The organism is Corallococcus sp. AB049A, assembly GCF_003668885.1.
Taxonomy (GTDB): domain Bacteria; phylum Myxococcota; class Myxococcia; order Myxococcales; family Myxococcaceae; genus Corallococcus; species Corallococcus interemptor.
In genome coordinates this window covers 1-44677 of sequence record NZ_RAWL01000014.1, presented here as the reverse complement: position 1 = coordinate 44677, position 44677 = coordinate 1, and the positions used below count along the sequence as shown (strand labels likewise).

Annotated in this window: 37 protein-coding genes, 1 tRNA gene and 5 pseudogenes; 21 read left to right on the top strand and 22 right to left on the bottom strand. The window is 69.1% G+C overall.

All coding sequences use genetic code 11. The features are described 5' to 3' along the window. Together bshB1 and bshC are read right to left on the bottom strand one after the other, a co-directional pair. A partial coding sequence (gene bshB1, locus D7X55_RS03095; protein WP_121722178.1) for a bacillithiol biosynthesis deacetylase BshB1 occupies positions 1–603 on the bottom strand: 603 nt, incomplete at its 3' end. Continuing rightward, the gene (gene bshC, locus D7X55_RS03090; protein WP_121722177.1) at positions 600–2225 is read right to left on the bottom strand and encodes a bacillithiol biosynthesis cysteine-adding enzyme BshC; all 1626 of its coding nucleotides are present in this window, start codon (positions 2223–2225) and stop codon (positions 600–602) included. The genes bshB1 and bshC, both read right to left, overlap by 4 nt. A gap of 165 nt (positions 2226–2390) precedes the next feature. On the opposite strand from bshC, the gene D7X55_RS03085 reads away from it, so the two are divergent. From D7X55_RS03085 to D7X55_RS03075, 3 genes are read left to right on the top strand one after another with little or no spacing between them, the layout of a single operon-like run. Then, positions 2391–4841: a PIG-L family deacetylase gene (locus D7X55_RS03085; protein ID WP_233609517.1), complete on the top strand. Its 2451-nt coding sequence runs from the start codon at positions 2391–2393 to the stop codon at positions 4839–4841. Further along, positions 4838–5020: a hypothetical protein gene (locus tag D7X55_RS03080; RefSeq protein WP_121722175.1), complete on the top strand. Its 183-nt coding sequence runs from the start codon at positions 4838–4840 to the stop codon at positions 5018–5020. The genes D7X55_RS03085 and D7X55_RS03080 overlap by 4 nt, the downstream gene beginning before the upstream one ends. Then, positions 5017–6777: a sodium:solute symporter gene (locus D7X55_RS03075; protein ID WP_233609516.1), complete on the top strand. Its 1761-nt coding sequence runs from the start codon at positions 5017–5019 to the stop codon at positions 6775–6777. The genes D7X55_RS03080 and D7X55_RS03075 overlap by 4 nt, the downstream gene beginning before the upstream one ends. Positions 6778–6993: 216 nt before the next feature. Here the strand turns inward: D7X55_RS03075 and D7X55_RS03065 are convergent, their stop codons facing one another. From D7X55_RS03065 to D7X55_RS45290, 10 genes and pseudogenes are all read right to left on the bottom strand, one after another. Next, the gene (locus D7X55_RS03065; protein ID WP_121722179.1) at positions 6994–7371 is read right to left on the bottom strand and encodes a type II toxin-antitoxin system RelE/ParE family toxin; all 378 of its coding nucleotides are present in this window, start codon (positions 7369–7371) and stop codon (positions 6994–6996) included. 74 nt (positions 7372–7445) lie between these two features. Further along, positions 7446–7757, bottom strand: coding sequence for a PRC-barrel domain-containing protein (locus D7X55_RS03060; RefSeq protein WP_120546905.1), 312 nt, complete (start codon positions 7755–7757; stop codon positions 7446–7448). Positions 7758–7850: 93 nt separating this feature from the next. Then, on the bottom strand, positions 7851–9506 hold the full coding sequence (locus D7X55_RS03055) for a HAMP domain-containing sensor histidine kinase (RefSeq protein WP_120546904.1): 1656 nt from the start codon (positions 9504–9506) through the stop codon (positions 7851–7853). 59 nt (positions 9507–9565) lie between these two features. After that, positions 9566–11560, bottom strand: a complete 1995-nt coding sequence (locus tag D7X55_RS45460; protein WP_304988880.1) for an AsmA-like C-terminal region-containing protein — start codon at positions 11558–11560, stop codon at positions 9566–9568. 305 nt (positions 11561–11865) lie between these two features. Next, entirely contained in the window at positions 11866–13353 is a 1488-nt protein-coding gene (locus D7X55_RS03040) for an FAD-dependent monooxygenase (protein ID WP_121722172.1), read from the bottom strand. Between the two features lie 292 nt (positions 13354–13645). Next, a complete protein-coding gene (locus tag D7X55_RS44445; protein ID WP_233609513.1) occupies positions 13646–13873 on the bottom strand; it encodes a hypothetical protein in 228 nt (75 codons plus the stop codon). 217 nt (positions 13874–14090) lie between these two features. Further along, positions 14091–14297, bottom strand: a pseudogene (locus tag D7X55_RS45710) (hypothetical protein); the annotation flags it as partial. Further along, positions 14261–14362: pseudogene (locus D7X55_RS45705) on the bottom strand (helix-turn-helix domain-containing protein); the annotation flags it as partial. The pseudogenes D7X55_RS45705 and D7X55_RS45710, both read right to left, overlap by 37 nt. A gap of 177 nt (positions 14363–14539) precedes the next feature. Continuing rightward, positions 14540–14920, bottom strand: a complete 381-nt coding sequence (locus D7X55_RS45295; protein ID WP_255424945.1) for a LysR substrate-binding domain-containing protein — start codon at positions 14918–14920, stop codon at positions 14540–14542. Beyond that, positions 14917–15441 (bottom strand): LysR family transcriptional regulator, encoded by a 525-nt coding sequence (locus tag D7X55_RS45290; RefSeq protein WP_255424944.1) that lies wholly within the window; start codon positions 15439–15441, stop codon positions 14917–14919. Before D7X55_RS45290 ends, D7X55_RS45295 begins: the two co-directional genes overlap by 4 nt. Positions 15442–15485: 44 nt before the next feature. Here D7X55_RS45290 and D7X55_RS03020 point away from each other — a divergent pair, with 44 nt between their 5' ends. From D7X55_RS03020 to D7X55_RS03010, 3 genes are all read left to right on the top strand, one after another. Next, positions 15486–15650, top strand: a complete 165-nt coding sequence (locus D7X55_RS03020) for a hypothetical protein (RefSeq protein WP_199746839.1) — start codon at positions 15486–15488, stop codon at positions 15648–15650. Positions 15651–15795: 145 nt separating this feature from the next. Further along, a complete protein-coding gene (locus D7X55_RS03015) occupies positions 15796–16308 on the top strand; it encodes an SDR family oxidoreductase (protein ID WP_233609512.1) in 513 nt (170 codons plus the stop codon). A gap of 279 nt (positions 16309–16587) precedes the next feature. Further along, positions 16588–17859 (top strand): hypothetical protein, encoded by a 1272-nt coding sequence (locus D7X55_RS03010; protein ID WP_147470013.1) that lies wholly within the window; start codon positions 16588–16590, stop codon positions 17857–17859. Positions 17860–18352: 493 nt separating this feature from the next. Here the strand turns inward: D7X55_RS03010 and D7X55_RS03000 are convergent, their stop codons facing one another. After that, the gene (locus tag D7X55_RS03000) at positions 18353–21268 is read right to left on the bottom strand and encodes a cell wall anchor protein (protein ID WP_121722169.1); all 2916 of its coding nucleotides are present in this window, start codon (positions 21266–21268) and stop codon (positions 18353–18355) included. 594 nt (positions 21269–21862) lie between these two features. On the opposite strand from D7X55_RS03000, the gene D7X55_RS02995 reads away from it, so the two are divergent. Continuing rightward, on the top strand, positions 21863–22582 hold the full coding sequence (locus tag D7X55_RS02995; RefSeq protein ID WP_233609511.1) for a hypothetical protein: 720 nt from the start codon (positions 21863–21865) through the stop codon (positions 22580–22582). Between the two features lie 52 nt (positions 22583–22634). Here the strand turns inward: D7X55_RS02995 and D7X55_RS02990 are convergent, their stop codons facing one another. After that, the gene (locus tag D7X55_RS02990) at positions 22635–23537 is read right to left on the bottom strand and encodes a LysR family transcriptional regulator (RefSeq protein WP_121722167.1); all 903 of its coding nucleotides are present in this window, start codon (positions 23535–23537) and stop codon (positions 22635–22637) included. Between the two features lie 86 nt (positions 23538–23623). Here D7X55_RS02990 and D7X55_RS02985 point away from each other — a divergent pair, with 86 nt between their 5' ends. The 3 genes and pseudogenes from D7X55_RS02985 to D7X55_RS02975 all read left to right on the top strand — a co-directional run. After that, the gene (locus D7X55_RS02985; protein WP_233609510.1) at positions 23624–23929 is read left to right on the top strand and encodes a nuclear transport factor 2 family protein; all 306 of its coding nucleotides are present in this window, start codon (positions 23624–23626) and stop codon (positions 23927–23929) included. After that, complete coding sequence (locus D7X55_RS02980; RefSeq protein ID WP_233609508.1) at positions 23926–24717, top strand: SDR family oxidoreductase; 792 nt, start codon at positions 23926–23928, stop codon at positions 24715–24717. Before D7X55_RS02985 ends, D7X55_RS02980 begins: the two co-directional genes overlap by 4 nt. A 76-nt stretch (positions 24718–24793) precedes the next feature. Continuing rightward, positions 24794–24904: pseudogene (locus tag D7X55_RS02975) on the top strand (IS5/IS1182 family transposase); the annotation flags it as partial. Between the two features lie 319 nt (positions 24905–25223). Here D7X55_RS02975 and D7X55_RS02970 read toward each other — a convergent pair. Further along, positions 25224–26028, bottom strand: a pseudogene (locus D7X55_RS02970) (IS5 family transposase). Positions 26029–26312: 284 nt separating this feature from the next. Here D7X55_RS02970 and D7X55_RS02965 point away from each other — a divergent pair. The 4 genes from D7X55_RS02965 to D7X55_RS44440 are packed head-to-tail and all read left to right on the top strand — an operon-like array spanning position 26313 to position 33568. Beyond that, positions 26313–27851: a class I SAM-dependent DNA methyltransferase gene (locus D7X55_RS02965; RefSeq protein WP_121722164.1), complete on the top strand. Its 1539-nt coding sequence runs from the start codon at positions 26313–26315 to the stop codon at positions 27849–27851. After that, positions 27848–29020 carry a restriction endonuclease subunit S gene (locus D7X55_RS02960; RefSeq protein WP_121722163.1) on the top strand — a complete coding sequence of 391 codons (1173 nt, stop codon included), beginning with the start codon at positions 27848–27850 and terminating at the stop codon, positions 29018–29020. The genes D7X55_RS02965 and D7X55_RS02960 overlap by 4 nt, the downstream gene beginning before the upstream one ends. A gap of 1 nt (position 29021) precedes the next feature. Further along, complete coding sequence (locus D7X55_RS02955; RefSeq protein WP_121722162.1) at positions 29022–32438, top strand: DEAD/DEAH box helicase family protein; 3417 nt, start codon at positions 29022–29024, stop codon at positions 32436–32438. A 50-nt stretch (positions 32439–32488) separates the two neighbouring features. After that, the gene (locus tag D7X55_RS44440) at positions 32489–33568 is read left to right on the top strand and encodes a hypothetical protein (protein ID WP_233609507.1); all 1080 of its coding nucleotides are present in this window, start codon (positions 32489–32491) and stop codon (positions 33566–33568) included. A gap of 131 nt (positions 33569–33699) precedes the next feature. Here D7X55_RS44440 and D7X55_RS45700 read toward each other — a convergent pair. Further along, a pseudogene (locus D7X55_RS45700) lies at positions 33700–33804 on the bottom strand (hypothetical protein); the annotation flags it as partial. Between D7X55_RS45700 and D7X55_RS44435 the strand changes: the two are divergent. Beyond that, positions 33764–33901 (top strand): hypothetical protein, encoded by a 138-nt coding sequence (locus tag D7X55_RS44435; protein WP_233609506.1) that lies wholly within the window; start codon positions 33764–33766, stop codon positions 33899–33901. The pseudogene D7X55_RS45700 and the gene D7X55_RS44435 sit on opposite strands and share 41 nt — an antisense overlap. Before the next feature lie 155 nt (positions 33902–34056). Here the strand turns inward: D7X55_RS44435 and D7X55_RS02945 are convergent. Continuing rightward, a tRNA-Asn gene (locus D7X55_RS02945) sits at positions 34057–34129 on the bottom strand. A gap of 141 nt (positions 34130–34270) precedes the next feature. Here D7X55_RS02945 and D7X55_RS02940 point away from each other — a divergent pair. From D7X55_RS02940 to D7X55_RS02915, 6 genes are all read left to right on the top strand, one after another. Further along, the gene (locus D7X55_RS02940; RefSeq protein ID WP_233609505.1) at positions 34271–35464 is read left to right on the top strand and encodes an RsmB/NOP family class I SAM-dependent RNA methyltransferase; all 1194 of its coding nucleotides are present in this window, start codon (positions 34271–34273) and stop codon (positions 35462–35464) included. 114 nt (positions 35465–35578) lie between these two features. Further along, a complete protein-coding gene (locus D7X55_RS02935) occupies positions 35579–36493 on the top strand; it encodes an LD-carboxypeptidase (RefSeq protein WP_121722159.1) in 915 nt (304 codons plus the stop codon). Beyond that, complete coding sequence (locus D7X55_RS02930) at positions 36490–37653, top strand: serine hydrolase (protein WP_121722158.1); 1164 nt, start codon at positions 36490–36492, stop codon at positions 37651–37653. The genes D7X55_RS02935 and D7X55_RS02930 overlap by 4 nt, the downstream gene beginning before the upstream one ends. A 12-nt stretch (positions 37654–37665) precedes the next feature. Continuing rightward, complete coding sequence (gene mpl, locus D7X55_RS02925) at positions 37666–39135, top strand: UDP-N-acetylmuramate:L-alanyl-gamma-D-glutamyl-meso-diaminopimelate ligase (protein ID WP_199746838.1); 1470 nt, start codon at positions 37666–37668, stop codon at positions 39133–39135. A 3-nt stretch (positions 39136–39138) separates the two neighbouring features. Continuing rightward, positions 39139–39708, top strand: a complete 570-nt coding sequence (locus D7X55_RS02920) for a TlpA disulfide reductase family protein (RefSeq protein WP_121722157.1) — start codon at positions 39139–39141, stop codon at positions 39706–39708. Between the two features lie 25 nt (positions 39709–39733). Continuing rightward, entirely contained in the window at positions 39734–40558 is an 825-nt protein-coding gene (locus D7X55_RS02915; protein ID WP_121722156.1) for an inositol monophosphatase family protein, read from the top strand. On the opposite strand, the gene D7X55_RS02910 is transcribed toward D7X55_RS02915, so the two are convergent. From D7X55_RS02910 to D7X55_RS02890, 5 genes are all read right to left on the bottom strand, one after another. Then, complete coding sequence (locus tag D7X55_RS02910) at positions 40555–41169, bottom strand: polysaccharide biosynthesis/export family protein (RefSeq protein WP_120551873.1); 615 nt, start codon at positions 41167–41169, stop codon at positions 40555–40557. The genes D7X55_RS02915 and D7X55_RS02910 overlap by 4 nt on opposite strands. A 14-nt stretch (positions 41170–41183) precedes the next feature. Continuing rightward, positions 41184–42443 (bottom strand): hypothetical protein, encoded by a 1260-nt coding sequence (locus tag D7X55_RS02905; protein WP_120551874.1) that lies wholly within the window; start codon positions 42441–42443, stop codon positions 41184–41186. Between the two features lie 110 nt (positions 42444–42553). Further along, a complete protein-coding gene (locus D7X55_RS02900; RefSeq protein ID WP_120551875.1) occupies positions 42554–43117 on the bottom strand; it encodes a hypothetical protein in 564 nt (187 codons plus the stop codon). A gap of 119 nt (positions 43118–43236) precedes the next feature. Then, a complete protein-coding gene (locus D7X55_RS02895) occupies positions 43237–43683 on the bottom strand; it encodes a cyclic nucleotide-binding domain-containing protein (protein ID WP_120551876.1) in 447 nt (148 codons plus the stop codon). A gap of 47 nt (positions 43684–43730) precedes the next feature. Further along, a partial coding sequence (locus D7X55_RS02890) for an AgmX/PglI C-terminal domain-containing protein (protein ID WP_147470012.1) occupies positions 43731–44677 on the bottom strand: 947 nt, incomplete at its 5' end.

The window sequence follows — 44677 nt, the reverse complement described above, 5'->3', positions numbered from 1 at the left end:
GGGCGTCACCTGGCTGGCGTAGCAGTGCACCGCGGCCAGCTTGCGCTCGTAGACGGCGGAGACGTCGATGACGACGCTCGGCTCGGCCAGGTGCCGCATCGGGTAGTAGAGGACCTGCCTGGGCGTGAAGGGCTCCGCGTCTGGCTGCGCGTCGAACTTGCGCACGCCCGCGAAGAAGAGGGCGCGCGTCACCAGCGCGCTGGCCGCCTCGTGGTCCGGGTGCCGCTCCTGTTCCCAGGGCACGACGACCAGCTCCGGACGCAGGCGGCGCAGCGCCTCCACCACGCGGACCACGGCGGCGGTGCGCGCGCGCTCGGGCTCGGGCGTGTCGAAGCCCGCCCACGGATTGAGCCAGCCGTCGGGCAGCTCCAGGTTCTCCCGGTGGGCCAGCCCCAGCGCGCGGCTGGCGGCTTCGGTCTCCTCCGCGCGGGACTGCGGCGTGCCGCGCGAGCTCTTCTCTCCGCGCGTCAGGTCGACGATGCCGGTGCGGTAGCCGCGCGCGGCCATGCTCGCCATCAGCCCGCCGCAGAACAGCTCCACGTCATCCGGGTGCGGGCCAAAGGCGAGGACGTCGATGCCGTAGGCGGTGCCGGTCGCGCTCATGGCGTCAGGTCCTTGGAGTCACCGCAGAAGGGGACACACGCGTCCAGCACCTGCTTCGTGAAGGCACGCATCCCGATGCGGCAGGCGAAGTAGGGCAGTCCCAGGACACGCTCCTGGGGCGCGTCCTCCGGGAAGAGGAACGTGCGCAGGCGGTCCACCTGTTCTGCCGCCGTGGCATCGCGCCGGGCGAGCGCGCGGCGGTAGCGGCCCGTCAGGCGGGACACCGCGACCCGCACCGTGCCCCGGGTGCGGCGCAGCGCGTCCTGGAGGCTCGCGTCCACCGCCGACACCTGTCCGGCGACGCGCTCCAGCTCGGAGGAGAAGGCGCTGAAGAGGCGGGCCTCCAGGGCCTCGGGCGTCTCCAGCGGCTCCGGGGCATTGCGCGTGGCCAGCCGCGTGAGCAGCGTGTCGCGAGGCACGTTCACTTCATCCGGCTGGAGCCCCACCTTGTCCAGCCACCGGCGCGCGCGGTCATCGAGCACGCGGAAGCGGGCCCGGGGAATGGCGAGCGGCATCGGCCGGCCCGCGTGGGCGTAGAGCGGCGCCAGTTGCGCGAAGTAGGCCAGCTCGCCCGGGCCGCCGACATACGCCGCCGTGGGGAGAAGGGTGTCCTGGAGGAGGGGGCGCAGCAGCGCGGACGTGGTGAAGCGCAGCGGTTCCCGCTCCAGGGCGGCGTGCAGCGCGTCGCGGGTGATGGCGCCGCCTTCCGGGTGGCCCACCAGGCTCCAGGCGCCTGCTTCCGCCGGATCCATCCGGTAGCGCGGGCCATCGAGCGCATCCGGTGAGAAGAAGCTGAGCGGCGAGCCGGGGCGGACATGGACCTGCACCGCGTAGCCCGCGCGCGTGAGCGCCTCCGCGCGGGCCGCGAGCGCCGCGGAGAGGGGCGCTGCTTCCTGGAGCGCGAAGCGATGCACGGGCGCGGCCAGGGGCGCCAGCCGTGCGTCCCTCGGGTCGAGGAAGATCAGACCCTCGCCGGCGAAGAGGGACGACAGCACGCCGGTGAAGGCTTGCGCGAGCGTGGCCTCGGGACGGTAGGCGCCCTCCAGCAGGCCGAGGAACTCCTCCGCGTGGGGCTCCGCTCCCAGCTGGGCGCGGAGGGTGGCCAGGGCGGGGAGGACGCTCGGGCCCAGGAGCCGGTGGGCGATGGGCGCTCGAGACGTGGCCGCGTCCGGAAGCTCGAGCGCCACGCGACAGGGGCCTCCGCCCGGACGCGGGATGACACAGTGGTCGATCTCCGGAAGGTCGTGGTCCTCCGTCTGGAGCCAGAAGACGGGGACACAGGGCCGGCCGGTCTCTTCCTGGAGCGCGCGCGCCGTGACGATGGCGGAGGCGGCCTTGTAGAGCGTGTACAGCGGGCCCAGGAAGAGGCCCATCTGCTGTCCCGTCACCACCGCCACCGTGCCGGGTCGCGCGAGCAGCGCGAGGTTGTGCTCCCGGGCGGGACTCGGCGCGAGGCGCGCGTTCTGCGCGCCGAGCACGTCCAGCAGCGCGGGCGCCACCGTGCGCGACGCGGCGGCGGCCACGGCGCGGGCGCGCGCTTCACGGTGCCGATAGTCGTCGGAGAGGAAGGAGAGCGCGGACGCATCTCCGCGCAGCCACGCGGTCGAGAACGAGGACGTCACGGCCTGCCGTGATAACAGGTCGATGCGCGCACGCCACCGGAAGTGCGGGCTCGCACGTCGCGTCCGTCCATGGCGGCGGGCGTCATTCCGGAATGAACGCGGGCCGCGCCGGTTGGTATAGGGTCCGTGCGAATGCGGAACCTGCTCCTTGGAATGACGCTGGCCATGAGCCTTGGATTCGGGTCGACGGCGATGGCGCGGCCTGCCCGGCAGCTCCACGCGGGTGAAATCGCGGCGGGCCTGAAGCGGCTCGGTGTGACGGGCAGTGTGCTCTATGTCGCGGCCCACCCGGACGACGAGAACACGCGCCTGCTCGCATGGCTGGTGGGCGAACGCGGCCTGCGCGCGGGGTACCTGTCCCTGACGCGCGGAGATGGCGGGCAGAACCTCATCGGCACCGAGCAGGGGCCGCTGCTCGGGCTCATCCGCACGCATGAGCTGCTCGCCGCGCGGAGCGTGGACGGCGCGGAGCAGCTCTTCACGCGGGCGCGGGACTTTGGTTATTCGAAGAGCGCGGAAGAGGCGCTGCGCATCTGGGGACATGACGCGGTGCTGGCGGACGTGGTGCTCGCCATCCGGCGCTTCCAGCCGGACGTCATCATGACCCGCTTCACCACGCAGCCGCCGAACCACGGCCACCACACGGCCTCCGCGCTGCTGGCGGCGGAGGCCTTCATCGCCGCCGCGGACCCGAAGCGCTTCCCCGAGCAGCTGTCCGAGGTGAAGCCGTGGAGGGCGGACCGCCTGCTGCAGAACGCCTCCTCGTGGTCGTTCAAGCCCGATGAGGACCTGTCCCGCTACGTGAAGCTGGAGGTGGGCGGCTACGACGCGTTGCTCGGGCGTTCGTGGGGCGAGGTGGCCGCGGAGAGCCGCAGCCAGCACAAGAGCCAGGGCTTCGGCCAGGCCGCGGACCGGGGCCCCGCCGCCGAGTACTTCACGCCGCTGGCGGGGACGCTCCCGAAGCGCGACGTGTTCGAGGGGCTCGACTTCTCCTGGAGGCGTTGGCCGGGTTCGGAGGCCGTGTCCCGAGCCGTGGCCGCCGCGGCGAAGTCCTTCGATGCGCGCGCCCCCCACCAGTCCCTGCCCGCGCTCGTCCGCGTCCACGAGGCGCTGAGCGCGCTGCCGGACACCCACCCGTGGAAGGCGCCCAAGCTGCGGGAGGTGGAGGCGCTCATCGCCAACTGCGCGGGGCTGTTCCTGGAGGTGCGCGCCGCCGCGCCCACGGGCATCCCGGGGCTGCCCGTGGCGTTGGACGTGGTGGCGCTGAACCGCTCACCCGCCGCCATCAAGTGGGTGGGACTGACGCTGCCGGGCGAGAAGCCCGAGGCCGTGGGGAAGGCGCTGGGCGCGAACGTGCCCCTGAAGCTGTCTCGCACGGTGACGCTGCCGGCGACGGCGCCCATCTCCACGCCCTACTGGCTCCGGGAGCCTGTCACCGGAGGGCTCTACACGCTCAAGGGCGAGGACCTCGCGCTCACCGGCCAGCCGGAGGGCCTTCCCGCGCTGCCGGTAACGTTCGAGTACGAGGTCGCGGGCCGGCGCATCCGCGCGGTGCGTCCGGTGGTCCACGCCTGGACGGATCCGGTGCGCGGCGAGCTCTACCGTGACTTCGAGGTCGTCCCGCCCGTCACCGCCACGCTGGCGCAGGACGTGCTCATGTTCCCCAACGGCGAGTCCCGCGCCGTGCCGGTGGTGCTGGCCGCGGGGATGGACGGGGTCCCGGGCACGGTGCGGATGGTGGCGCCGCCCGGCTGGCGCGTGGAGCCCGCGTCGGTCGGGTTCAAGCTCGCGGCGCGCGGGGACGAGCGCACCGTCACCTTCCAGGTGACTCCGCCTCCGGGCTCCACGAAGGAGGCAGCCCTCTCCGTGGACGTCGACGTGGGGGACCGCGCCTGGTCGTGGAGTGCCCTCTCCCTCTCCCATCCCCACATCCCGCCATTGACGGTACGCCAGCCCGCCACGGCCAGGGCGGTGCCGTTCTCCCTGGCCATGAAGGGCAAGCGCATTGGCTACATCCCCGGTCCGGGCGACCGCGTCGCGGAGAGCCTGAGCGCGGTGGGCTACGAGGTGACGCTGCTTCCCGAGGAGCGGCTGGCCCGGGAGCCGCTGGAGCGCTTCGACGCCATCCTCGTGGGCGTGCGCGCCTTCAACGCCAACACGCACCTGGCCGTCCACCGGGAGCGGCTGCTCCAGTACGTGGAGGGCGGCGGGCGGCTGGTGGTGCAGTACAACACCAACAGCCGCGTGGGGCCGCTCACGTCCTTCGTCGGGCCCTATCCCCTGGAGATTGGCCGCGACCGGGTGACGGACGAGACGGCGGTGATGACGCCGCTGCGCGCCAATGAGCCGCTGCTGCGCGCGCCCAACGCGCTGACGGCCGCGGACTTCGAGGGCTGGGTGCAGGAGCGCGGCCTCTACTTCGCGTCGTCGTGGGACGCCCGCTATCAGCCCGTGTTCGCCATGCACGACGCCGGCGAGGCGCCGCTCCAGGGCGCGCTGCTGGTCGCGCGTCATGGCAAGGGCACCTTCATCTACACGGGCCTCGCCTTCTTCCGTCAGCTCCCCGCCGGGGTCCCCGGCGCCTACCGCCTGTTGGCCAACATCCTTTCGCCATGAGCACCGCCCCCAACCTGACCCCTGTCGAGCCCGCCGCCGAAGCGGCCCCCGCGCGCCGGCCCGAGCTCGATGACGCGCCGCCGCTCCTGGGCTCCTGGCGCAACATCTACATCCTGGTGCTGGGCACCTTCGTGCTGTTCGTCGCCGTGTTCTGGGCACTCACCGAGGCGTACGCGTGACGGGGCTCGACTGGCTGGTCCTGGGCGGGACGATTGCGTTCATCGTTGTGTGGGGCCTCTGGAAGTCCCGGGGGCAGGCCACCAGCGACGAGTACATGCGTGGAGGCCGTGAGCTGCGCTGGCCCACCATTGGCCTGGCCGTCATGGCCACGCAGGCCAGCGCCGTCACCTTCCTCTCCGTCCCGGGGCAGGCGTACGAAGACGGGATGCGCTTCGTGCAGTTCTACTTCGGACTGCCGATCGCGATGGTCATCATCAGCGCGGTCTTCGTGCCCATCTACTACCGGCTGAACGTCATCACCGCGTACGAATACCTGGAGTCGCGGTTCGACCTGAAGACGCGGCTGCTGGGCGCCTTCCTCTTCCTCATCCAGCGCGGCCTGGCCGCGGGCATCACCATCTACGCGCCGGCCATCATCCTCTCCACCATCCTCGGATGGCCGCTGGAGCCCACGGTCATCGTCATGGGCGCGCTCGTCATCCTCTACACGGTGACGGGCGGCTCCAGGGCGGTGAGCCAGACGCAGAAGCAGCAGATGGTGGTGATGATGGGCGGCATGGTGGTGGCCGCCGCGGTCATCCTCTGGCGCCTGCCGGAGCACGTGTCGTTCAGCAAGGCGGTGGACGTCGCTGGCGCGTTCGGCCGGATGAACGTGGTGAGCTTCGACTTCGACATGCAGGACCGCTACAACTTCTGGTCCGGCATCACGGGAGGCCTGTTCCTGTCCCTGTCGTACTTCGGCACGGACCAGTCCCAGGTGGGCCGCTACCTGACGGGCCGCTCCATCTCCGAGAGCCGGCTGGGGCTGCTCTTCAACGGCGTGCTGAAGATCCCCATGCAGTTCTTCATCCTCTTCGTCGGGATCCTCGTCTTCGTCTTCTACCAGTTCAGCCCGCCGCCGCTGCTCTTCAACGACGCGCTGCGCACCCGCGTGCAGGGCTCGGCGCAGGCGGCCGAGTACGCCGAGCTGGAAGCGAAGTGGGAGCAGGTCCAGTCCGGCAAGCGCGCGGAGGTGGAGCGCTACCTGGCGGCCGTCGAGTCGGGCGACGTGGCGGCCGGCGAGGCGTCACGGGCGCTGCTCCAGGGCGCGCAAGCGCAGGCGAGCGCGGTCCGCAAGGAGGCCAAGGCCATGGTGGCGCGCGCGCTTCCGGGCGCGGAGACGAAGGACTCGGACTACATCTTCATCGCCTTCGTGAAGCGCTGGTTGCCCAGCGGGCTGTTCGGGCTGCTCATCGCCGTCATCCTGTCCGCGGCCATGAGCTCCATCGCCAGCGAGCTGACGGCGCTGGGGACCACCACGACGGTGGACTTCTACCGGCGGGTGTTCAAGCCCGGCGCCTCGGACCGGCATGTGCTGGTGGCGTCCAAGCTGTTCACCGTGTTCTGGGGGCTGGTCGCGGTGGCCTTCGCGACCTTCGCCTCGCTGCTGGACAACCTCATCCAGGCCATCAACATCCTGGGCTCCATCTTCTACGGCACGGTGCTGGGCATCTTCCTGGTGGCCTTCTTCGCGAAGCGCGTGCGCGGCCATGCCGTGTTCGCGGCGGCGGTCATCTCCCAGGCGACGGTGATTGCCCTCTTCTTCCTCTCCGACGTGGGCTACCTCTGGTTCAACGTCATCGGCTGTGCGCTGGTGGTGGTGCTGGGCCTGGTGATGCAGGCCGTCCTGCCGCCGTCGCCTGGTCTCCCTCGGTCGGAAGCGGAAGCGGACTGGAAGACGCAGGCGGCCTTGAGCAGCCGGAACAGCGCGTTGTAGGTGGACCGGTCCAACCGGGCCGATGTCGCGATGGCGCGAGAGCGGGGATTGCTCGACGACCTGTCGCAGATAGGCGCGGTGCTCGGCGATGCCCCGTCGCGCCACCAGGTCATTTCTCAGAGCAACCCCTGGGCCTTCAAGGCGTCGATGGCGGCGGCCAACGCGGGATGGGGTGACGCCCACGCCGAAGCGTCAGCGCCGGCCGGCGGGGGCCCTTCAGCCGCCGTGATCGGGGCTGCGCGGGTGACTGCCGTCCTCCGGCTGTCCCGGGTCGTGCGACTCCTCGGCGGTCGAGTCCTGGCGCGCCAGCGGGCCCATGCTCCAGCTGCCGAAGTCCAGCAACCGGAGGGTGCGATCTTGCGCCTGGACGCAGTAGGCAATCCACTGGTCGCCCAGGAACACGCGGTGACTTCCTGGAGAGACGACCGCGAGCTCCTTCGCATGGGGGCGACCCATCCGGGACGGAGATTGAGCGGCGTCGTCGGCCGCCGCGGCGAGCATGTCCAGCCGCTCCTGGATGGGGTGGCGCTCGGAGAGAGGAAGCTTCTCGTAGGCCTCCGATAGTTCGGGGGTGATGGTGACGCGATAAGACATGGTGAGACACCTCAGTGCTTGCGTTTCGCCCGGAAGGTCCATGTTCGTGTGGATGGAAGGGGAGCGCTCCTCGTCTAGGGCTGCGCTCCGTGTGAGTGCTGCGTCGACTCCGAAGGCAGTACCTGGCGAAGCTCGTCCACGGAGACGGAGAGCACGACGGTGTCGCTGACGGACTGGATGATGCGGGTGGGCAGCTCGACCCGGCCGGCATGGAAGAGGTTCCAGAACGCCCCAATCTGGTCGGCGGTCTCGGAGCCCAGCTTCACTTGAAGCCCCTCGACCTTCCAGGTCTCGGCGTCAATGAACAGGGCCTCCACGACGCCTATCTTTTCCCCCCCTGCGGCGACGACGGTGCGACCTGGGTGGATCCGCTCGGAAAATCGCATGTGCCCACTCTCCTCTTCCTCAAGAGGATGGACACGCGAACGTAGGCGTGCGGGGCGGATGATGCGTGGATGCGCCTCATCCAGGCGGGCGGCTCACGGCTCGCGAGGCTGGTAGGGCCGGGCGTCCAGCGGCAGCGTGAGGGTGAAGGTCGTTCCCGTCGCGGCGTCACTCTGGACCGCGACGCTTCCTCCATGGGCTTGCGCACACCCCCAGACGAGCGTCAGTCCAAGCCCCCACCCCTTCGAAGGGCCTTCCTGCGCGGAGTGGGTCCGGGTGAAGGGCTTGAAGATCTGTTCCTGGTCCGCGAGTGGGATGACAGGACCCCGGTTGTGGACGGCGGCTCGCGCCGTGTCTCCGGTCCGGGTGACCGTGAAGGTGATGGGCTCCGTGGCGGAGCCGTACTTGATGGCGTTGCTCCCCAGGTTCCAGAGCGCGCGGCGGAGCTCCTCCGCGCTCCAGACTCCCCGGACCCACTCCTCCGCGTGGAGCACGAAGCGGTCTCCATGGATCGCGCTCAACTCTTCAACCACCTCCCGGGCGATGCCATCCAGGTCGCAGGTGTCGAGGCGAAGCGGGAGCCGCTGGCCTGCCTGGAGGCGGTTCGCGTCGAGCAGATCCCGCACCATCTGGTCCGTGCGTTCGATGCTCCGCTCGATGCGCAGTGCCAGGTCTCGCCGTTGGTCCAGGCGCTCGGGATGCCGCAGCAGCAGGTGTGCCCCAGACTTCGCCGACGACAGGGGGCCGCGAAGGTCATGGGCGAGCACCGAGACGAAGCGTTCGCGAAGGCCTCGTTCGACCTGCAGCGCTTCGATCTTCTCCCGAAGCTTCGCGTACAGCTTGGCGTTGTCCAGGTGGACACTCAGCTGTTGTCCCAGCGAGATCAGCCGGGCCTTCTCCCGGGGGGAGAACTCCCGGACCTCGGTCAGGCCGACGAACATGACGCCCACCAGTGCACGGTGGGGGGGGAGCCGAACCCCGAGCAGCGAACGCAGCCCGCTCTGGCGAAGCTGGGGGCTCAGCTCGAACGGTGTCGCTCCGGCATCCAGGACCGAACAGGTCTCGTCGCTCCCAGCGGCAATCTTTCCGGGAAAGGATGAGGGGCTCATGGAGGTCGCGTAGCGCTCCAGTTGCTCGCTCGCCAGCCCCGAGGCGGCCGCGGTCACGAGCCTCTCCCCTTCGACTTCATACAGGAGCACGGCCGCGCTCTGCGCGCCCATGGCCTCGACGATCAACTCGAGGGCTCCCTTCAAGGGGGGATGGAGGGACGTCGTATCCTCCAGGAGCGCCTGGCTGGCTTCCTTCTGGAGCAGCCGCACGTATCGTTTCTCCGTCTGCTCGTCCTCCAGCAGATGCTGGCTGAAGCGCTCCGCCACGGTGACGGATGCGTCATGCAGCTCGGCGAAGAGGCGCTCCACGTCCTGGGGGCTGGGACGGTCCCTGGGCGGAGCGTTCGCCCACGTATGGGTCACGCATCGTCCCAGGATGGCGAACTCCTCGATGACCTCCGCCACGTTGAAGCCCTGCCGGAGGCGGGTGGCCACATGGCTTTGGATGTGCGCCTTCCGGGCGTTGGCGTTCGCACCGGGGCGCCCCTCCTCTTCGGCGAGCGAGGCCAGATACGAAGGCATGACGTTCTTGAACTCAGGCCCATCCAGCCCTCGTGCGGACGCAGCGCGGGCGGCCTGCTCGGACCACCCGTGGATGATCTCCTCACGATGCTGACGAATGTTCTCCGCGACACTTGCCATCGCGACACCTCGTTCTCCCATGGCCCGCATCGGGGCTGGAGGTTCCCCCGCCAGCGGGCTCATCTCTTCTCGCGGGGCCGCTTCTGGAAGAAGCCCTCCAGCCCCTTGCGCGCCTGGTTCACAGGGCCCTTGAGCTCCTTCGGCACGGGCACCGCCGGCAGCAGCGCCTGCGCGATGTCCGTGGGGCTGCCGGCCTTCACCTGGGGGTCCTTCACCGTGCCGGTGATGGTGATGGGAACCGATACCGGCGCCCGGAGGGGGACCGCGCCGTGGGTGAGCCCGGACACGAACTGCTGGGACGCCTGGATTGCTCCGTTCAACTCCAGGCGCTCATCCAATGACACCCGTCCGTCCAGGGTCCCCTTTCCCAGGTCCGAATCGAACGCCATGGGCTGGGTGAAGGACACCCAGCCATCCTGGATGCGGAAGCGCGCGTCCAGGTCCTTGAAGTGCGTGCCTTGCCCCGCCTTCCGCACGGTTCCGGAGGCCCCCTTCTTCCCCAGGGCCTCCAGCCCCTGCGAGACGGTGGAGGCCACCGTCTCGCCCAGGTCCGCCGGCGTGTAGACGCCCTCTTTCAGCCGCAGGGTCCCCGCGCCCGTCATCTGGCCGCGGACCCGCTCCCAGCCCAGGCCCGCTCCGGAGAGCTGGAGGTTCCCGCTGGCGGCGCCCTGGAGCGAGGAGCGTCCCGTGAGCGCCTGGAAGGCCTGCGCCGTGTCCATTCCGTCCAGCGCCGCCTTGAGCGACCACACCGGCTGCGCCTTCGTGAAGTCCACGCGGGAACCGGTGAGATTCGCGCGTCCGCCGTACACCTGCGCGGTGCCTCGCTGGAGCACGAGGGCGCCATCGTCCAGCTTCGCCCGGACGTCGACGTCCGACGCCGTCAGCGCGCCATGGCGCAGGGTCGCGATGCGGAGCATTCCATCCACGTCCACCTTCCCCATCCCCGTGCGCTTCGGGATGAGCGGCGTGCCGGAGGGGCGCGCCTCATCCGGGGCGGAGCGGGGGGGCATGGCGCCAAGCAGGTGCCCCAGGTCCAGCTCCCTGCCCGCCAGGGAGAACCGGACGCGCGCGGGTTTCAGTTGTGCGGACGCGGTTCCTCCCAGCTCGACGCCAGGGCCTGACAGGGCGATTCGGGTGAACGCCACCCTGGCCGCCTCCGGCTGGTCCGGGTCGATGCGCGAGTCGAAGTCAAACGAGCCGTTCGCCGGGTCTCCTCGAAGCCTCAGCCCCTTCGCCGAGCCATGTCCGGACAGCACGTACCGGCCCTGGTCGGTCTTCAGCTCCGCGTCGACGTTCAACGTCCCTCCGGTGAAGAGTTCCGTCGCGGAGGCCGGGAGGAGGCGGCGGAAGGCGCTCACGGACACGTCCTGGCCTTTCAGGCGTGCCGTCACCCGGGGCCAGGGCTGCCCCTCCTGGGGCAGGCCCTGTGGGAGCGAATCGACCTTCAGGTCCAGCCCCACGTTCTGCTTGGGAGCGGCCAGCGCCATCCGCACCTTGCCCTCGAGTGGCTGGCCCCGCCCGACATGCTTCAGGTCCGCGTCGATGTCGTGGAGGGCGGCCACCGCGGGCCTGCCCTCCGCCTGCTGGTCCATCACGCGCACCACGCCATCCCGGATGCGCAGGTGCTCGATGTCCGTGTTGCTTCCGGATGCTCCGGAGGGCCGCTCGGGCGGACGTGCGAGCGTCTCCTGGTTCCAGGAGCCATCCACGTGGTGAACCAGGTTGAGCGTGGGTTCCTCGAGCCGCACCGCGCCCACGCGCACGTCCTTGCCCAGGCTCCGCACGAAGGGCCAGAGCTGGACGGTCGCCGTGACACGGGAGGCTTCGAGGAAGGGGGGCTCGGAGCCCGCTCCCTCGGCACGGAAGTTCGTGATGGTTGCGCCGGGCGTGGGGAGCAGGTGCGCGTCGAGCTTCTCGATGGTCACCTCGCGGCCGAGCGAGCGCGTCGCCACGGCCTCGACCTGGGCGCGCAGCCGCTCACCGAGCCAGGAAGGCTTGATGGCCAACGCCGCGATCGTCAGCACGAAGGCCACGCCCACGATGGCAAGCGCCACCTTCAGGGCTCGACGAGGGGGATGGGACGTTCGGCTCATGCAAGGAAAGATGGGCAGACGCCGGCGCGTTGGCGCCGCTCGGCGGGCCGTGCCCTTCCTCCGTCCGTGGTACCTCCGACGGAGGCGGACGCGTCATGGCCTGCACGAGGCCGGCGCGACTCCGACCCGCCCCTTCTTGCCGCGTGTCGCGACAACGACCCGCCGCCCAACGTTCCGCCGGTGGCCCGCGACGTCACCCTCGATACCATCACACCGGTGAACGACGTTCCGTGCCACGTGCCCAACTGGTCGGAGTGCGCGAAGTCCTACTGAGGTCCCTGGGCGCGCGGCGGCCCGAACCATCGGGTCAGGGCCTCATGCAGACCCTGGCCCGAGCCCTCTCCGACCCACGCGACGTGTCCGTCCGGCCGGATCAACACCGCGACGGGCGCTGTGACAGCGCCGAGCACCGGAAGCTCCCACGCCCCCGTGTAGCGGGCGGCGACGCTCCGGACCCGGTCCGCCCAGGGCGTGAGGTCGAGCGTGCCGGGTTCGCCCAGGTCGAGCAGCACGGGCCGCGCGTCATGCAACAGGTGGAACACGCGCCGGGGGCCGTCAGCGGTGAGCAGGTCGAGGTCCGGCATGCGGCGCCCGAGCAGCGGGTGTCCGTTGCCCAGGTCGTAGTGGACGTCCAGCCCCGACATCATCGCCGCATACTGCTTGCGTGGCCCGTCCATCCGCAGCAGCTCGGACAGCGTCTCGCGCACGGCGTCCATCCGCGCGTCACCGCGACTCAGCGCGGTCTGCGCCAGGGTCTTCTGCAGCGCACGGGCCGCGACGGGGTGCCGCTCGGCCTGGTACGTGTCGAGCAGGCTGTCCGGCGAGACGCCGCGCACGACATGGGCCAGCTTCCATCCCAGGTTCACGGCATCCTGCACGCCAAGGTTGAGCCCCTGTCCGCCCATGGGTGAGTGCACGTGGGCCGCGTCGCCGGCCAGGAGCACCCGCCGGTCCCGGTAGGACGCCGCCTGCCGCGCCATGTCGCTGAACCTCGACAGGTACGTGGCGCGGCGCAGGCCGTAGTCCGTCCCGTAGAGCGCGACGAGCCCCTCGCGCAGGGCCTCGAGGGTCGGTGCGTCGCCCGTGCGGACCTGCTCCTCCCTCAGCACGACGCCCACGCGTCCGCCCTCCGCCGGGCCCATGGCGTAGGTGCCCTTCTCGTCCCGCCGGATGCCGAACTCCGGCGTTCCGGTCATCTCGACCTCGGCGATGAGGTAGCTGATGGACGCGTCCCACCCCGGGAACCCGATGCCTGCCGCCTTGCGGACGAGGCTGCGTCCCCCGTCGCATCCAACGAGGTACTTCGCCCTCAGCGCACGGCCGCCGGACAGCTCGACGTCGACGCCGGTGTCGTCCTGCGTGAAGCCTGTCACCTCGCACTCACGGTGGATGGGCACCGCCAGCTCGGCTACCCACCCGGCCAGGATGTGCTCGAAGCGCTCCTGCAAGAGCGCGAGCCCATGGTTGTGACGGGTTGGGAAGTCGCTGAGGTCCAGCGGCGTCTGCCCGAATGCGACGTTCTGGACCGCTTGCCCTTGCGAGACGAAGCGCTCGACGACCCCGCGCTGATCAAGCACCTCCAGGCTGCGCGCGTGCAGGCCGCGCGAGCGAGAGCCGGCGACCTCCTGGCTGGCGCGCCGCTCGACGATGGCCACGTCCACCCGCGCCAATGCCAGCTCCGCCGCCAGCATCAGGCCCGTAGGCCCTCCTCCCACAATCACCACCGCGTGCTGTGTCACCACGTCCGTAGGCATCTGTCGGGCCTCCCGCTTCTGGAGCAAAACGGGCGATGGTGGAGCACGGCCGGGGGGGCTTGCGGCAACACCCGGGGTCTGGCATTTGCTGGCAGTGGAAAGAGGGCAGAGGGCCGCCGTGGCTGTACCAGCCCGGGTGCTTGGAGCAACCCCTGTAGAGCCGTGCCAGGAATTGCAGCTGCTCCTCGGGGGAGATGCGAAGCGGTCCGCGCCGTGTCCAGCGTCTGGGCCTGGTTCCAGGCCTGAACGGCACGCGGGGTTCCGTCCCATCGGAACACCTCGTGACGGCCATTCATCTCCTGATCGCGCTCGCGATGATTTCGAAGAGATGATCCGCGTGCCGGCCAAGCGAGGGTTGGTCGCCGAGCCATGCCAGCGCCGCGATGAGCGCGAACAACTCTTCGCCGTTGAGGTCTCTTCGCGCCTTCCCCTTGGCTTGAGCACGGGAGAGGAGCCGCGCGCCTGCCGAGCGCACCGTGACGCATGACGCATGACGCGTGGAGCGCGGACTGCGGATCATCCAGCGCGGCCGCCAGCAACTGCGTGACGCCGTGGTAGTTCTTCGTGAACGCGACCGCTTCCCGCAGCCACGTCACGAGCGCCTCGTCGGGTGCATTCGACGTTTCGAGCGCGGCCGCCTGCGCCGTCATCTCGTCGAGACTCGAGCGGAGCAGCACCTCCAGCAGCGCCTCTCGCGTCGGGAAGTGACGGTACAGCGTGCCGAGGCCGACGTCGGCCCGGCGGGCGATGTCGCGCAGCGATGCGTCAGTCCCCTGCTCCTGGACGACGGCACGCGCTGCCTCGCGCGATCGTGCCTCCGCTTGGGGCGGCGCTCCTGCGTCACTTCGATGCGGTGGGCCCCGATGGGCGGCCTCGCGACGTTTGAGCTGGCCGCTGTCAGACAAAGCGCCCGCGCCGCCTGGAGCTTCAGCCCCTGGATCCATTGTCCGGGGCTGGTGCCGGTCGCCACCTCGAAGCGCCGGGACAGGGTCCGCTCGCTCAGGTGCAGCTTGCCCGCCAGGTACCTGGGCGTGAGCAGCGACAGGTCGCGCGGGACGTGCCGCAGGGCCTCCTTTGACGCAGCGGTTCAAGTCCGGCGTGCAGCACTCCACCTTCGTCGCAAAGCGGGATGAGCGTGGACGGACCCGAGCGCTTCTCCGGCGGCTGCCATCGCGGTACTCCTTCCTCATTTGCGAGCTGCCGCGACTTCGTGGGCCAGCGCGACGAACGCCGTGTGAGCGGCCGAGGAATTGCGCCGGACAGGGTAGTAGAGGCAGAGCCGAGCGAGCTCCGGTGTCCAGTCCTCGAGCACGCGAACGAGGCGTCCCGCTTCGATGTCGCCTCGCACGTCCGGCTCCATGAAGAAGCCGAGTCCGACGCCCTCCAGGACTGCGATCCGCGAAAGGCTGGCCTCGTCCAGCGTGAGGGGCCCCGTCACATCGATCAGGGCCGTCTGCCCCCGCTTACGGAACTCCCACCGGAAGAGGCTGCCGTTCGGCAAGCGCACCCGGATACACCGGTGACGGAAGAGGTCCGATGGGACGCGCGGCCGGCCGTGCTTCTTCAGGTACGCCGGCGAAGCGACGATGGCATGGCGTGGGGCGCTCCCAGCGGAATGGCAATCATGTCGGTGGGCACGAGGTTCGCCATCCGCACGCCGAAGTCGAACCCCTCGGCGACGACGTCGACCAGCCGGCCTTCGGTCACGACGTCGACATGCACGTCCGGATGGCGGCGGAGGTACTCCAGCACCAGTGGCGCGAGGATTTCGCGCGCCGCTGTCGCGAATGTGTTGATGCGCAGCATGCCGGACGGCTTTGCCTGCTGGGCGCGAGCGGCGTCCATCGCGCCGCGGATGCCCTCGAGTCCCGGGGCCACCTGTTCGACGAACGCTCTGCCGGCGTCGGTCAGTGAGACGCTGCGCGTCGTGCGGTTGAAGAGGCGGACGCCAGGATGTGCTTCGAGCTTCGCGATCGCGCTGCTCATCGCCGTCGTCGACATCCCGAGTTCGAGGGCAGCGCCGCGAAACGAGCTCCTGCGCGCGACGGCGAGGACGGCATCGAGATCATTCAGTCCGGGTTGATACATCGATAGTCCTCTGAATCGGGATGCCGCATCGGCGTGACTCCCAGGTGAAGTATCAGGCCGTCGCGCAGCCAATCGAGGTGAACGCGAAGGGCGATGCCTGCGAGGTTCGCGCGAGAGTGACGGGCCGGTTTCCCGGCAGTCCCATCACGCTCACCTTTGCGTTCCGGATGAAGGGCGATCGGATCGCGGCTTTGAGCATCGGCGCGTGAGCCGCGATGCCTGTTTCAACCCTGCGGAAGGAGATGACGTGATGAGAGCTAGAGGGGAGGCGCGCGCTCGTGACGGGCGGAACGAAGGGCATCGGCAAGGCGTTGGTCGCATGGCTGCGCGCGCGTCGTGAAGGCCGCCGGAGCAGTGGACATCCTGGTCCACGTCGTGGGTGGAACGTCGGCGCCGGCGGGCGGCTTCTCCGTCCTCGACGACGACGCGTGGCAGAAGACGCTCGACCTGAACCTGATGGCTGCGGTGCGTCTCGACCGGGCCCTGGTCCCCGGAATGCGCGAGCGCCGGACCGGCGTGGTCGTGCACGTGACGTCGATCCAGCGGCAGATGCCGCTTCATGAGGCGACGACCGCGTACGCCTCGGCCAAGGCCGCGCTCTCGAACTACAGCAAGGCCCTCTCGAAGGAGGTCGCGCCGCAGGGCGTGCGCGTGAATCGCGTGTCACCGGGCTGGGTCGAGACCGAGGCCTCCGTCGGATTCATGAGCGAGATCGCGGCGAAGAACGGCACCGACGAGGCGGGCGCGAAGGAGCTCGTGATGCGCTCGCTCGGCGGAATTCCTCTCGGGCGCCCCGCGCGTCCGGCCGAGGTCGCCGAGTTGATCGGGTTTCTCGTCTCGGACCGGGCGAGCGCGATCACCGGGTGAGCTATCAGGCTGCTGACAAGCTCCGGTGCGGAGACGACCTCCCGCACCGGAGCAGGAGCGGGCCATCGTCATCCACGCCCGGCTGTTCCAGATACACTGCCGCCAGGGGGACACTCGATGTGGGACGCAGGACGGTGGGTAGGGGAAAGCGATGAGGCACTGTTCGCGACGGTGCGCTACGACCCCGCGCCCAACAGAAATGTCCTTGAAGGCGCTCATGCCGCGCCGGGACAGCTCCGCTTCGAGGGCGACGAGGGCGACTCCTGGCAGGACACTGACGTGCGCGAGCAGCAAACCATCGAGGTGCTTCGGCGTTTGCGCGACGCGAACGGGCCCCGTGCCGCCGAGCTCCGCAAGCAGATCCGCTCCCTGGGCGTGGGCACCTGGCCGCGACTGGGCGGTCCCTTCGATGTCCGCTGGCTCACGGGCCTGACGGAGCTCGAGCGCGTCGCGGTGTACTCGCACACCGGCATCGTCGGCGCATCGGCCCTCTCGGAGCTGCCCGCGCTGCGCCATGCATCCCTCTTCGCATTCATGACGAACAGCATCCGAGACCTCGACGGAATCTCGCGAAGCCGAAGCCTGGAGTCGCTCCAGCTCAGCTTTGGAGGCCTCGGCGACCTTCGCGCGCTGTCCGGGCTGGAGACGCTCCGAAAGCTCGTCGTCCACGAGGGCCCGCCCCTCTCCCTCCGGGGGCTCGAAGATCTTCCCATCGAGGAACTGGAGCTCTGGCTTTGCGACGAGAACAACGACCTCTCCGCGCTTCCGGCGCTCCGCTCGCTGCGCTCCCTCTCTCTGCGCAAACAAATCTCCGTCACGGAGGCCAAGGTCATCGCGAGATGCCGCATCCCCATCCTGCGCCTGCCCCTCCTCGGGTCGACTCCAGACCTGGAGCCCATCTCCGCGCTCCCGGACACCGAGGAGCTCGAGCTTGTGGCCTGGTCACTGGACGCGACGTCTACTCGGGCGGGACGGCTTCCCATGACGTCGCTCGAACTCCAGTTCCTCGATGAAGAGGGACTTCGCCACCTGTCGCACGCGCCTCGACTGAGAACCCTCCGGATCCGCGCGCTTGCGGCGACCAGCCTCGCCCCCATCGCGGACCTTCCGGAGCTTCGCGGGCTCCGCTTCGAAATCACCCGGAAGCTTCGCTCCCTGGACCGGGTGCCGGGCGCCGCCTTCCTCGACGATCCACGCGTGCCGGACGGCCCCAACCGGCTGGTGCTCAAGGACGCTCCGCTCACCTCCATCCGACAGCTCGGCAACCTGCGGGGCGTTGAGCACCTCGACCTCCGCAACTGCACCGAGCTCACATCCCTGCGGGGACTGGAGGGAATGAACGAGCTGCGCTCCATCGATTTGCGCGAGTGTCCCGGGCTCGTGGACATGACCTCACTCGAAGCACTGCCCGCGCTGCGCGCGGTCATGGTCAATCACCGGGGCCCGGCGGGCCCCTTTCCATCCAGCATCTGGCCGCGCGTGGTCCGGGCCAACCTGCGTGGGTTCGTCCGGAGGCTGCACCGGGGTGAGGTGGAGGCGCCAGACACGTAGCTGCCACTCACGCCGCCACGCCCTCGGTGATGCTGAGCGCGGCCGGGTTCATGGCAGGGCCTTCTTTTTTGCTCGCCGGATGAAGCCCTGTGCGAACCCGTTCTCGGCTCTTCTCTCAGAGTGCTCAAAATTCAGTGGTTTCAAGGAGGGGACGGCTGGCGCCCATCAATCGGGGGCCGATTGAGTTTCCGCGAACTTCACGCCGTCCTCTCCGAAGCCGCTCTCGTCGAAGTAGCGTCGCAGCGCCGTGGCCATCGTCTCCACCGCGTGGACTCCCTCGCAGCGGGCGCAGCTGCCTCGCAGGTTCGCAAGGAGTCTGACGCGGAGACCTCCGTGCCGCACGTCGCTTCCGAGGAGAGGCATCAGGCGGGACGCCGTGTGTACGACCGCGTGAACGGCGGCGCCGAGCGCGAACTCCCAGCTCGGAACAGCAAGGCCGGCCATGGGGACGTGCCCCACGACCGGCCTTGCTCCTCGGCGTGTCGACGCGGTCCTACCGCAGGGGCACGCGCTTGAGCCTGAAGGGCGAGGGGCTCTCGCTCATCGTGAAGTAGCTCGCGCCGTTGGCCTCGTACTCGATCGCCTCACCCTGGCCCTCGGTGGTGTCGGTCAGCGTGACGGGCGTCGCGAAGACGGCCGACTCGAAGCCAAGTCCCGGCGTCGCACGGAACTCGTAGACAGTGCGGTAGGTGCGAAGGAGGAAGCGATCCGCGCAGGGGTGGATCGCCGCCGCGGTCGCGGCCGAGAAGTTGGCGTCTCCGTTCAGCGGCAGCTGGATCGTGTGGACGTGGATCAGCGTGGCCTGCACGCCCGGCGTCAGCGGCCGGGGGAACTTGTACACGCCGCTCTGCCCCGTGCCCCCGTTCTTGGTGACGACGTAGATGTCCCCGGTGGTGGGGTGCACCATCAGCGACTCCGCGTCCTTCGCGCCGTCCGGATAGACGAACGGGAGGGCCTCGGCGACGAGCCCCCCCGTGGTCTGGCCGTGGGCGAGATCCGGCTCGGGCACGCGGTAGATCGTGAACGAAGTGGGGCTGCCACCCGGAGGGAAGTTGGCGCTCGCCTTCCCGATGTCACCGATGAAGATGCACGAGCCGCTCGGGCAGGGCCCGGTCGCGAGGTCCTCCCAGTCGGCCGGCGTCACGTTGGTCACGTTGAACGTGCCGATCGTGCTCGCGTTGAGGGTGTTGATCGCGACGATCGCGGTGGTGTCCTCGTTGTGCACGTAGAGCGCGTTGCCGACCACGCGGCTCGCGGCCAGGCCCGAGGGCTCCACGATTTCCGGCGCGGTCACGGTGCCCTGGAGCGTGAAGGTGCTCGCGTACGTGTCGCCGGCCATGCAACTGGGGGCGTTGGCGGCGCGCAGGACGATCACGTGCGCGGTGTTGGTCTGCACGAACGCGGAGCTGCCGGAGAGGCCCGTCTGGAGGCCCGGCGCGGTGAGCGACCGGTAGGCCGCATTGAAGAGCAGTCCATTGGCGTTACCCAGGCACGCGTCGAAGGCCTCGGTGAAGCCGAGCGGCGGCTCGATGCCGGTGGCAGGGCAGGTGGCGTCCGGCCAGACCTGTGAGCCGTACCAGACGGCGAGGCCACCCACGCTGCCGGTCACCACGTCGGGCACGGTGAACGACGCGGAGTCGCCGTTCTTCTGGCCTGCGTGCACGTCGATTGGCTGGACCGGATCGACGCCGCTGAAGGCCTCCACGCTCCCCGCCATGTGGGTGGTCGCGTCCAGTCCGAACGCGTAGCTCGCGGGCTCGGAGGCGCCCGCGACGCGGTAGAAGAGCCAGGTGCGGATGGCCCAGGCGCTCTGCTCCGAGCGCAGGAACGTCCAGCCGGCGGGCGGCGTGACGGTCGCGGAGATGTTGTTGCGCACGGTCACCCGCGCGATGAGCGCGTCGTTGGCCTGGGTTCCCGACGGCTTGGGGATGGACAGCGAGGAGAGCGACAGGCCGCTGTTGCGCGAGCTGCCACGCAACGCGACCCCCGAGGACGGTGCGACCTCGGCGCGGCGAAGGGCGACGACCTGCGCGACGTTGGTCTCGGCGAACGTCGAGCTCCCGTTGAACGGTCCCTGGATGCCGGCACCGGCGAGGGGCATGAAGGCGGCGTTGAAGACGAGGCCCTGGGACGAGGACACCAGGCAGGTGTCGTAGGTCTCGGCGAAGCCCACGGGAGGCTCGATCGCCGGGGTCGGACACGCGGCGCCGGTCCACGCCTGCGCGCCGAACCAGACGGCAGCCCCGCCCGCGGTCGTGGTGCTCAGTTGCGGCGTCGTGAAGGCCGTCGAGCCGCTGGTGCTCTTGCCGGCGTGCGTGTCGATCGGGTTGACCGGATTGACGCCGGCATACGCCACGACGTTGCCGACGAGGTTGCTCGCGATGGAACTCTGGAACGTGTGGCTCGCGGGCTCGCTGGCGGTGGCGACGCGGACGAAGACCCATCCGCGGATGCTCCAGGTGCTCATGTCGGTGCGCACCAGCGTCCAACCCGGAGGCGGGGTGAGCTCGGCGCCAATCTGATTCCGGTTCGCAAGGTGCGCCAGCAGCACGTTACCGGCGGCGACGCCCGTAGGGGTCGAGAGGGTCAGGCTGGTGACCGTCTTGCCGCTCGCGTGCGTGGTGCCGACGAGGGTGATCTCCCCGGTGGCCGGCGGCTGGCGGGGACGCAGCACCACCGCGTGCGTGATGTTGGTGTTGGGGAGCGTGGAGCTGCCGGTGAAGGCGGGCTGGGCACCCGCGGCCCCGAGCTCCGAGGTGGCGGCGCTGTGCAGCACGCCGAGCGACGGCGAGACGAGGCAGGTGTCGAGCCGCTCGGTGAAGCCCGCCGGAGGGGTGTGGACCGCGGGGCACGCGGCGCCTCCCCAGACCTGGGCCGAGAACCACACCGCGAGGCCGTTCGCGGACGACGTGGTGGCGACGGGCAGCGCGAGGCTCGCGCTGTTGCCATTCTTCTGGCCCACGTGCACATCGACCGGCTGGAGCGGATCCGCGCCCGACACAGCGACCAGGGTGGCCGCCATGGAGCTGGCGAGGTCGAGGGTGAAGGTGTGACTGCTCGGCTCGGCCGCGGTGGCCACGCGGAGGAAGAGCCAGGACTTGATGGCCGAGGCGCTCTGCTCGGAGCGCAGCAGCGTCCAGCCAGCGGGTGGGGTGGCGACGGCGGTGACGGCCTCGCGATTGCTCAGCTGCATCACCAGCACATCTCCGGCGGCCGTACCGGCGGGGGTGGGGATGGAGAGGGTGGTGGTGGCCAGGCCGCTCGCGCTGGTGGTTCCTCGCACGGAGAGCGTGGAGAGGCCCTGGGCCGTCGTCGCATCCTGTACGTCGTCGGGCTGCGCGAGCTCAGTCGTTCCGCAGGCGGCCATCAGCAGGGCGGCCGCGAGCCACAGACTTCGGAATGGGATCATGGGGTTTCGATCGGGTGTCGACTCACCGGACTGGAGGTCCGGGAATCAGCCATGTGAAGGACCCCGAAGTGCGAAGCGCAATCCACTGTCATGACACGGGAAAGCTGCCGTGAAATGGTTGGGATCGTCGGGTGTCATCGAAAGAAGGTGGCAGTCCTGTCCATGCGGTCACGCGGAGTCCTTGGGGAACGCGAAGCCCAAGGACATCCGCGCACGGTGCGAGGGCCGAAGGGCGGCCGGCACCCCGAGGGGTGGACCTCCAGGCAAGCCTCGTGACCGTGGCTGTGACCGGCTCGTGACGTCAGCCCAGAGAGCCCGATCGGTCAGAGCCTGGAGTGTCGTGGCGTCGTGGTAGAGGCCTCCTGATCCGGAGGATGTGGAGCCTTCACGGCCGGGAGAGGGAGACACTACACTCTGCATCCCATGTCGACTCCCGGTGCAATCGCTGTTTACACGTCGGGCTCGGGCATCCCCGAGCACGTCTCAGAGCGACCCTGGCGTGGGGTCTATCACCACTGGGATGGCTACCCAACCGGCCTCGGGCAACACCTTCTGTACCGCGCGCAGCGCGCGCAGGGGGACCTGGGGGCCGTGGTGCGCCAGCTCATCAATGAGGCCCCCTGGGGCTGGTCGCTCTGCATGCCGGGCCCCGAGAAGCCGGAGGGCCAACGCTTCTCGGAGGAGGAGCCGGGACTGCGCGTCGGGCCGGAGGAGACCGGTGCCGTGGCCTATGTCTATGTCTTCGATGTGGAGGCGCGTCGGCTCGACATGTTCGCCACCCACGTCGGAGGCGAAGGCAGACGGCTCAGCTCGGTGCGCTTCTCATCCACGGGCTCGCCCGACCTGCCGGCGCTCGACCTCCATCCCGAGGAGACCGTCACGGAGCCGTTCCTCCCCGGAGAGCCGCTCTCGGCCCGGGCACTGAAGGACTGTCTTGAGGGCCTGCCGCCGCTCGAGGCGGTGCGCGAGACCGACTCCACGCGGCTCGAATGGGTGGACACCCAGCAGGGGCCCGACGAGTCGCTCTCCATCCTCTTCCGCGTGGTCACCTTCGAGGACGGATTCATCTCCAACGTGGTGGAGCAGGAATGGGATCTCGTGCCGCCCTCCGCGCGACGGGAGCCGGAGCGTGTCCGGCACTTCCTCGAGGCGTTCGCCGAGGTGCTGCTCGAGGACCCGAAGCGGTTCAACCCGTTCTGGATCTCCGCGCAAGACTCGCTGCGTCGTTCCGGCGCGAGGCAGCGTGAGAGCTTCGCGCGAATCCTGAGGGCGCACTGGGCCCGCGACTTCGGCTCGGAGGACGCGTCGTCGTAGGAGGACCTCCGGGTCTGGAGTTTGAGGCTCATGACTTTTCATTCTGCGAGCCTCATTCGCGAGCTGCCGCGACTTCGCGGGCCAGTGCGACGAACGCCGTATGAGCGGCCGAGGAATTGCGCCGGCCAGGGTAGTAGAGGCAGAGCCGAGCGAGCTCCGGTGTCCAGTCCTCGAGCACGCGAACGAGGCGTCCCGCTTCGATGTCGCCTCGCACGTCCGGCTCCATGAAGAAGCCGAGTCCGATGCCCTCCAGGACTGCGATCCGCGAGAGGCTGGCCTCGTCCAGCGTGAGGGGCCCCGTCACATCGATGAGGGCCGTCTGCCCCCGCTTACGGAACTCCCACCGGAAGAGGCTGCCGTTCGGCAAGCGCACCCGGATACACCGATGACGGAAGAGGTCCGATGGGACGCGCGGCCGGCCGTGCTTCTTCAGGTACGCCGGCGAAGCGACGACGGCATGGCGTTGGGGCTCTCCCAGCGGGATGGCAATCATGTCGGTGGGCACGAGGTTCGCCATCCGCACACCGAAGTCGAACCCCTCGGCGACGACGTCGACCAGCCGGCCTTCGGTCACGACGTCGACATGCACGTCCGGATGGCGGCGGAGGTACTCCAGCACCAGTGGCGCGAGGATCTCGCGCGCCGCTGTCGCGAAGGTGTTGATGCGCAGCATGCCGGACGGCTTTGCCTGCTGGGAGCGAGCCGCGTCCATCGCGCCGCGGATGTCCTCGAGTCCCGGAGCCACCTGTTCGACGAACGCTCTGCCGGCGTCGGTCAGCGAGACGCTGCGCGTCGTGCGGTTGAAGAGGCGGACGCCAAGATGTGCTTCGAGCTTCGCGATCGCGCTGCTCATCGCCGTCGTCGACATCCCGAGATCGAGGGCAGCGCCGCGAAACGAGCTCCTGCGAGCGACGGCGAGGACGGCATCGAGATCATTCAGTCCGGGTTGATACATCGATAATCCTGTAAGTCGGGATGCCGCATCCTGGTTTGTCCCCATTGAGCGGGCAATCGCGCGGGCTTACGTCTTGGGTCATGACAATGCACCCATCGATTCGAGCCTATTTCGACGCGGGCAGTGCCACGCCGCTCCACGCCTTCGCGCCCGATGCCGTTGTCGAGGATGAGGGACATCGGCATGTCGGGCATGCGGCCATCGACGAATGGTGGCGTGACTCCCAGGAGAAGTATCAGGCCGTCGCGCAGCCGGTCGAGGTGAACGCGAAGGGCGATGCCTGCGAGGTTCGCGCGAGAGTGACGGGCCGGTTTCCCGGCAGCCCCATCACGCTCACGTTCGCGTTCCGGATGAAGGGCGACCGGATCGCGGCCTTGAGCATCGGCGCGTGAGCCGCGATGCCCATTTCAACCCTGCGGAAGGAGATGACGTGATGAGAGAGCTGGAGGGTAGGTGTGCGCTCGTGACGGGCGGAACGAAGGGCATCGGCAAGGCGGTGGTCGCATGGCTGCGCGCGGCCGGCGCGACGGTGCTGACGACCGCGCGGGAGGGAACGGGCGAGGGCTTCATCGCCGCCGATGTCGCCACGGCCGAGGGCTGCGAGCGCGTCGTGAAGGCCGCCGGAGCCGTGGACATCCTGGTCCACGTCGTGGGTGGAACGTCGGCGCCGGCAGGCGGCTTCTCCGTCCTCGACGACGACGCCTGGCAGAAGACGCTCGACCTGAACCTGATGGCGGCGGTGCGTCTCGACCGGGCACTGGTCCCCGGAATGCGCGAGCGCCGGACCGGCGCGGTCGTGCACGTGACGTCGATCCAGCGGCAGATGCCGCTTCATGAAGCGACGACCGCGTACGCCTCGGCCAAGGCCGCGCTCTCGAACTACAGCAAGGCCCTCTCGAAGGAGGTCGCGCCGCAGGGCGTGCGCGTGAATCGCGTGTCGCCGGGCTGGGTCGAGACCGAGGCCTCCGTCGGATTCATGAGCGAGATCGCGGCGAAGAACGGCACCGACGAAGCGGGCGCGAAGGAAATCGTGATGCGCTCGCTCGGCGGAATTCCTCTCGGGCGCCCCGCGCGTCCGGCCGAGGTCGCCGAGTTGATCGGGTTTCTCGTCTCGGACCGGGCGAGCGCGATCACCGGGGCGGAGTACGTGATCGACGGCGGGACGGTGCCCGTGAGCTAGCAGGCTGCTGAAGAACTCCGGTGCGGGGACGACCTCCCGCACCGGAGCGGGGTCTCCTCCTGACCTGGTGAGCCAGGAGCCTCCGGACGACAAGGGCAACCCCACCGTCGACTTCCACGGCGAGAAGAGAAGCAACGCCGCGCACGCGTCAACGACCGACCCGGAGTCGAGGCTGGTGCGCAGAGGATGCCGGGGATGACGTGCAGTGCTTCGTGGAAGCTGTACGGGATCGACGGATGACTCCGCACGTGGCCTGAACGCGGGACATGCGCCGGGCCAGCCGAATCGACGGCCGGGCCCCCCGCCATACGGGCTGCGCCCTGACAGCGCGCGCTCTTCAGTACCGCGAGGAAAATCCCTGGGGACTCAGCGGCTTGAGCACGAAGGCCCCGCGACGTTCATCGCGAGGCCCGTGGAAAACAAAAAGGCCCTGCCGGTTTAGGGCAGGGCCTTCTTTTATGCTCCCCGACGTGGACTCGAACCCTCAGCCTTGCGGTTAACAGCTCCTAACAAATGCCAGGACAGAGGCGCCGTAGGAGCATGACGCAGCAGCCGAGGACGAGGAATCCAAAGTGCATGTCGTCCCTGCGCTCGTCGCGGACACGAAGACGGCGCAACTGGTTCTTCCAAGCCAGCGTGCGCTCCACAACCCAGCGATAGTCCCCAGCCGCTCCTTGGACTCGACGCCTGGACTCGCGATGCGAGCCACGATGCCTCGCAGGCGGAGTTCCTGCCGGTTCCTCCTGGAGGCATAGGCATTGTCCGCGTGCAGCTTTGTGGGTCGCAGTCTTCGCTGGCCCGAAGGCATCCGCACCGCGGGCACGGAGTCGATGAGCGGGAAGAGTTCGTGCGTGTCGTGGACGTTGGCGGCCGTCACGAACTCGGTGAGCGGCAGGCCCTAGGCGTCTACGAGAAGATGATGCTTGCTACCCGCCTTCGCTCTATCCGTCGGGCTCGGGCTCGTGAGGGCCCCCCTTTTGACGCCCAGCCGGACGAGGAGTCGATTGAAGCTCGCGAGAAGTCCACCTTGCCTCGCAGTCCCAACTCATCCAGCAGCCGCGCCTGCAACTGTTCCCACACGCCAGCCCGGGTCCACTCCTCCAACCTGCGCCAGGCTGTCATGCCCGACAGGCCGAACTGCTTGCGAGGCAGCATCTCCCAGGGAATGCCGCTCCTCAGCACGAAGACGATGGCCTCCAGTGCCGCCCGGTCGTCCGCACGAGGGCGGCCCAGCTTCTTCTTCGGCCGGGGCGGTGGCAGCAGTGGCGCCACGCGCTGCCAAAAGGCGTCGGGAACGAGTTCACGAACCATGCCCGGTGCCCCTCAAGGTGAGGACGCCCCTTGTGCTCGGCCAGCCCTGACCTGACTTTCGTTAGGTGCTGTTCGCGTGGGCTCCAACTCCACCGCAGACGAAGCACTAGCCCGCACGGTCGTAAGGGGGGCACGCACTGCGGGCGAATAGGCCCAAGCGCGGCGGCAGGACCATCCTGCCATGGTCTTATGCAGAGCTCTGCTGCGGGATTTCCCTTGCGCTTCGGATCTCCCGGCCATGCGGGTCCGTGCGTGCTGCCCCCTCATGCTAAGAAGAGAAAGCCATGCTCACCAGTGACCTACGTAGCCAAATCGACCGCATCTGGGACGCCTTCTGGAGTGGCGGCATCGCCAACCCGCTCGAAGTTATCGAGCAGATTACCTATCTGCTCTTCCTTCGCCGGCTTGATGACCTCCAGTTGCTGGAGGAGAACAAGGCCGCGCGCCTTAAGCGTCCTATCGAGCGGCGCATCTTCCCCGAGGGCAAGGACGCGAAGGGCCGACCCTACGAGGAGTTGCGCTGGTCGCGCTTCAAGAACCTCGCGCCGGCCGAGATGTTCGCCATGGTAGGCGAGCACGTCTTCCCCTTCCTGCGAACGGTGGGCGGCGACGGCTCCACCTACGCGCACCACATGAAGGACGCGCGCTTCACCATCCCGACGCCCGCGCTGTTGGCTAAGGTGGTCGACCTACTCGACCAAGTGCCGATGGAGGAGCGCGACACCAAGGGCGACCTCTACGAGTACATGCTCTCGAAGATTGCGAGCGCGGGGCAGAACGGCCAATTCCGCACTCCGCGCCACATCATCCAGCTCATGGTGGAGATGAGCGCACCCACTCCCCGCGACGTCATCTGCGACCCTGCGAGTGGCACGTGTGGCTTCCTCGTGGCGGCGGGCGAGTACCTGCGAGCGCGGCACCCTGAGGCGCTGCGCGACGCAAGGCTGAAGGAGCACTTCCACTCGGGGATGTTCCACGGCTACGACTTCGACAACACCATGCTGCGCATTGGCAGCATGAACATGCTGCTGCACGGGGTGGAGCAGCCGGACGTGCGCTACCGCGACTCGCTCGCGCAGGACCACGCGGGCGAGGCGGAGAAGTACACGCTGGTCCTCGCCAACCCGCCCTTCGCCGGGAGCCTCGACGAGACGAACACCGCCAAGGACCTGCTTCAGGTGGTGAAGACGAAGAAGACCGAGCTGCTCTTCTTGGCGCTCTTCCTGCGGCTGCTCAAGCCTGGCGGCCGCGCGGCCGTCATCGTGCCAGAGGGGGTGCTCTTCGGTTCCTCCACGGCGCACAAGGCGCTGCGCAAGATGCTGGTGGAGGACCAGAAGCTGGAGGGCGTGGTCTCACTGCCCGGCGGCGTCTTCAAGCCCTACGCGGGCGTCTCTACCGCCATCCTGCTCTTCACCAAGACGAACTCCGGTGGCACTGACCGCGTGTGGTTCTACAGCGTGGAGGCGGACGGATGGAGCCTCGATGACAAGCGCGCGCCCTTGCTGTCGGAGGACAAGCTCGGCCCGGTAGCTCGTTCATCCCTGACGCCTGAGGAACAAGCGAAGAACAACCTGCCGGATGTCCTCGCCCGATGGCGGGCCCGGTCGGAGTCGGAACTTAAACGCCCTCGAAGTGCGCAGAGCTTCTGTGTCCCCAAGGCGGACATCGCAGCGGAGGGCTACGACTTGAGCCTGAGCCGCTACCGACAGGTAGTCGAGCAGGCCATCCAGCACCGTCGTCCCGAAGAGATCCTTACGGAACTCGCCAAGCTCGAAGCTGAGATCCAGCAGGGCATGAAGGAGCTTGGGGGACTGCTGCAATGAAGGGCTGGTTGAGAACTCGACTTGGCGATTGTTGCGAGATCGTTTCGGGCGCAACCCCGAGCACCAGCGTGCCGTCGTACTGGGACGGCGACATCTACTGGGCGACGCCAAAGGACTTAAGTGGCCTGCGCGGCGCGTACATCGGCGCGACCGAGCGGCGGATCACGCGCGCTGGTTTGCAGAACTGCGCCGCTGAGGTGTTGATGCCCGGCGCGGTCCTGTTCAGCTCGCGTGCGCCAATCGGCCACGTGGCGATGAACACCGTGCCCATGGCGACGAACCAGGGCTTCAAGAGCCTCGTACCTAAGCCCGACCAGGTACACCCAACGTTTCTCTACCACTGGCTGCGCAAGCATCGCTCCTACTTGGAGAGTCTCGGCAACGGGGCCACGTTCAAGGAGGTGTCGAAGTCGGTTGTCGCGCGCGTTGAGATCGTTCTGCCACCATTAGTCGAGCAGCGGCGCATAGCGGTAATATTGGACCGAGCCGAAGCACTGCGCGGCAAACGCCGCGAAGCTCTTGAAGGCCTGGATGTGCTGCCTCAGGCCATGTTCGCCAGCAGTTTTGGCGCGCCGGATGTGGTCCTCAAACAGTGGACCAATGTGAAGCTCGGCGAGGTCTTGGATTTCCTGACCAGCGGATCTCGGGGTTGGGCCGCACACTACGCTGAGTCCGGCGACCTCTTCCTTCGCATCCAGAACGTGCGCAACGACGAGCTTCTCCTCGATGATGTCGCGTTCGTCACTGCTCCCAAAACGGCAGAGGCCGTCCGCACGCGCGTCCAAGTAGGGGACGTGTTGCTGAGCATCACTGCAGACCTCGGGCGCACAGCTGTCATTCCCGACGGGCTCGGCCCCGCGTACATCAACCAGCACCTCTCGATTCTGCGAACGAAAGCGCTACACCCCCGTTTCCTATCGGCGTTCCTCGTATCGCCTACGGGGCGGCAGCAAGTTCTGGGTCGGAACAGGCAAGGCGTAAAGGCTGGCCTGAACTTCGACGACATCCGCTCGTTCGTCATTCCGAATCCGCCCGCCGGGTTGCAGGAAGCCTTCGCTCAGCGTGTGGCGGTCATCGACAAGCTCAAAGTGGCGCATCGGGCCTCCTTGGCGGAGATGGACGCTCTCGTTGCCTCGCTTTCGTATCGCGCCTTCCGAGGGGAGCTGTGAGATGAGCCACTTCGACTTCCTGAAGTCCGAGTGGCCTGCCCTTTACGAGGCCGCCAGCCGCTCCGAGTCCCTAGCGCATCCGGACGCGCGCGCCGCCTGCTTCTACGCACGCCGCGCCCTCGAACTGGCCGTGGCCTGGCTCTACAAGCATGACGCGAGCCTCAAGCTGCCCTACCAGGACAACCTGAGCGCGCTGCTGCACGAGCCCACCTTCCGCAACACCGCTGGTGACGCCGTCTTCACCAAGGCGCGGGTTATCACCAAGCTGGGCAACGAGGCCGTCCACGGTCACCGTCCGGTGCGCCAGTACGACGCGCTCACCTCGGTGCGCGAGCTCTTCCACGTCGCGTACTGGCTCGCGCGCACCTACGCGCGCGCCCAGAAGCCTGCGCCGGGCCTCACCTTCAACCCGGAGGTCCTGCCCCGTCAGGCGACCGCCCTCGCCCAGACGCCGGAGCAGCTCCAGAGGCTGGAAGCGCAGCTGCGGGCGAAGGACGAGCAGCTCTCGGCGCTGCTCGCGGACAGGGCCACCCTGGACGAGGCCCTCAAGCGCGCCCAGGCCGAGGTGGCCGAAGCCAAGGCGGCCAACGTCGCCCAACCGGACACGCACGACTACTCCGAGGACGAGACCCGCCGCTTCATCATCGACCTCCTCCTCAAGGAGGCCGGCTGGGCGCTGGACAAGCCGCGCGACCGCGAGTTCGAGGTGTCGGGCATGCCCAACGCCCAGGGCGTGGGGTGCGTCGACTACGTGCTGTGGGGCGAGGACGGAAAGCCCCTGGCCCTCGTGGAGGCCAAGCGCACCAGCGTGAGCCCCCAGGCGGGCGAGCAGCAGGCGAAACTGTACGCGGACTGCCTGCAGGCGCAGTTCGGCATGCGGCCCGTCATCTTCCTCTCCAACGGCTACGAGCACTGGCTGTGGGACGACGTCGGCTACCCGCCGCGCCGCGTGCAGGGCTTCTACAAGCGGGAGGAACTGGTGCTGCTGCACCAGCGACGCACGGGCCGCAAGCGCCTCGCCGACGCCGTCGTGAGCGACACCATCGTCGAGCGCCTCTACCAGACGCGCGCCATCCGCCGCATCGCCGAGTCCTTCGAGCGGGACAGGCAGCGCAAGGCGCTGGTGGTGATGGCGACGGGCGCGGGCAAGACGCGCACCGTCATCGCCCTCGTCGACCTCCTCATGCGCTGCGGCTGGGCCAAGCGCGTCCTCTTCCTCTCCGACCGCGTGGCGCTGGTGAACCAGGCGGCCAACGCCTTCAAGGCCTTCCTGCCCGACGCCGCGCCCGTGAACCTCGTCACCGACAAGGACGGCACCGGGCGCGTCTACGTCTCCACGTACCCCACGATGATGGGCCTCATCGACGAGGTGCGCGAGGGGCACCGGCGCTTCGGCGTCGGCCACTTCGACCTCGTCATCATCGACGAGGCGCACCGCTCGGTCTTCCAGAAGTACCGCGCCATCTTCAACTACTTCGACTCGCTCCTCGTCGGCCTCACCGCCACGCCGAAGGACGAGGTGGACAAGAACACCTACAGCCTCTTCGACTTGGAGAGCGGCGTCCCCACCGACGCCTATGGGCTGGAGGAGGCGGTGAAGGACGGCTTCCTCGTGCCCCTCAAGGCCGTCTCCGTGCCCCTCAAGTTCCAACGCGAGGGCATCCAGTACGAGGCCCTCTCCGACGAGGAGAAGGACGCCTGGGACGCGCTGGAGTGGGACGAGGAGGAGGGCACCCCGGACAGCGTCGAGGCCGAGGCCGTCAACAAGTGGCTCTTCAACGCGGACACCGTCGACAAGGTGCTGCAGCACCTCATGGAGCGCGGACAGAAGGTGGCCGGCGGGGACCGGCTCGGCAAGACCATCATCTTCGCCAAGAACAACGCGCACGCGGCCTTCATCGCCGAGCGCTTTAACATCAACTATCCGCACTACAACGGCGAGTTCGCCCGCATCATCACCTACAAGACCGAGTACGCGCAGAGCCTCATCGACGGCTTCAGCCAAGAGGCGAAGTCGCCGCACATCGCCATCTCCGTGGACATGCTCGACACGGGCATCGACGTGCCCGAGGTGGTGAACCTCGTCTTCTTTAAGCTGGTGCGCAGCAAGACGAAGTTCTGGCAGATGGTGGGGCGCGGCACTCGCCTGCGGCCAGACCTCTTCGGTCCCGGCGAGCCCAAGCGCTTCTTTTACGTCTTCGACTTCTGCCAGAACCTGGAGTTCTTCAGTCAGCACCCGCCCACCGAGGACGGGGCCGTGGCGGAGTCCCTCGGCAAGCGCCTCTTCAAGCGGCGGCTCGCGCTGGTGGGCGAGCTGGACAGGCGCCTTGCTGCGGAGAAGCGCGGCTTGGCTGCAGGCGAGTCCGAGGCCTCCATGGGCTATGCGACGACTGAGGCGGCGGTGCGTGCCGACGTCGCCTGCGTACTGCATGGGGAGGTGGCGGCCATGAACGTGGACAACTTCGTGGTCCGCCAGTGCCGCGAGGTGGTTTCCCGGTACGCGAATCCGGCTGCCTGGGCGAAGCTGTCAGAGGAGGCGCACGAGGAGCTCGCCCACCAGGTAGCTGGGCTGCCCTCGCAGCTGGAGTCCGAGGCGGAGGAGTCCAAGCGCTTCGATCTCCTCATGCTCAACTTGGAGCTGGCGCTGCTGCGCAAGGAGCCCTCTTTCATGCGGCTGCGCGAGCAGGTGAAGGCGCTCGCCAACGTGCTGGAGGAGAAAACCAGCATCCCCATGGTGAAGGAGCATCTCGCCCTCATCCAGGAGGTGCAGTCGGACACTTGGTGGCAGGACGTCACCGTGCCGATGCTGGAGCTCGCCCGCAAGCGCCTGCGCGCCCTGGTTCGCTTCATTGAGCGCACGCAGCGCAACCCCGTCTACACCAACTTCGAGGACGTGCTGGGCGAGGCGGTGGAGGTGCAGTTGCCCGGCTTCGCCACGCCGGACGAATGGGAGCGCTTCCGGGCGAAGACGCGCCAGTTCCTCCTCGCGCACAAGCACCACCTCACCGTCCGCAAGCTGCGGATGAACGAGGCCCTCACGGCGTCCGACTTGACGGAGCTGGAGCGGCTGCTCGCGCAGCACGGCATCGCGGGCGAGGAGGAGTTGCGGCGAGCGAGCGAGCGGGCGCAGGGCCTCGGGCTCTTCGTGCGCTCGCTGGTAGGGCTCGACCGCGAGGCGGCCAAGCGCACCCTCAATGAGTTCCAGGCGGGCAAGGCGCTGAGTGCGAACCAGTTGGAGTTCACCAGCCTCATCGTGGAGCACCTCACCGAGCACGGGGCGATGGACCCGTCGAGGCTCTACGAGTCCCCCTTCACGGACTTCACGCCCCACGGGCCCGAGGGACTCTTCACGTCAGGACAGGTGGATGAGTTGGTATCGCTGCTGGAGCGAGTGCGCCGCACAGCAACGGCGGCGTGAGCTGCGCTGTCGGAATCGGGCGGTTGCCCGCGTACGAGATGGAGGTGGCGGTGAAGCGCATTGACCGGGACCCGCTTAGGTTTGACACCTTCGCGCTCTTCGCCCGCTTCCTTCAGAAGGAAAAGCTGCCGCTGGGCGAGGAGGAGGGGCTGCGGCGGTTCGTCAAAAAGGTCCGCGAGTCCGCCGAAGAGGCCACAAAGAGCGAGGGCTTCCTTTTCGGGCAGCGCACCGAGTCCCTCTTCGAGATGGTCGTCGCCAGCCTCGGCCACGTGAAGTTCCTCAAACAGGAGGACTTGGGGGACGTGTTCTATCAGCTGCCAGACGACCTCCAAGTCCCGGACTTCCGCGTGGTGTTCGGCGATGACGTGCACGCCTTCGTCGAAGTGAAGAACGTTCATCAAGTGGACGCGCCGCTGGTTCGCGGCGCTCGCGAGGTTGAGCGGCTGGCGAACTACGCGCGGCTGATGAAGTGCGAGCTCTTCTTCGCCACGTTCTGGTCTCGGTGGGGGATGTGGACGCTGGTTCGTGAGCAGCACCTCGCACGCGAGGGCAACAAGCGGGTGCTGACCTTAGAAAAGGCGTTCACGTTGAACGAGATGGCGCTCGTCGGCGACCTCTTTGTCGCGACGCGCGCCCCCCTCCGGGTTTGCGTCGAAACGTTGCCCGTCAGCAAGGGGCCGGCGGAGCGCCGAGGCAAGAAGGGGGGGAAGCAGCCGCTGAAGGTGCAGTCGGTGGGGTTCTACACAGAGAACGGACGGATTACGGACCCCGTCGAATTGCGCATCGCCGACTTCATCGTGTTCTACGGGCGCTGGCCTGCGGGGGACGTAATCATCGAGCGAGACACGGATGGGGGGATTACCGCCGTCGAGTTCTCTTACGCCCCGCCTCCAGAGGCGTCCCACCAAGAGGCTCAAGGTTGCGACGGCATCGGCTCACTTAGCGAGATGCTCTCGCGCGCCTTCCGTGACACCACAACGAGAGGAGACGAGGTCATTGCCACCCGTGCGGACTTCGTCCCGGGTGAGTACCGCGACTTCATCCCCCCTGACTTCTTCTTCGTCAAACGACGTGTGCTCCCCCTTTGGGTCTTCCGCCTCGCGCCCAAAGACACGGCCGCAGCGGACTGAGGGGGGGCGTTCATCGTCATCCCGGTTGCGGCAAGTGAGCTACCGCAGCGTGGGTACTTTGTGGGCGCGGCGTGCGTAGCGTAGAAGCGCCGCGTGGTGCATGGTGACTTGTGGCCCAGGAAGGCGGCGACCACTGCGGGGTCCGCGCCCTGGTTGATGACCCAAGTTGCAACCGAGCGGCGAAAGCGGCCCGGGGTGAACTCGGGGACCTTCGCCGCGATGCACGCGGCCTTCACGGCGAGCCTGAACTTCTCTACCGAGAAGCTGCCCCGCTCGCGCAGCCGCTTCGCTGCGTCCAGCATCTCGGCGGAGACGCCCGTGCGCAGGACATGATGAAGAGGCCCCCCCGACGCGATCACGGCTTTGCCTCGCGTCAACCGAGCAGAGGTAGCGAGGGGAGGGGGAGTGCTGGAGGCCCCAATCCGATCCGCTTGACCTGCGAAAAGCAAAAAGGCCCTGCCGGTTTAGGGCAGGGCCTTCTTTTTTTGCTCCCCGACGTGGACTCGAACCACGGACATGGTGATTAACAGTCACCCGCTCTACCAGCTGAGCTATCGGGGAATATGTCCCGCCGCGGCGGTGCGTTGCCGTGACGGAAGCGACTTCTAGAGAACCGAGCCTGCCCTGTCAACTGTCCTGTTCGATCCGATCTCCCGGCTTACCTCGCAGCCCTGGTCCGCCCTCCAGGGGCTCGGTCCCGTCGTGTCCGAAGCGCTTGCCCGTGTCCTCTCGGGCGACCCCGCCGAGCGCGTCCTTGACCGGACCCTGCGTGCCCACCGCGACCTGTCCCGCGAAGGACGCCAGGCGCTGAAGGAGGCCGTCTTCAACGTGGGCCTCTGGCGCCGCCGCCTGGGGTTCCTTCTGGCCTCTCCAGACGCGTCGCCCTCCCAGCTCCTGTTCGCGCTCCTGCATGGCCTGGTGGGCGTTCCCGCTTCGGATGCCGCGTCGTGGGCCGGGCTCCCGGCTCCCGTGCCACTGCGTACGGAGACGCCCCCGTCGCTGGCGCTCCGGGCCTCGCTTCCGGACTGGCTCGCGGACCACTTCTCCCGGGAACTGGGGGCGGAGGCGGAGGACTTCTGCGCCCACCTCAACGTCCCGGGGCCCATCACGCTCCGGGTGAATCCGGCCCGCATCTCGCGTGAGGCCCTGGCCTCGCGCCTGGCCTCCGAGGGCGTCGCGACCCGCCCTGGCTCCTGGAGCCCTTTGGCCCTTCATGTCGATGGCCCCCGGCCGAACCTCTATGGGCTGGCCTCCCTGCGCGAAGGCCTGTTCGAGGTCCAGGACGAGGGCAGCCAACTCCTGGGGCTCCTGGTGGAGGCCCGGCCCGGGGAGACCGTGCTGGACCTTTGCGCCGGGGCAGGGGGGAAGACGCTCCAGCTGGGCGCGGCCATGAACGACTCCGGCCGGCTGCTCGCCTACGACCCGGACGCGGAACGGCTGGATCGGCTCCAGCAGCGCGCTTCCCGGGCCGGGCTCACCCGCGTCCAGGTACTTCGGACGCCTCCTGCGCCAGGCCTCAACGCCGACCGTGTGCTCGCGGATGCTCCCTGTTCGGAGCTGGGCTCGCTCCGCCGGGGGCCGGACCTCCGCTTCCGGCTCACCCCGGACTCGCTCTCCCAGCACACGGCCGTCCAGCGCGACATCCTGGCCCGGGCAGGGGACGTCGTGCGCCCCGGCGGCCGGGTCGTCTACGCGACCTGCACCCTCAACCGGGCGGAGAACCAGGACGTCGTCGCGGACTTCCTTCGCTCCCGCCCTGACTTCCGGGCCATCACCCCGGGCGCCGGTTGGCTTCCGGACGCGTGCCTCCAGGATAACTTCCTCTTCGTCACCCCACACCGGCACGGGACGGATGGGTTCTTCGCGGCGGTGCTCGAACGCGGCTCGGCGGGGTAGGGCGGCCAGCGGGCGGACGAGCGCTCCACGGGGCCTCGTTCCTCCTTCCGGCGGTACTCAACGCTTCGGGCCCGGGGCTCCCTGAAACACCGTTTCCCACTCGCACCGGGTGCTATGAAGCGCTGCGTGCGTTGGCTCAAGCCCCTTCCGCTCCGTCCCCGCGACACGGTGCAGGTCGTCGCCCCCGCGGGCCCCTTCGAACAGGCTCCCTTCGAGGCTGGCCTGCGCATCCTCTCCGACCGTTACTCCCCGGTCGTCCGGCCCGACATCGGCGCGTCGCACCGCTATCTCGCCGGGGATGACGCCCGCCGCCAGGAGGAGCTGTCCCACGCGTTCCTCGACCGCTCCACCCGCGCCATCTTCTGCGCCCGAGGTGGCTATGGCAGCGCGCGTCTGTTGCCCGAGTTGCCGCTCGACAAGGCCGGCCCTGTCTCCTTCACCGGCTTCTCCGACCTGACGTCCATCCACTGCGCGCTCCAGGCCCTGCACCGCGTCTCCATCCACGCGCCCGTCCTCACGCAGCTGGGCCGCCAGTCGACGCAGGTCCACGACTACTTCTTCCGCCTCCTCGAGTCCTCGGAGGCCCCGCCGCCCCTCACCGGCAACGCCACCTACGTCCCCGGCACCGCCGAGGGCGTCCTCGTGGGCGGCAACCTGTCTGTCTTCTCCCGGCTGCTGGGCACGCCGTACATGCCGCCGCTCGACGGCGCCGTGCTCCTCCTGGAGGACGTCACCGAGCGCCCCTACCGCATCGACCGCATGTGGACCCACCTGCGGCTCGCCGGTGTCTTCTCCCGTGTGCGTGGCATCGTCCTGGGTGACTTCACCGCCTGCGAGGAGAAGGACGCGAACTACTCCAGCGCGGACGTGCTCCGTGAGCTGGCGCGGGACGCGAAGGTGCCTTGCGCCGCGGGCTTCCCCATTGGCCATGGCGCCATCAACTACCCCGTCGCCCTGGGCACCCACGTGCGCCTGGACGCGGACGCCGCGCGCCTGACGTTCCTCGAAGGCGCGGTGAGCCCCGGATGAGCCAGCACCCCATCGCCAACCTCCAGGCCGTGCTCGATGATGGCGTGGAGCTGGGCATCTTCCCCGCCGCGCAGGCCGTGGTGCTCCACAAGGGCATGCAGGTCTTCGGCGGCGTCGCCGGCAAGGTGACGGGCGACACGCGCTTCGACCTCGCGTCCCTCACCAAGGTCATGTCCACCACCGCGCTCTTCCTGCGCCTGTGGACCGAAGGCAAGGTGGGCCCGGACACGCTCGTGTCCCGCTACTTCCCCGGCTCGCCCGCGGGCGACGCGGGCGTCACCGTCGCGGACCTGCTCTACCACCGCTCCGGCCTGCCGGCCTTCGTCCCGTTCTTCGCGGACGCGCTCAAGTCCCATCCGGAGCTGCTCGACGCGAGCTGCCCCGCGACCCTCCGCGCGCAGGTCCACGCGGAGGTCCTGCACGCCGCCGCCGCCACTCCGCTGGATGCGCCCGTGCGCACGAAGTCCATCTACAGCGACGTGGGCTTCATCCTCCTGGGGGACATCCTCGCTCGCGCTGGTGGCGCCCCGCTGGACGTGCTCTTCCACCGCCACATCGCGGAGCCGCTGGACCTGAAGGCCCGCTTCCATCGCCTCACCGACTTCCCCGCCGACGGCGCCACCGCGCACACCGGCGCCATGCGTCCTCGCGAGCCCGCTCCGGGCCAGGAGTCACTGTGGAAGGACGTGCCTTCGCAGGCGGCCCGCCCGGGTGAGGTGGACGACGACAACGCCTGGGTGCTGGACGGCGTCGCGGGACACGCGGGCCTCTTCGGCACCGCCGTGGACGTGGCCCGCTTTGGCCAGGCCGTGCTGGAGGGCGCCGCGGGCACGCATGCCGCGATTGCTCCCGGGCCGCTGTGGCACCGCGCGCTCGCCACCGACCCGCTGGTGGAGGGCAGCACGCGCTCCATGGGCTTCGACTCTCCGTCGAAGGGTCACTCCAGCGCGGGCCGCTTCATTGGCGACACGCCTCCGGGCGCGGTGGGCCACCTGGGCTTCACCGGCACCAGCCTCTGGGTGGACCTGAGGCGGTCGCTCGTCGTCGCGCTCATCACCAACCGCGTGGCCCAGGGCCGTCAGGACCTGCGCATCCGCGACTTCCGCCCCGCCTTCCACGAGCTCGTCGTGGAGGCGCTCGACCTCCACGTCCTCCCCTGAGGAAACCGCAGCATGGCTGACGACAACGGCAACGTCCTCGACTCACTCGACCCGAAGTCCGTGCGCCGCATCCACCTGGTGGGCGTGGCCGGTACCGGCATGGGCTCCTTCGCCGGCATGCTCAAGGCCGCCGGCTACGACGTCACCGGCAGCGACGAGAACGTCTACCCGCCCATGAGCGACATGCTCCGCACGTGGGGCATCCCCGCCAGCAGCCCGTACTCGCCCGCCAACCTGGACGCGGCGAAGCCGGACCTGGTCATCATCGGCAACGTCATCCGCCGCGTGAATCCGGAGGCCACCGCCGTGCGCGAGCGGGGCCTCAAGCAGATGAGCTTCCCCGCCGCGCTGGGCTCGCTCTTCCTGGACCACTCGCACTCCGTCGTCGTGGCCGGCACGCACGGGAAGACGACCACGTCCTCGCTCATGGCCCACGTGCTGGTGGCCGCGGGCAAGGACCCGAGCTTCCTCGTGGGCGGCGTCACGCAGAACTACTCGGGCAACTACCGCGTGGGGAAGGGCCCGCACTTCGTCGTCGAAGGCGACGAGTACGACACCGCCTACTGGGACAAGGGCTCCAAGTTCCTCCACTACCGCCCGCGCACCGCCATCGTCACCAGCGTGGAGTTCGACCACGCGGACATCTTCCGCGACCTGCCCCACTACGAGGCCACGTTCGAGAAGTTCGTGCGCCTGGTGCCCAAGGACGGCCAGCTGGTCGTCTGCGCCGCGTACCCCAACGCCGTGCGCATCGCGCGCGGAGGCACCGCGCCCGTCAGCACCTACGTGGCCAAGGAGGGCGCGGACGCGGACTACACGCCCAGGAACGTCTCCTTCGGTCCGGAGGGCGCCCGCTTCAACGTCGTGGAGAAGGGCCAGGACCTGGGCACCGTGACGCTGCCCATGTCCGGCGCGCACAACGTGGAGAACGCGCTCGCGGTCATCGCCGCCGCGCGCGGCCTGGGGCTCACCTTCGCTGAAATCCAGCAGGGCCTGTCCACCTTCCAGGGCGTGAAGCGCCGGCAGGAGGTGCGCGCGGAGATTGAAGGCGTGCTCGTGGTGGACGACTTCGCGCACCACCCCACCGCCGTGCGGGAGACCATCGCCGCCATCCACCACCGCTACCCGGACCGGCGCCTGTGGGCCATCTTCGAGCCGCGCTCCAACACCAGCCGCCGCAACATCCACCAGGAGGACTACGCGCACGCCTTCCCCGGCGCCGCGCGCGCCAGCCTCAAGGTGCCCGAGCGCCACGACAAGGTGCCCGAGGGCGAGGAGCTCAACGTCCCCAAGCTCATCGAAGCGCTCAAGGGTCAGGGCATCGCCGCGGACGGCGCCACCGACGTGCAGACGCTGGTGGACCGCGTCGCGTCCGAGGCGAAGGCCGGCGACGTGCTGCTCGTCATGAGCAACGGCGCCTTCGGGGGCTTCATCGAGAAGCTGCTCACCGCCCTGAAGGCCCGGGCGGGGAAGGGGACCTGAGCCATGCGCCGTCCGCTCCTGCTCTCGCTGGGTGCCCTGACGTTCGCCCTGGGCTGTGCCTCGTCGTCTTCGTCACTGCCGCCGCTCACGGACCGGACGGGGGAGGGGCCTCGCTCCAGCAGCTCTGCTCTGGAATCGTCGGGCCAGCCGCTGGCCTTCCAGGTGAAGCGCTACCCGGACAACAGCCCGTATGACTTGAAGAGCGACCGTGGCCAGGTCGTCCTCCTGGACGTGTGGGCCACGTGGTGCGAGCCCTGCAAGGACGCGCTGCCCATGTACGGCCAGCTGCAGAAGGAGTACGGCGCGAAGGGGCTGAAGGTCTACGCGCTCAACGTGGACGAGGACGTGCGCGCCATTCCTCCGTTCCTGGAAGAGGCGAAGGTGGAGGTGCCCATCCTCCTGGACGCCAACGCGCTGGTGTCCGAGCGCCTGCTGAAGGTGCGGCTGATGCCCACCACCTTCCTGATTGATCGCAAGGGCGTCATCCGTCACGTGCACGAGGGCTTCGCCGAGGAGTTCCTCCAGCAGTTCCAGACGGAAATCGAGCAGCTGCTCGCCGAGCCCGCCTCCTAGCGCGCACCCGAGGGAAAACGCATCCATGGCCCACGAACCGGAGACGCCCGCCGCGCTGCGCCGCACCGCGGAAGAGGGCGCCCGCATGGCCGGCCGCATCCTCCGTGAGCGCTTCCCCCAGCACCGCACCATCGAGTTCAAGGGCGGCATCGACCTGGTGACGGACGCGGACCGCGCCTCGGAGGCCGCGCTGCTGGACTTCCTGCGCCAGCGCTACCCGCGCCACGCCATCCTCGCGGAGGAGAGCGGCGCCTCGCAGGGCACGGACACGTTCCGGTGGATCGTGGATCCTCTGGATGGCACCACGAACTACTCGCACCAGGTGCCGCACTTCTGCGTCAGCGTGGCGGTGGAGGGGCCGGAGGGCACCGTGGCGGGCGCCGTCTACGACCCCATGCGCGACGAGCTCTTCTCCGCCGCGAAGGGCGAAGGCGCCACGCTCAACGGCGTGCCCCTGAAGGCCAGCCCCACGGCCACGCTGGAGCGGGCGCTCCTGTGCACGGGCTTCCCCTACGACGTGCGCGAGCGGCCGGACCTGCCCGTGGGCCTCTTCTCCCAACTCATCCTCCTGGCGCAGGGCATGCGCCGCACCGGCAGCGCCGCGCTGGACCTGGCGTACGTCGCGGCCGGCCGCTTCGACGGCTACTTCGAGTTCGGCCTCAAGCCCTGGGACATCGCCGCGGGCGGCCTGCTGGTGGCGGAGGCCGGCGGCGTCATCGTGCACATCGACGGGCGGCCCTTCGATGTGCTCAAGGGCGACGTGCTGGCGAGCGGCGCGAACCTGGCGCCCCAGCTCATGACGCAGGCGAAGCGCTTCCTGGACGAAATCGGCTGGACGTCGCGCGACTAGAAGAAGCTCTCCGGCACGAAGACGATGTCGCCGGCCTGGAGCAGGAAGTTGCGCTCACGGCCCACGCCAATGTCCTCCACGGGCACGCGAATCTTGCGCTCCTGCCCGTCCACCACGCGCGTGACGAGCGTGTTGTTCTTCGCCGCCAGCTTGGTGAAGCCCCCGGCCAGGGTAATCGCCTGGATGATGGACACCTCGCCGGTGACGGGGAAGGTGCCGGGCTTCTGCACTTCCCCGAAGACGAAGATCTTCTGCGAGTTGTACTCCCGCACCAGCACGGACACCTGCGGGCGGCGCAGGTAGCGCGCCAGGCAGTCGCGCAGCGCATCCGCCGCGGCGCTGGCGGTGAGGCCGGACAGCGTCACCTTGCCGCACAGCGGATAGTCGATGGTGCCCTCCGGGGACACGCGCCAGGTGCCGGAGTGCTCGGGCTCCTGGAAGACGCGCACCTCCACCACGTCGCCGGGGCCCAGGTTGCCGCCGGACGTCGCCGCGGCCTCCGTGGACGAAGCGGGCGTGGGCGGAGGCGGAGGCGGGCGCGTGTCCGCGTGGCAGGCGGACAGCACCGCGAGGAGGGCCGGCAGGACGAAGAGGAGCCGCGAGGGACGCATGGGCGCGGGAAGCCTCAGTAGGAGACGGACACCCGCGCGTAGCCTTCGTGGCGGGTGTAGTTGAGGCCGGCGGCGCCGAGCGACGACGAGCGGGTGCCCAGCATGTAGCCCACCGCGCCCACCAGCCACGGGCGGATTTGATACTCGGGCCCCAGGTCCAGCGTCACCAGCGTGTCGCCTCGGCCGCCCGCGAAGGAGAGGAAGTCCAGCGCGCCCATGGCGTGCAGCGCGAGCCGGCTGCCCATCACGGAGCGCGCCTCCGCGTAGACGCGGTCGTCGCGGAAGGTGCCGTAGGCGGCCACCGGTTCGAAGGCGCGCAGGTAGCCGCCCTTCACCGTGAGCGACGGGCCCCAGAGGTACGTGCCCTCCACCTGGCCCACCACGGTGCCGCCGCCGCCCGCGCCCAGGTTCTGGCTCCAGCCGGCCTTCGCCGTCAGGGTGATGCGCGGGGACACGAGGCCGGACACGCCCGCCATGGCGTGCAGCAGCGTCGCGCTGGGGGTGGCGGTGTCGTTGAAGTAGCCCCGGTACTCCAGGCCCGTGTCCACCACCACCGCCGTCTTGGGCAGGAAGCGCCAGCGGCCCTCCGCGCCCAGGCGCAGGTTGCCGTAGTTGAACTGGCTGGCGGCCAGCGGATCACACGCGGCGTCGGTGCAGCCCACGGGCGTCATGCCGCCCAGGGGCTCGAAGAACTCCATCGCGTAGGCCAGCGCGGGCGTCACTTCCAGCGCGCCACCACCGGGCTTCCACTGCGCCTTCACGCGCGCCTCGTTGAAGAGGCTGAGGATGCCCGCGCCCAGCGCCGCCGTGCGCGTGCGGTCCGAGCGCGTCAGCTCGTCACCGACCTCCACGGACAGCGTGCTCTCCTGGTTGAAGCGCAGCGCTAGGTCCGCCGCTCCCTCCAGGTGCGACGCCGCGCCGGAGCCCGCGGTAATCAGGCCCGTGTAGGCCACGTAGTCCAGGTTGCCGCGCAGCGCGATGGCCAGCTTCGGGGACGGCACGTCCAGCATCAGCCCGGGCCGGATGTGCAGCGCCAGCTCTCCGGAGAGGTCCGGGGACAGGGGGCCCGTGCCCGCTTCGCGGAAGTAGCCCACTCCGCTGTCCAGGCGCGTCTCCAAATCCAGCGTCGGGTGCAGCCGGCCGTTGCCCACCTTCAGGCCATTGCCGCCCGGAGGCCGTCCGCCCGCGAACGCCTGCGCCGACGCCGTCAGCGGCAGGAGCGCCGCGAGCGCCAGGGCCCCGAGGGCCAGACGGAATGTCCCAGGCTGCTTCATGGTGTCAGCGGCACTCCAGGCAGTGAGACGGCGGGCATAGCACGCGTGTTCCCGCACCGGAACAAACGGTCCGGGGCCGGGACCGTGGGAGGTGGCAGGCGGCCAGTCACTCAGTCCACGGGGCTCGCGGGAGGAGGCCGGACAATCAGGTCCGGCGGCGGCGGGGGGCGCGTGGGGTCGCCACCGGGCAGGTTGTCGGGCTCTTCCACTTCCACGAAGAGGTTCTCGTCGGTGCGGAAGGCGAGCTGGCCGATGCACTCCTCGGCCTCCGAGCGCAGCTGGCCCACCTTCTGCTGCGCGATCATCACCTTGGTGAACTCGTGCTCGCCGGGGGCCGCCTCGCTCTTGCTGACGGCCTCCTGGAGGGCGACGTCCGCCTGCTCGGAGATGCGCAACAGGCCCTTTATCTGCGTCAGCTTCTCGTTGGCGCAGTTGAGCTTCACCACGTCCTTGGTGCGCCGCGCCTCCTCCACCTTTTCGAAAACCTGGCGGAGGGATTCGCGCATGGTGCCCAGCGCCTGCGTGCTGCGCTCCAGCTTCTGGCTGTCCGGCACGTCACCGGCCTTGTCCAGCGCGGGCGAGGCAGGGCGCGGCAGCGGCGCGGGCGTCTGCGCGAGCGCCATCCCGGAGGTGACGAGTCCTCCGACCACGGCCAGCATTCCCAGGGTGCGCATGCGCCTCACGAGTCCTTCCGGCCTCTTCCCAAGCTTCAAGAGTCGAGCCTAGGAGTGAGGGGGTGGGGTGTCAACGCAATGCCCCATTGGCCTTGAGTCCGGTCTTCCAGGAGAGAAGCTCAGTCCTGGGGAGCCAGGCGGGCGTTGGCCTCGCGCAGGCGGGCGGACAGGCTGCGCGCGATGTTCACGACGATGAAGGTGAAGCCGTCCGCGTGCGCCAACCGGAAGGTCCGCAAATCCTGTGCGGTGAGCTGGAGCAGCTCCACTTCCCCCAGGGCGCGCACGGTGGCGGAGCGGTGGTCCTTGTCGATGAGGCCCATCTCCCCGAAGAACTCCGGCGGTCCCAGGACGGTGAGGGGCTTCACGCCGTTGCCCGTCCCCCGGCGCACCACCTCCACCTGGCCCCGCACGATGACGAAGAGGCTGTCACCCAGGTCGCCCTCCTCGAAGACGACCTCGCCGTGGGCGTAGCGGTACAGCCGTGCCAGCTCCGCCAGCCGCGCGAGCTCGGCGGGGGCCAGCATCTCGAAGAGGGGGGATGTGGCGATGACGGCCAGCTTCTCCATGTGCTCCCCGCGGTCCCGGTGCCTCCGGAAGGTCCGGGAGGTCGAGCCTATTCCCCTGGCGAGAAGATGAACGGGTAGCTGACGGGGACGTCGTCACTCGGTTTGAAAGGGAACGTCCAGGCGCGCATCGTGGTCTTGATGCAGTTGATGACCTCGTCCGAGCGCAGGGTGGACTCGTCCACCTCCACGTTGCTGGCGCGGCCCTGCGGCGTGAGTTCGAAGCGGACCATCACCTTGCCCTTGAGGGAGGGGTCTCGCTTGAGGCCGTTCTCGTAGCAGCGCTGGATGGAGGCCTTGCGGCTCTGGATGAAGCGGGCCAGGTCCCTGGGCTTGACCTCGGCGCTGTCCACTTCCGGTATCGAGTCCGCGACCTGGGGCACCTTGACGACCTGCTTCTGGCCGGTGTTCACGGTGCCCGCGCCGGACGTCTGCGTCGCGCCAATGCCCGCCATCTTGCCGCCGGTGTCTCCCTGCGGATTGGCGATGCCGTTGCCGCCGCCGGAGCCCGCGGTGAGCGCGCCCCCCGCCGTCGCGCCCGCGAGCGCCTCCGCCACGTTGGCGCCGCTGCCGGCGCTGCCGAGCACGTCCGCGATGGCGTCCCCGCCGCCGGGGCCCTTGCCGCCCAGCAGCTTGAGCAGGCCCGTGCCCGCGACCCGGGCCTCCACCTGCTGCCGGCGCTCCGCGCTGTTGGCGGGAGCGGGCGTGGCGTCCGTGGAGGCGGGCTTCTTCGTGGCGGCCTTCGGCTCCTCCGTCTTCTTCTCCGTGCTGGGGCCCTTGTCCTGGGGCTCCTCCACCTTGGCGGGCTGGGGCGGGATGATGGCGCGCACGAAGCGGTCTTCCAGCTGGTCCAGCTCCACCTCCGCCTCCACCGGCGCGGGCTGGGCGGCGATGAACGCGACGCTCAGCACGTAGAGCGTCAGCATGGACACGAGGATGCCGAAGAAGAGGCGGTCCACCGTGCGCCACGGGCTGGCCTTCAGCTCCGGGGGGAGGG

What these genes read in the sequence shown, in the direction of transcription:
- D7X55_RS03085 (WP_233609517.1), top strand. Translation starts at nt 2,391, where the DNA reads ATGAGCCTTGGATTCGGGTCGACGGCGATGGCGCGGCCTGCCCGGCAG.
- D7X55_RS03080 (WP_121722175.1), top strand. Translation starts at nt 4,838, where the DNA reads ATGAGCACCGCCCCCAACCTGACCCCTGTCGAGCCCGCCGCCGAAGCG.
- D7X55_RS03065 (WP_121722179.1), bottom strand. Translation starts at nt 7,371, where the DNA reads ATGTCTTATCGCGTCACCATCACCCCCGAACTATCGGAGGCCTACGAG.
- D7X55_RS03060 (WP_120546905.1), bottom strand. Translation starts at nt 7,757, where the DNA reads ATGCGATTTTCCGAGCGGATCCACCCAGGTCGCACCGTCGTCGCCGCA.
- D7X55_RS03055 (WP_120546904.1), bottom strand. Translation starts at nt 9,506, where the DNA reads ATGGCAAGTGTCGCGGAGAACATTCGTCAGCATCGTGAGGAGATCATC.
- D7X55_RS03040 (WP_121722172.1), bottom strand. Translation starts at nt 13,353, where the DNA reads ATGCCTACGGACGTGGTGACACAGCACGCGGTGGTGATTGTGGGAGGA.
- D7X55_RS44445 (WP_233609513.1), bottom strand. Translation starts at nt 13,873, where the DNA reads ATGATCCGCAGTCCGCGCTCCACGCGTCATGCGTCATGCGTCACGGTG.
- D7X55_RS45290 (WP_255424944.1), bottom strand. Translation starts at nt 15,441, where the DNA reads ATGTATCAACCCGGACTGAATGATCTCGATGCCGTCCTCGCCGTCGCG.
- D7X55_RS03000 (WP_121722169.1), bottom strand. Translation starts at nt 21,268, where the DNA reads ATGATCCCATTCCGAAGTCTGTGGCTCGCGGCCGCCCTGCTGATGGCC.
- D7X55_RS02990 (WP_121722167.1), bottom strand. Translation starts at nt 23,537, where the DNA reads ATGTATCAACCCGGACTGAATGATCTCGATGCCGTCCTCGCCGTCGCT.
- D7X55_RS02985 (WP_233609510.1), top strand. Translation starts at nt 23,624, where the DNA reads ATGCACCCATCGATTCGAGCCTATTTCGACGCGGGCAGTGCCACGCCG.
- D7X55_RS02965 (WP_121722164.1), top strand. Translation starts at nt 26,313, where the DNA reads ATGCTCACCAGTGACCTACGTAGCCAAATCGACCGCATCTGGGACGCC.
- D7X55_RS02960 (WP_121722163.1), top strand. Translation starts at nt 27,848, where the DNA reads ATGAAGGGCTGGTTGAGAACTCGACTTGGCGATTGTTGCGAGATCGTT.
- D7X55_RS02955 (WP_121722162.1), top strand. Translation starts at nt 29,022, where the DNA reads ATGAGCCACTTCGACTTCCTGAAGTCCGAGTGGCCTGCCCTTTACGAG.
- D7X55_RS02935 (WP_121722159.1), top strand. Translation starts at nt 35,579, where the DNA reads ATGAAGCGCTGCGTGCGTTGGCTCAAGCCCCTTCCGCTCCGTCCCCGC.
- D7X55_RS02930 (WP_121722158.1), top strand. Translation starts at nt 36,490, where the DNA reads ATGAGCCAGCACCCCATCGCCAACCTCCAGGCCGTGCTCGATGATGGC.
- mpl (WP_199746838.1), top strand. Translation starts at nt 37,666, where the DNA reads ATGGCTGACGACAACGGCAACGTCCTCGACTCACTCGACCCGAAGTCC.
- D7X55_RS02920 (WP_121722157.1), top strand. Translation starts at nt 39,139, where the DNA reads ATGCGCCGTCCGCTCCTGCTCTCGCTGGGTGCCCTGACGTTCGCCCTG.
- D7X55_RS02915 (WP_121722156.1), top strand. Translation starts at nt 39,734, where the DNA reads ATGGCCCACGAACCGGAGACGCCCGCCGCGCTGCGCCGCACCGCGGAA.
- D7X55_RS02910 (WP_120551873.1), bottom strand. Translation starts at nt 41,169, where the DNA reads ATGCGTCCCTCGCGGCTCCTCTTCGTCCTGCCGGCCCTCCTCGCGGTG.
- D7X55_RS02905 (WP_120551874.1), bottom strand. Translation starts at nt 42,443, where the DNA reads ATGAAGCAGCCTGGGACATTCCGTCTGGCCCTCGGGGCCCTGGCGCTC.
- D7X55_RS02900 (WP_120551875.1), bottom strand. Translation starts at nt 43,117, where the DNA reads ATGCGCACCCTGGGAATGCTGGCCGTGGTCGGAGGACTCGTCACCTCC.
- D7X55_RS02895 (WP_120551876.1), bottom strand. Translation starts at nt 43,683, where the DNA reads ATGGAGAAGCTGGCCGTCATCGCCACATCCCCCCTCTTCGAGATGCTG.